Origin of the sequence: Burkholderia lata (assembly GCF_902499025.1) — a bacterium.
GTDB classification, from domain to species: Bacteria; Pseudomonadota; Gammaproteobacteria; order Burkholderiales; family Burkholderiaceae; genus Burkholderia; species Burkholderia lata_C.
The window spans coordinates 1-56155 of the sequence record NZ_CABVPW010000007.1 but is presented as its reverse complement, the minus strand read 5'-3'; the positions used below and the strand labels follow the sequence as shown (position 1 = coordinate 56155).

The 56155-nt window shown below is 66.8% G+C and carries 55 protein-coding genes and 1 pseudogene (1 of these 56 cut by a window edge); 29 read left to right on the top strand and 27 right to left on the bottom strand.

Annotated elements, in window-relative coordinates:
* The 6 genes from BDI24065_RS08980 to BDI24065_RS08955 all read right to left on the bottom strand — a co-directional run.
* On the bottom strand, positions 1–33 hold the beginning of the coding sequence (locus BDI24065_RS08980; RefSeq protein ID WP_175030928.1) for a hypothetical protein. The gene continues 552 nt to the left of window position 1, outside the view; 33 of the gene's 585 nt are visible here — the first part of the coding sequence; its start codon is at positions 31–33; its stop codon lies beyond the left edge, outside the window.
* Positions 34–189: 156 nt separating this feature from the next.
* Entirely contained in the window at positions 190–1896 is a 1707-nt protein-coding gene (locus tag BDI24065_RS08975) for a chemotaxis protein CheA (protein WP_175030927.1), read from the bottom strand.
* A 44-nt stretch (positions 1897–1940) separates the two neighbouring features.
* Complete coding sequence (locus BDI24065_RS08970; RefSeq protein WP_175030926.1) at positions 1941–2222, bottom strand: hypothetical protein; 282 nt, start codon at positions 2220–2222, stop codon at positions 1941–1943.
* Between the two features lie 74 nt (positions 2223–2296).
* Positions 2297–2887 carry a hypothetical protein gene (locus BDI24065_RS41495; RefSeq protein ID WP_368040776.1) on the bottom strand — a complete coding sequence of 197 codons (591 nt, stop codon included), beginning with the start codon at positions 2885–2887 and terminating at the stop codon, positions 2297–2299.
* A 112-nt stretch (positions 2888–2999) separates the two neighbouring features.
* Positions 3000–3323 carry a hypothetical protein gene (locus tag BDI24065_RS08960; protein ID WP_175030924.1) on the bottom strand — a complete coding sequence of 108 codons (324 nt, stop codon included), beginning with the start codon at positions 3321–3323 and terminating at the stop codon, positions 3000–3002.
* Between the two features lie 825 nt (positions 3324–4148).
* Positions 4149–4823, bottom strand: a complete 675-nt coding sequence (locus tag BDI24065_RS08955) for a hypothetical protein (protein ID WP_175030923.1) — start codon at positions 4821–4823, stop codon at positions 4149–4151.
* A 200-nt stretch (positions 4824–5023) separates the two neighbouring features.
* Between BDI24065_RS08955 and BDI24065_RS08950 the strand changes: the two genes are divergently transcribed.
* From BDI24065_RS08950 to BDI24065_RS08930, 5 genes are read left to right on the top strand one after another with little or no spacing between them, the layout of a single operon-like run.
* The gene (locus BDI24065_RS08950; RefSeq protein WP_254609711.1) at positions 5024–5428 is read left to right on the top strand and encodes a hypothetical protein; all 405 of its coding nucleotides are present in this window, start codon (positions 5024–5026) and stop codon (positions 5426–5428) included.
* Positions 5421–6428 (top strand): UDP-glucuronic acid decarboxylase family protein, encoded by a 1008-nt coding sequence (locus tag BDI24065_RS08945; protein ID WP_175030922.1) that lies wholly within the window; start codon positions 5421–5423, stop codon positions 6426–6428. Before BDI24065_RS08950 ends, BDI24065_RS08945 begins: the two co-directional genes overlap by 8 nt.
* Positions 6425–7414, top strand: a complete 990-nt coding sequence (gene galE, locus BDI24065_RS08940) for a UDP-glucose 4-epimerase GalE (protein WP_175030921.1) — start codon at positions 6425–6427, stop codon at positions 7412–7414. Before BDI24065_RS08945 ends, galE begins: the two co-directional genes overlap by 4 nt.
* Before the next feature lie 35 nt (positions 7415–7449).
* The gene (locus BDI24065_RS08935; protein WP_175030920.1) at positions 7450–8853 is read left to right on the top strand and encodes a UDP-glucose dehydrogenase family protein; all 1404 of its coding nucleotides are present in this window, start codon (positions 7450–7452) and stop codon (positions 8851–8853) included.
* A 26-nt stretch (positions 8854–8879) separates the two neighbouring features.
* The gene (locus BDI24065_RS08930; protein ID WP_175030919.1) at positions 8880–11540 is read left to right on the top strand and encodes a glycosyltransferase; all 2661 of its coding nucleotides are present in this window, start codon (positions 8880–8882) and stop codon (positions 11538–11540) included.
* 43 nt (positions 11541–11583) lie between these two features.
* Here BDI24065_RS08930 and BDI24065_RS08925 read toward each other — a convergent pair whose 3' ends face one another.
* Positions 11584–12507: an AraC family transcriptional regulator gene (locus BDI24065_RS08925; protein WP_175030918.1), complete on the bottom strand. Its 924-nt coding sequence runs from the start codon at positions 12505–12507 to the stop codon at positions 11584–11586.
* A gap of 181 nt (positions 12508–12688) precedes the next feature.
* Here BDI24065_RS08925 and BDI24065_RS08920 point away from each other — a divergent pair, with 181 nt between their 5' ends.
* The 4 genes and pseudogenes from BDI24065_RS08920 to BDI24065_RS08905 all read left to right on the top strand — a co-directional run.
* Complete coding sequence (locus BDI24065_RS08920; protein ID WP_021162969.1) at positions 12689–13150, top strand: (2Fe-2S)-binding protein; 462 nt, start codon at positions 12689–12691, stop codon at positions 13148–13150.
* A 2-nt stretch (positions 13151–13152) separates the two neighbouring features.
* The gene (locus BDI24065_RS08915) at positions 13153–15363 is read left to right on the top strand and encodes a xanthine dehydrogenase family protein molybdopterin-binding subunit (RefSeq protein WP_175030917.1); all 2211 of its coding nucleotides are present in this window, start codon (positions 13153–13155) and stop codon (positions 15361–15363) included.
* A 453-nt stretch (positions 15364–15816) separates the two neighbouring features.
* Positions 15817–16215: a winged helix-turn-helix domain-containing protein gene (locus BDI24065_RS08910; RefSeq protein WP_089441972.1), complete on the top strand. Its 399-nt coding sequence runs from the start codon at positions 15817–15819 to the stop codon at positions 16213–16215.
* Between the two features lie 502 nt (positions 16216–16717).
* Positions 16718–16909, top strand: a pseudogene (locus BDI24065_RS08905) (lytic transglycosylase); the annotation flags it as partial.
* A gap of 19 nt (positions 16910–16928) precedes the next feature.
* Here BDI24065_RS08905 and asnB read toward each other — a convergent pair.
* Both asnB and BDI24065_RS08895 read right to left on the bottom strand, forming a co-directional pair.
* A complete protein-coding gene (gene asnB, locus BDI24065_RS08900; RefSeq protein ID WP_175030916.1) occupies positions 16929–18896 on the bottom strand; it encodes an asparagine synthase (glutamine-hydrolyzing) in 1968 nt (655 codons plus the stop codon).
* 265 nt (positions 18897–19161) lie between these two features.
* Positions 19162–19995 (bottom strand): helix-turn-helix transcriptional regulator, encoded by an 834-nt coding sequence (locus BDI24065_RS08895; protein ID WP_175030915.1) that lies wholly within the window; start codon positions 19993–19995, stop codon positions 19162–19164.
* A gap of 283 nt (positions 19996–20278) precedes the next feature.
* Between BDI24065_RS08895 and BDI24065_RS08890 the strand changes: the two genes are divergently transcribed.
* Positions 20279–21184: a helix-turn-helix transcriptional regulator gene (locus BDI24065_RS08890; RefSeq protein WP_175030914.1), complete on the top strand. Its 906-nt coding sequence runs from the start codon at positions 20279–20281 to the stop codon at positions 21182–21184.
* Positions 21185–21311: 127 nt separating this feature from the next.
* On the opposite strand, the gene BDI24065_RS08885 is transcribed toward BDI24065_RS08890, so the two are convergent.
* Together BDI24065_RS08885 and BDI24065_RS08880 are read right to left on the bottom strand one after the other, a co-directional pair.
* Positions 21312–22958: an NRAMP family divalent metal transporter gene (locus BDI24065_RS08885; RefSeq protein ID WP_175030913.1), complete on the bottom strand. Its 1647-nt coding sequence runs from the start codon at positions 22956–22958 to the stop codon at positions 21312–21314.
* Positions 22959–23077: 119 nt separating this feature from the next.
* Complete coding sequence (locus tag BDI24065_RS08880) at positions 23078–23215, bottom strand: hypothetical protein (RefSeq protein ID WP_166962093.1); 138 nt, start codon at positions 23213–23215, stop codon at positions 23078–23080.
* 1086 nt (positions 23216–24301) lie between these two features.
* On the opposite strand from BDI24065_RS08880, the gene BDI24065_RS08875 reads away from it, so the two are divergent.
* Positions 24302–24571 (top strand): hypothetical protein, encoded by a 270-nt coding sequence (locus BDI24065_RS08875; protein ID WP_174952550.1) that lies wholly within the window; start codon positions 24302–24304, stop codon positions 24569–24571.
* A gap of 119 nt (positions 24572–24690) precedes the next feature.
* A complete protein-coding gene (locus BDI24065_RS08870; RefSeq protein ID WP_175030912.1) occupies positions 24691–26178 on the top strand; it encodes a carbohydrate porin in 1488 nt (495 codons plus the stop codon).
* A 96-nt stretch (positions 26179–26274) separates the two neighbouring features.
* Here the strand turns inward: BDI24065_RS08870 and treA are convergent, their stop codons facing one another.
* Both treA and BDI24065_RS08860 read right to left on the bottom strand, forming a co-directional pair.
* Positions 26275–28038, bottom strand: a complete 1764-nt coding sequence (gene treA / locus BDI24065_RS08865) for an alpha,alpha-trehalase TreA (protein WP_175030911.1) — start codon at positions 28036–28038, stop codon at positions 26275–26277.
* 136 nt (positions 28039–28174) lie between these two features.
* The gene (locus BDI24065_RS08860; RefSeq protein ID WP_175030910.1) at positions 28175–28804 is read right to left on the bottom strand and encodes a TetR/AcrR family transcriptional regulator; all 630 of its coding nucleotides are present in this window, start codon (positions 28802–28804) and stop codon (positions 28175–28177) included.
* A 78-nt stretch (positions 28805–28882) separates the two neighbouring features.
* On the opposite strand from BDI24065_RS08860, the gene BDI24065_RS41490 reads away from it, so the two are divergent.
* The 3 genes from BDI24065_RS41490 to BDI24065_RS08845 all read left to right on the top strand — a co-directional run bounded on the left by BDI24065_RS41490 (position 28883) and on the right by BDI24065_RS08845 (position 32220).
* On the top strand, positions 28883–29194 hold the full coding sequence (locus BDI24065_RS41490; protein WP_175030909.1) for a darcynin family protein: 312 nt from the start codon (positions 28883–28885) through the stop codon (positions 29192–29194).
* Positions 29195–29245: 51 nt separating this feature from the next.
* Positions 29246–30634 carry an MFS transporter gene (locus BDI24065_RS08850; protein WP_175022159.1) on the top strand — a complete coding sequence of 463 codons (1389 nt, stop codon included), beginning with the start codon at positions 29246–29248 and terminating at the stop codon, positions 30632–30634.
* A gap of 374 nt (positions 30635–31008) precedes the next feature.
* Positions 31009–32220: a winged helix-turn-helix domain-containing protein gene (locus BDI24065_RS08845; RefSeq protein ID WP_175030908.1), complete on the top strand. Its 1212-nt coding sequence runs from the start codon at positions 31009–31011 to the stop codon at positions 32218–32220.
* A gap of 51 nt (positions 32221–32271) precedes the next feature.
* On the opposite strand, the gene BDI24065_RS08840 is transcribed toward BDI24065_RS08845, so the two are convergent.
* Positions 32272–32490 carry a DUF1653 domain-containing protein gene (locus BDI24065_RS08840; protein WP_006480837.1) on the bottom strand — a complete coding sequence of 73 codons (219 nt, stop codon included), beginning with the start codon at positions 32488–32490 and terminating at the stop codon, positions 32272–32274.
* Between the two features lie 57 nt (positions 32491–32547).
* Positions 32548–32991: a GNAT family N-acetyltransferase gene (locus tag BDI24065_RS08835; protein ID WP_175030907.1), complete on the bottom strand. Its 444-nt coding sequence runs from the start codon at positions 32989–32991 to the stop codon at positions 32548–32550.
* A gap of 183 nt (positions 32992–33174) precedes the next feature.
* Between BDI24065_RS08835 and BDI24065_RS08830 the strand changes: the two genes are divergently transcribed.
* A complete protein-coding gene (locus BDI24065_RS08830; protein WP_175030906.1) occupies positions 33175–33798 on the top strand; it encodes an HAD hydrolase-like protein in 624 nt (207 codons plus the stop codon).
* 394 nt (positions 33799–34192) lie between these two features.
* Positions 34193–34771, top strand: coding sequence for a DUF4142 domain-containing protein (locus BDI24065_RS08825; protein WP_175030905.1), 579 nt, complete (start codon positions 34193–34195; stop codon positions 34769–34771).
* 121 nt (positions 34772–34892) lie between these two features.
* Here the strand turns inward: BDI24065_RS08825 and BDI24065_RS08820 are convergent, their stop codons facing one another.
* Together BDI24065_RS08820 and BDI24065_RS08815 are read right to left on the bottom strand one after the other, a co-directional pair.
* Positions 34893–35492 (bottom strand): GNAT family N-acetyltransferase, encoded by a 600-nt coding sequence (locus tag BDI24065_RS08820; RefSeq protein ID WP_175030904.1) that lies wholly within the window; start codon positions 35490–35492, stop codon positions 34893–34895.
* A 56-nt stretch (positions 35493–35548) separates the two neighbouring features.
* Complete coding sequence (locus tag BDI24065_RS08815; RefSeq protein ID WP_175030903.1) at positions 35549–36463, bottom strand: LysR family transcriptional regulator; 915 nt, start codon at positions 36461–36463, stop codon at positions 35549–35551.
* Between the two features lie 109 nt (positions 36464–36572).
* Here BDI24065_RS08815 and lysA point away from each other — a divergent pair, with 109 nt between their 5' ends.
* The 6 genes from lysA to BDI24065_RS08785 all read left to right on the top strand — a co-directional run bounded on the left by lysA (position 36573) and on the right by BDI24065_RS08785 (position 42369).
* A complete protein-coding gene (gene lysA / locus BDI24065_RS08810; protein ID WP_175030902.1) occupies positions 36573–37826 on the top strand; it encodes a diaminopimelate decarboxylase in 1254 nt (417 codons plus the stop codon).
* Positions 37827–38416: 590 nt separating this feature from the next.
* Entirely contained in the window at positions 38417–39217 is an 801-nt protein-coding gene (locus tag BDI24065_RS08805) for a transporter substrate-binding domain-containing protein (protein ID WP_175030901.1), read from the top strand.
* 70 nt (positions 39218–39287) lie between these two features.
* Entirely contained in the window at positions 39288–39947 is a 660-nt protein-coding gene (locus BDI24065_RS08800; RefSeq protein ID WP_175030900.1) for an amino acid ABC transporter permease, read from the top strand.
* Positions 39948–39990: 43 nt separating this feature from the next.
* Positions 39991–40716: an amino acid ABC transporter ATP-binding protein gene (locus BDI24065_RS08795; RefSeq protein ID WP_175031071.1), complete on the top strand. Its 726-nt coding sequence runs from the start codon at positions 39991–39993 to the stop codon at positions 40714–40716.
* 50 nt (positions 40717–40766) lie between these two features.
* Entirely contained in the window at positions 40767–41948 is a 1182-nt protein-coding gene (metC, locus tag BDI24065_RS08790) for a cystathionine beta-lyase (protein WP_175030899.1), read from the top strand.
* 76 nt (positions 41949–42024) lie between these two features.
* Positions 42025–42369, top strand: coding sequence for a DUF3088 domain-containing protein (locus BDI24065_RS08785; protein WP_175030898.1), 345 nt, complete (start codon positions 42025–42027; stop codon positions 42367–42369).
* Positions 42370–42452: 83 nt separating this feature from the next.
* Here BDI24065_RS08785 and BDI24065_RS08780 read toward each other — a convergent pair whose 3' ends face one another.
* Positions 42453–43154 (bottom strand): helix-turn-helix transcriptional regulator, encoded by a 702-nt coding sequence (locus BDI24065_RS08780; protein ID WP_175030897.1) that lies wholly within the window; start codon positions 43152–43154, stop codon positions 42453–42455.
* A 77-nt stretch (positions 43155–43231) separates the two neighbouring features.
* On the opposite strand from BDI24065_RS08780, the gene BDI24065_RS08775 reads away from it, so the two are divergent.
* Positions 43232–43600 carry a VOC family protein gene (locus BDI24065_RS08775; protein ID WP_175030896.1) on the top strand — a complete coding sequence of 123 codons (369 nt, stop codon included), beginning with the start codon at positions 43232–43234 and terminating at the stop codon, positions 43598–43600.
* Between the two features lie 57 nt (positions 43601–43657).
* On the opposite strand, the gene BDI24065_RS08770 is transcribed toward BDI24065_RS08775, so the two are convergent.
* Positions 43658–44545 (bottom strand): DMT family transporter, encoded by an 888-nt coding sequence (locus BDI24065_RS08770; protein ID WP_175030895.1) that lies wholly within the window; start codon positions 44543–44545, stop codon positions 43658–43660.
* A gap of 126 nt (positions 44546–44671) precedes the next feature.
* Here BDI24065_RS08770 and BDI24065_RS08765 point away from each other — a divergent pair, with 126 nt between their 5' ends.
* On the top strand, positions 44672–46129 hold the full coding sequence (locus tag BDI24065_RS08765; RefSeq protein ID WP_175030894.1) for a PLP-dependent aminotransferase family protein: 1458 nt from the start codon (positions 44672–44674) through the stop codon (positions 46127–46129).
* 15 nt (positions 46130–46144) lie between these two features.
* On the opposite strand, the gene BDI24065_RS08760 is transcribed toward BDI24065_RS08765, so the two are convergent.
* Positions 46145–47053 (bottom strand): LysR family transcriptional regulator, encoded by a 909-nt coding sequence (locus tag BDI24065_RS08760; RefSeq protein ID WP_175030893.1) that lies wholly within the window; start codon positions 47051–47053, stop codon positions 46145–46147.
* Positions 47054–47233: 180 nt separating this feature from the next.
* Between BDI24065_RS08760 and BDI24065_RS08755 the strand changes: the two genes are divergently transcribed.
* Positions 47234–48100, top strand: a complete 867-nt coding sequence (locus BDI24065_RS08755) for an NmrA family NAD(P)-binding protein (RefSeq protein WP_175030892.1) — start codon at positions 47234–47236, stop codon at positions 48098–48100.
* 36 nt (positions 48101–48136) lie between these two features.
* Here BDI24065_RS08755 and BDI24065_RS08750 read toward each other — a convergent pair whose 3' ends face one another.
* Positions 48137–49570, bottom strand: coding sequence for a nicotinate phosphoribosyltransferase (locus BDI24065_RS08750; protein WP_175030891.1), 1434 nt, complete (start codon positions 49568–49570; stop codon positions 48137–48139).
* A gap of 73 nt (positions 49571–49643) precedes the next feature.
* Entirely contained in the window at positions 49644–50684 is a 1041-nt protein-coding gene (locus BDI24065_RS08745; RefSeq protein WP_175030890.1) for a bifunctional nicotinamide-nucleotide adenylyltransferase/Nudix hydroxylase, read from the bottom strand.
* Positions 50685–50865: 181 nt separating this feature from the next.
* Here BDI24065_RS08745 and BDI24065_RS08740 point away from each other — a divergent pair, with 181 nt between their 5' ends.
* The 3 genes from BDI24065_RS08740 to BDI24065_RS08730 all read left to right on the top strand — a co-directional run bounded on the left by BDI24065_RS08740 (position 50866) and on the right by BDI24065_RS08730 (position 53329).
* Positions 50866–51318 carry a type II toxin-antitoxin system RatA family toxin gene (locus tag BDI24065_RS08740; RefSeq protein WP_175030889.1) on the top strand — a complete coding sequence of 151 codons (453 nt, stop codon included), beginning with the start codon at positions 50866–50868 and terminating at the stop codon, positions 51316–51318.
* A 213-nt stretch (positions 51319–51531) separates the two neighbouring features.
* Positions 51532–52419 (top strand): DUF4261 domain-containing protein, encoded by an 888-nt coding sequence (locus BDI24065_RS08735; protein WP_175030888.1) that lies wholly within the window; start codon positions 51532–51534, stop codon positions 52417–52419.
* 121 nt (positions 52420–52540) lie between these two features.
* Positions 52541–53329 (top strand): lysozyme inhibitor LprI family protein, encoded by a 789-nt coding sequence (locus BDI24065_RS08730; RefSeq protein WP_175030887.1) that lies wholly within the window; start codon positions 52541–52543, stop codon positions 53327–53329.
* Between the two features lie 168 nt (positions 53330–53497).
* Here the strand turns inward: BDI24065_RS08730 and BDI24065_RS08725 are convergent, their stop codons facing one another.
* The 5 genes from BDI24065_RS08725 to BDI24065_RS08705 all read right to left on the bottom strand — a co-directional run.
* Positions 53498–53917: a hypothetical protein gene (locus BDI24065_RS08725; protein WP_254609710.1), complete on the bottom strand. Its 420-nt coding sequence runs from the start codon at positions 53915–53917 to the stop codon at positions 53498–53500.
* Positions 53914–54297: an adenosylmethionine decarboxylase gene (speD, locus tag BDI24065_RS08720; RefSeq protein WP_175030886.1), complete on the bottom strand. Its 384-nt coding sequence runs from the start codon at positions 54295–54297 to the stop codon at positions 53914–53916. The genes BDI24065_RS08725 and speD overlap by 4 nt, the downstream gene beginning before the upstream one ends.
* Positions 54294–54443: a hypothetical protein gene (locus BDI24065_RS08715; protein ID WP_155291822.1), complete on the bottom strand. Its 150-nt coding sequence runs from the start codon at positions 54441–54443 to the stop codon at positions 54294–54296. The genes speD and BDI24065_RS08715 overlap by 4 nt, the downstream gene beginning before the upstream one ends.
* Positions 54440–55957 carry a DUF4178 domain-containing protein gene (locus BDI24065_RS08710; protein WP_175030885.1) on the bottom strand — a complete coding sequence of 506 codons (1518 nt, stop codon included), beginning with the start codon at positions 55955–55957 and terminating at the stop codon, positions 54440–54442. The genes BDI24065_RS08715 and BDI24065_RS08710 overlap by 4 nt, the downstream gene beginning before the upstream one ends.
* 9 nt (positions 55958–55966) lie before the next feature.
* Positions 55967–56155: SHOCT domain-containing protein (locus tag BDI24065_RS08705; protein WP_175030884.1), on the bottom strand; the 189-nt coding region annotated here is incomplete at its 5' end.

The window sequence follows — 56155 nt, the reverse complement described above, 5'->3', positions numbered from 1 at the left end:
GTACAACAACAGAGCGACCAAAAAGATCCTCATGATTGAGGCCTCCTTGCATCCTCGTCGGGCAAAAAGAGGTGTTGACCTCGGGGATGGGACCAACACCCGTCAAACAGGCAACGACCGTCGGGCATCGGGGCCGAGCGACGCCCGTGCGGCCGGCGTTCCGGTCGCACGGGAGACCGGCCCGCGTGCTTACGACGACGTGCTCGTCGAGATGACAGCCGGAGCCGGCACGACCGGTACAGCCGGGGCGGCCTGCTGGTCGACCGGAGCAGGCGGCATTGCTTGCGCCGGATCGGACAACGCCGGCATGTCGGCGGGCTGCGCAGCGGCTTCTTCCGGCACTTTCGCGTCGGCTGCCGGCATGTCGGCAGGCGCCGCCGCGGCTGCGGCAGGCTGCGCGGCTTCCGGTGCGGGCGCTTCCGCGGCGACCGGCGCCGGTTCGGCGGCCTTCGCATCGGCTGCCGGTGCGGGCATCGCGGTATCGGCCGCAGGCGCCGCGACGACGGCAGCAGCCGGCGTCGTGTCCGCAGCCGGCGCGGCAGCGGCTTGCGCTGCGTTGTCGGTCGCGGCCGGCATCGGCTCCGGCGCCTTGTCGGCGACGGGCTGCACTGGGTCGGGGGCCTTGTCGGCCACTGCCGGGGCAGGTTCGGGTGCCTGGTCGGCAACCGCCGGTGCGGGTTCCGGCGCCTTGTCGGCGACTGCCGGTACGGGTTCCGGTGCCTTGTCCGCCACGGGCTGCACGGGTTCCGGCGCCTTCGTGTCGGCAACCGGCTCGGCAGGCACGGGCGATGCCTTGTCCGCAACCGCCGGTGCGGCGATCACCGCGGCAGCCGGTACGGCTGCAATCGCTGCCGCCGGGACGACCGACGCTGCGGGTGCGGCGGCGACGGCGGGCGCGGCAGCTACTGCGGGCGCTGCGGCGACGGCCGGTGCCGCGGCTGCAACGGCGGGAGCTGCAACGGCCGGAGCAGCGGCAACAGCCGGCGCCGCCACTGCCGGTGCGGCAGCTGCAACAGCCGGTGCTGCGACGGCCGGTGCGGCAGCAACTGGCGCCATCGTCGGCACGGGCACCGGTACCGGTACCGACACGGGTGCCGCTTGCACCGCGGTCGTCGCCACCGGGCGAGGCTGCGCCGGTGCCGGTGCGGCAGCACCCAGCGGCGGCAAGCCCATGCGGTCGCGCACGATCGGATCGCGATACTTCACGTCGTCGGCGACGGTCGCTTCCGCGCTCGGCGCCACGTTCGAACGGGCGAGCGGCGCGGTCGTGCCCGGGCACAGGTGGCCGGTCGCTTCCACCGCACGCCGGTTCGCGTCGCTCTGGCAGAGCAGCGCGAGCGCCACGTCGGTCAGGCCCATCGCGCGGAATTCACGCGCATCGAGACGCCGGACGCAGGCCTGGTCGACCAGCGTCGTGCCGCCCGTCGCGCCGAACCCCGGGAACGACACGCCGACGCTCACCGATCCCATGCAGGTATCGGACAGCGTGGTCGTGAGACCCGGTGCCTGGATCGCGGGGTTCGTCTTGATCGTCTGCGTCCCGGAGTAATTGACGTTTTCCGCTGACTGGGTGTTGTACGGGTTGGTGCCGGGCGAGCCGGATGACTGCAGCGACTGCGGCGTCACGTTCGTGCCGCCGCTCGTGCTGGACGGCATCGTCACGTTCACGTTTACGCTCGAATTACCGCTGCTGCGAACCCCGCTGGAGCTGGTGGCGTTACCGCCGCGCGAGCTCGTGGTGTTCGTGTTCATGCTCGAGCCGCCGCCCTGGCCGATCGCCGTCGACGACGTCGAGGACTGCGCGCTCGAAGTCGAATCGGCGGTTTGCGCTTGGGCGCCGATCGTGGTCATCGCGAACATCGCTGCGCATGCCACCTTGATCCTGTTGCTGTTCATTTCACTCTCCGGACGAGGTTTGACCTCCCACCCAGGCAACCGTACTAGTTCCCCTGATTCCCTTCAGCTTTGCCTGCTTCCCCGAACTGTTTCCAGCCGTTGCCCAGCTGGGACCACGAGCCGGCCGACATGCCCTGCCACTGCTGGGCGTCTGGTCCGCCGATGGCACTGCCCGACGAAAGCGCTTGTTGTTCTGACGGTTTGGTTGTCTGGTCAGGGTTGTTTGACGTCTGCAAATTCGATTGCACGTCGTCGGCAATACGGTCAGCGCCATACGCCGTCAGAGACGCGAGCATCAGAGCGGCGGCAATCAGTTTCTGCTTCATGCCAACTCCTTACGTGACAACAATGTGGGGAAAAGAGACCAGCGTCGCTGGGAAACTGGTCCCCCCACACCTGACTAATGACTGCTCCCGGTCGCGCTCGAACTGCCCTGGCTTCCGCCCGCCGCGGACGGCGAGCCAGCCGGACCGGTACTCCACACGGTCGACGAGTTGAAGTGATCCGAACCCGCGATCGCGCCCGAACCCCCACTGCCCGTCAGGCCAGCGGCACCTGCATTGGCGACGCCTTGGTCGTTCCCGCCCGAGGCCGTATAGTGGTTCGCGCCGAGTACGATCGTGGCGGTGACTCCTCCCGATAGCGCATTCGCGTTCTCGTTCGTGCTGCTGTTTCCACCGTACGAGCCTGCGGCACCGATACCGCCGCCTGCCGCAAACGCGCCCCCGTTCGTGCCCGAACCGCTGGCCGTCGAAGTCGAGTTGTGGAAGGCGGATGCCGTGCCGGCGGAACCAGCGGGTGTCACGGTACTGCCTGCGTTCGCGCCAGCCGTCGAAGTCGAATTGCTGGTATAGCTGCCGGAACCGACCAGCACCGACCCTGAAACACCTGCCGCAACGGATTGCGTCTGGTTGGTCGTGGACGAACCCGCTGCCATTGCAGCCGACGATAAGACGGTGAGCGCTGTCGCAAATATGACGTTGGCTTTCATAGCAATTCCTTGCTGTGAGTGAGTTCGGCGGTGGCGGAGCCGGGCCTGCCCCCCATCGAGCGAAACCCGGCGTCCGTACCGCCAGCCATTGACGAACGCTTCGCTCCGCGACTTAGTAGTGCGTCGTCCAGCCGATCGAGCCGGCATTCGCGCCGCTATTGCCACCAGCTTGTGCGCCGCCGAAGCCGAAGCCGCCCACTTGCGAGGTGTTGGTGTGGTTCGTGTACGAGATCGAGCCGCTGCTGCCATGACCGGCCGTTGCGCCGGCGGCACCGAGCGCTGCACCGGAATCGGTCGCGCCGAAAACGCCGAACCCGACAACCCCGGCCATCGTCGAACCGCTGCTCGACGAATTGCTGCTCGACACCGTGCCGCTACCTGCGAACGCTGCACCCGAAACCGCCAGAACTGCTGCTGCAATCAGAAGCTTCTTCATGGTCGACTCCAAATCGGCGTGGACGGAATGAGCCAGGGAGATCGCACGCCATCAACCTTCCTGACTTGAGCAATCCTCAAAAATAAGGATCACTATCTAATTAATAAAAACCCGATGACTTTTCAATCACGATTTTTGCAATTTTTGCCAGACGAAGCTTAGCCTCGTGATTTTTAGTTATCCAAATTTTTTTGATAGGTGTTTTCGATTATTTTTATGAACATTGGAACTACACTGAAAACACCATTGCTTGATAAACCGGAACGATGCACACATCTTTCCGGCTTGCGATATTCGATGCCCCGCCGGACGGATTGCCGACACGCGGCATCCGATTCCGGAATCGAAATTTCGCGAATACATTAACCACCGCAACATGCAGCGCCGTTGTAAATGCACCCTTTACCCGGGCGACAACGGGGCTGCATTGCAGCCAGGTGGCATGTCTTCTCCCTGAGCTATCGACGAAAGGTCTTCCGGATAATCCGGTCGACGGGCATTCGATCTATTCCGGCCGGCGCTGGCCTGGGCCAGGCGCGATCGAAGCGACCCTGCACGGTCGAAGACGAATCGGCATCACGCTGTCCGGCACGAACAGCAAGATCCATCCGGGTGAACACGATGAAAGCGAGTACCGCTGTCGCCCGACCGCCGTGCGGCGCGACAACCGCGACAACCGCGCCAGCACGCGAAGCGCGCGGCGGGCAAGAAACCGGGACAGAGCAACCCGCGAAGCTGGCACAGCGTCGCGAGCGTCACCCCGATCTTTCCGACTACCCCACTGGGGCGCAAAGTACGCGCCGATCAAGCTACTGCTTATGGTCTTCATCGCCGTTTCCCCGACTGCTTATTGACGAGTTGGCCGCCCCACCTCTTCATTACTTCGTGTCGACCGCCCGCCGGTGCGTCCTGTACCGCAAGCAGCGTGCCACGCGATATTCCACCGCATATAGCGCACGGCAAACGGCCGCCACGACGGCACGCAGCGCCAGGAACGACATTTTTTGTTTCAGGAATGTATCGCAATAACGGTTTGGCACCCTCGGCGATCGTTGAGCGACGCGAAGCAATCGCCGGATTAGACGGACGAATCCGGCTCGCGGGCGTGCGCCGGACGGCCGGATGAACGAGTGTTTCAAACTTGAGAAGCGCACCGCCGCGCCGGGCCGGCGCCACGGGCATTTCCGCTTGAAAACCGTGGGGTGCGGCGCGTTCGCCCCCCTCCCGGGCCATCACAAACGAGAATCGATTCGCCCCGCACCGGGCGCCGAGAGCCCGATACAGCAGCCTCCGGGAAGTCGTCGACACGCGTTTCCCCTGATGACCGAAACGAATTTGATTCATCCGTGAAAATACCGACAGGATCACACGCTGCTCGAGCGCCGCAATGGACCGTAAAAAAGAAAACTTCCGTACCGGCGTAATAATTAAAACAAATGAAAACTCGCCTCCCCCGACAACGCACATCAATTTTTCACTTTCATTCGCCCCGCCTTTCATGAACCGCATCGCCCGATGAGCAGCACATTCGAGAAACGCTTTTAATCATTTATCGACGCATTTCTCATTGATGAAACATTCAGATTCAACACCTGTTTGACGAAGTCATTCCCGCAAAAGCCTGATTTATCGCGCGTTTCGTCGTATCGAATCGCCTCGATCGGGCAATTGGCCCGCACGCTTTTCTGTCCCCACGATACATGCATGAAACAGAAGCGCGCAAATCGCGCGGCAATTTCGGCGCCGCTCCCGTGCGCATCGTGACGGCAGCGTCCATGGCATGCCGATTGCCTGATCCACGGCTCTCACCGAGCGGCACGCCGAGGCACAAGATCACGGACGGCGGCCTGCTCGCCAATCAGCGTATCGGGGAAAAGGCGATGAAGATCACCACCGATCGATCGACGCGTGCGTCGTTCAAGCATCAACGGGGTAGTCAACGAAACCGGAGCGCCTGTCGCGGCGCTTCGTCGACGTCAGCCCATGCGAACCGTCGCTTGCCGAAACGCTACCCGTGCAACGGGATGGAACGCGTGCGTACCGCCGTCGAGCAAATCGACGTGTGGTTCCTCGAGCTGCTCGACGAAGGAGAAAGCCATGAATGACAGGGTCGCGCTCGAGACGCGCGCCGGTCAGCGCGTCCTCGTGACGGGCGGCGCCGGCTTTCTCGGCAGCTACGTATGTGAACGCCTGGTCATGGAAGGCGCGTCCGTCACGTGTATCGACAGCCTGCTGACGGGGCGCAAGCTCAACGTCGCCGACCTGAAGGCGTCCGGCCGTTTCGAGTTCGTGAAGGGCGACGTATCGCTCGGGCTGCCGCAACTGCAGGTGGACGAGATCTGGAATCTCGCGTGCGCGGCATCGCCGCCCACCTACCAGATCGATCCCGTCCATACGATGATGACCAACGTGCTCGGCATGAACCACTGCCTCGCGCTTGCGCGCAAGACCGGCGCGCGCGTGTTCCAGGCGTCGACCAGCGAGATCTACGGCGACCCGGGCGTGCACCCGCAGACGGAAACCTATCGCGGCAACGTGAACACGATCGGCCCGCGCGCGTGCTACGACGAAGGCAAGCGTGCGGCCGAGGCGCTGTGCTACGACTACTACCGCACGCACGGCATCGACGTGCGCGTCGCACGCATCTTCAACACTTACGGCCCGCGGATGTCGCCGCGCGACGGCCGCGTCGTGTCGAACTTCATCGTCGGCGCGCTCAACGGTGCGCCGCTCGAGATCTACGGCGACGGCAGGCAGACGCGCTCGTTCTGCTTCGCCAGCGACCTGATCGACGGCTTCTTCTGCCTGATGGGCGCCGAGCGCAACGTCGGCACGCCAGTCAACATCGGCAACCCCGGCGAATTCACGATGATCGAGCTCGCGGAGAAAGTGCTCGCGATGACCGGCTCGAAATCGGAGCTCGTGTTCCGGCCGCTGCCGATCGACGATCCGCACCAGCGCAGGCCCGACATCTCGGTCGCGTCGACCGAGCTCGGCTGGCGGCCGGCCATCGATCTCGACGAAGGCCTGCGCCGGACCGTCGACTATTTCAGCCGTGAGCTGTGGCTCGAGCCGGTGCTGCACATGACCGGGGCCACGGCATGAAAGTGCTCGTGACAGGCGGGGCGGGCTATATCGGCAGCCATACCTGCAAGGCGCTCGCGGCAGCGGGACACGAGCCGGTCGCCTACGACAACCTGTCGACCGGCCATCGCGACGCCGTTCGATGGGGGCCCCTCGTCGCGGCCGACATTCTCGACCGCGACGCGCTGTCGAAGGCGTTCGCCACACATCGGCCCGACGTCGTGATCCATTTCGCCGCGCTCGCCTACGTCGGCGATTCGGTGCTCGCGCCCGACCGCTATTACACGGTCAACGTCACGGGCACCTGCACGTTGCTGAGCGCGATGCACGCGGCCGGCGTCGGCCGGATCGTGATGTCGTCGTCGTGCGCGACGTACGGCATTCCCGACCTGTTGCCGATCTCGGAGCGCACGCCGCAGCTGCCGATCAATCCGTACGGCTTCACGAAGTACGCGATGGAACGGATGGCCGCCGATTTCGAGCGCGCGTACGGGTTGAAGTGGGTCGCGCTGCGCTACTTCAACGCGGCGGGCGCGGACCCTGACGGCGAGATCGGCGAATGCCACGAACCGGAAACGCACGCGCTGCCGCTCGCGATCCGCGCGGCACTCGGCACGGGCCACGCGTTCCAGGTGATGGGCATCGACTACCCGACGCCCGACGGCTCGGCGATTCGCGACTACGTGCACGTGAGCGACCTCGCCGACGCGCACCTGCAAGCGACCGCCTATCTGTGCGGCGGCGGCCACAGCGTCGCACTGAATCTCGGTACCGGCAAAGGAACGTCGGTGCTCGGCGCACTGCGCGCCGTCGAAGCCGTGACGGGCCGTCGCGTGCCGACGGTAACGGCCGCGCGCCGCCCGGGCGACCCGCCCGAGCTGTACGCCGACGCCACGAAAGCCGCGCTCGTGCTCGGCTGGCGGCCGCGTTTCACCGCGATCGAACCGATGGTCGAACACGCCGCGGCGTGGTTTCAGAAAGAACTGCAGTTCGCATCCGGCAAGTGAGCAAGTTTCCTTGAACGCCACGCAGGGGAATCACCATGAAGGTACGGATCGCCATCGTCGGCACGGGCTACGTCGGGCTGGTCAGCGGCGCGTGCTTTGCGGATCTCGGGCATGACGTCGTCTGCATCGACAACAATCGCGGCAAGATCGACGCGCTGAACGAAGGCCTCATGCCGATCTACGAACCGGGCCTCGACGCGGTCGTCGCACGCAACGTCGAACGCGGCACGCTGCGCTTCAGCAGCGACCTCGCGGCAAGCGTGCGCGATCGCGACGCGGTATTCATCGCGGTCGGCACGCCGACGCTGCCGGGCACCGACCAGGCGGACCTGCAGTACGTCGAGGCGGCCGCGCGGGAGATCGCGTCGAACCTGGCCGGCTTCGCGGTCGTCGTCACGAAGTCGACGGTGCCGGTCGGCACCAACCGGATCGTCAAGCAGATCGTCGAGCGCTGCGCGCCGGACGGCATCGACGCGGCGATCGCATCGAATCCCGAGTTTCTGCGCGAAGGCTCGGCCATCGACGATTTCATGCACCCGGACCGCGTCGTGTTCGGCGCCGAGCATCCGCGCGCGATCGAGATCATGAAGGCCATCTATGCGCCGCTGGAAGCATCGGGCCATCTCGTGCTCGCCACCGAGATCGAAACGGCCGAACTCGTGAAATACGCGGCGAATGCGTTCCTCGCGGTGAAGATCAGCTACATCAACGAGATCTCGGACCTGTGCGAAGCCGTCGGCGCCGATGTCGAACTGGTCGCGAACGGCATGGGCCTCGACCGTCGCATCGGTGCATCGTTCCTGAAGGCCGGCCCCGGCTGGGGCGGCTCGTGCTTCCCGAAGGACACGCGCGCGCTGAAGGCAACGGCTTCCGAACATGCGGTGCCGCTGCGCATCGTCAGCGCGGCGATCGAATCGAACGCACTGCGCAAGGAACAGATCCTGCGCCGCATCGAGAAGGCCTGCGGCGGCTCGATCAAGGACAAGCGCATCGCGGTGCTCGGCCTCACGTTCAAAGGCCAGACCGACGACGTGCGCGAGAGCCCGAGCATCGACGTGATCCAGCTGCTCGTCGGCGCGGGCGCACATATCCGCGCGTACGACCCGGCGCGTCCGCATGAGGCATCGCGACTGCTGCCGCAGGTATTCATGGAGGGTTCCGCAATCGACGCGGTGCGCAGCGCGGACGCCGTCGTCGTGATGACCGAATGGAAAGCGTTCGAGGCACTCGATCTCGCCGACCTCGCGGATCACATGGCCGATCCCGTGATGCTCGACATGCGCAACCTGTTCAGCGAACGACTCGCCGTCGACAGCGGCTTTCGCCGCTACGAACGCGTGGGCCGCTCGTGCGGCGAACGCACGCCGGCCAGCCCGGCACCGGAACAACAACACGCAAGCGAGGACACCCGGCCGCCACGCGGCCTGCTTCAAGACTGATGATCTGACCTTGACGGGAGAACACCATGAAGAAGCTGGTTGCGTCGCTTGCCGGCGGCCCTGCACCGGATACCGCCGACACCACCGACACCACCGACACCGAAGCGGATCGCACCGCGTCGATGAACGCGGACCTCCCGCTCCTCGTCCCGTTGATGGACAGCGGGACCAAGATCGTCTTCCACATCCTCGCGCTGTGCTGGTTCGTCGCGCTGGGCATCTTCTGGCGCTGGTGGCTGCGCGACGAGCACTATGTCGATGCATTCCGCTTCGGCGTCAACTGCTTCGTGCTGTTCTGGACCACCTTCATTCCCGGCTACTTCATCTTCATCATCCGCTCGGCGGTCGTGCCGAACCCCGCGCTGCCGGTGCCGCGCGACTGGCGCGTCGCGATGGTCGTCACCAAGGCGCCGTCCGAGCCGTTCGACATCGTTCGCACGACGCTGCTCGCGATGCTCGACCAGACCTACCCGCACGATACGTGGCTCGCCGATGAAGACCCGTCGCCCGAGACGCTCGACTGGTGCCGCGAGCACGGCGTATTCGTGTCGACGCGGCGCGGCATCGCCGCGTACCACCGCGCAAGCTGGCCGCGCCGGACCAAGTGCAAGGAAGGCAATCTCGCGTACTTCTACGACATGGTCGGCTACGACAACTACGATTTCGTGTCGCAGCTCGATGCCGACCACGTGCCGACCCGCACCTATCTCGAGGAGATGCTGCGGCCGTTCGTCGATCCGGGAGTCGGCTACGTGTCGGCGCCGAGCATCTGCGACAGCAACGCGGCCGGGAGCTGGAGCGCACGCGGACGCGTGAACGTCGAGGGGCCGCTGCACGGCACGATGCAGGCCGGCTATGCGGGCGGCCTCGCGCCGCTGTGCATCGGCTCGCACTATGCAGTGCGCTGCCGCGCGCTGCGCGAGATCGGCGGGCTCGGGCCCGAGCTCGCCGAGGATCACTCGACCACGATGATCTTCAATTCGAAGGGCTGGCGCGGCATGCATGCGCTGAACGCGATCGCGAACGGCGAAGGGCCGCGCACGTTCGGCGACCTGGCCACGCAGGAATTCCAGTGGTCGAAGAGCGTGATGATCATCATGCTGCGCTACACGCGCCACTATTTCATGGGGCTGCCACTGAAGCTGAAGGCGCAGTTCCTGTTCTGCCAGCTGTGGTACCCGCTGTGCGCGCTCGCGATGGCCGGCAGCGTCGTGATTCCGGTCGTCGCGCTGCTCACGGGCCGCGTGTGGGCACACGTCGACTACCTCACGTACCTCACCTACGCGCTGCCGCTGACCGTGCTGATCCTGTGCGTCGTGACCTGGGCGACGCATTCGACCCAGTCGTGCCGCCCGCTGAATACGAAGCTGCTGTCGTGGGAAGGGCTGTCGTTCGTGTTCGCGCGCTGGCCATGGGTCGTGCTCGGCTGCGCGTCGGCGGTATTCGACTGCGTGCGCGGCAAGGAATTTCCGTTCAAGGTCACGCCGAAGGGCGGCACGATCGAACAGGACGCGCCGCTGCGCGTGGTCGCGCCGTACCTGCTGATCTCGCTGTTCTGCAGCCTGCCCGTCGTCACGGTCGAGAATCCGCGCAACGCTGCCGGCTTCTATCTGTTCTCGACGCTGACGAGCATCCTGTATCTCGTGATCGCGGCCGTCGTCGCGGTGAATCACGGCAGGGAGCAAGGGCTCGGGTGGTCGGCGTTCAGGCAGATGTTCTTCAGCCGCCTGCCGGTGCGCAACGCGCTGTTCGTGTTCGCGCTCGCGATGCTGTTGTCGGGCATCGGGCTGCGCGCGCCGAAAGGCTGGCAGGCGATGATGTGGCGCTCGGGTTTGCCGGCCGTCGTCGCACCCGTGCCGGGCGAAACGGTGAAGCAGCCCGAACTCGGCGCCTACGATCCCGAGAATACGCTCGCGGCCGATCGCGATCTCGCGTTCGACCACGTGTTCGTGTCGTGGAACGCGCCCGACATCCGCGCGGAAATCGACGACGCCTACCGCAGCGCGCAGGCACGGAACCGCTCGCTGATGCTGACCATCGAGCCCTGGGCAGCCGGCGACACGCGGCAAGGCGCGCTGCTCGAGGATATCGCGCACGGTCGCTACGACACGCGGATCGCGGCCACCTGCTCGGCGCTCGCCGCGTTGAAGGGCCCCGTGTTCGTGCGCTGGGGCCATGAGATGGAGGCCGATACCGGACGCTATCCGTGGGCCATCGGCGATGCATCGGCCTACGTGGATGCGTACCGGCGGGTCGTGACCGCGTGCCGCACGATGACGGACCAGATCCGCTTCGTGTGGTCGCCGGCCGGCAACCGGAACCTCGACGACTATTTCCCTGGCCGCAGCTACGTGGACGACGTCGGCCTGTCCGTGTTCGACTGCCCGCGCTGCGCGATCTGGCCGGCAGGCGGCCACGCGTCCGCCGCGAGCATCCTGCGGACCAAGTACGAGCGGGTGAGCGACTACGGGCTGCCGGTGATGGTCACGGAGCTCGGCGTCGACGGGTCGAATTCGCGCAAGCGCGAGGAGCTCGACGAATTCCAGCGGTCGCTGTGGCGCTATCCGCTGCTCAAGGCCGTGGTGTATTTCAACGCGGTCGATACGCCCGGCGCGTGGCCGGCGCACTATGTGCCGGACTGGCGGATCGTGCCGACGTTCCTGCAGACGACGGTGGTCGCCAAATGAGATGACCGGTGACCAGCGGCGCGCACCGGTCGGCCATCTGCCGTCAGCCGAGCAGGTCCTTCTTCCGCAACTGCACGACGTCGCGCATCGGCGGCGCGCCGAACAGCCGGCTGTATTCGCGGCTGAACTGCGACGCGCTTTCGTAGCCGACGACGGCGGCCACCGACCCGACGTCGCCGCCCTGCCGCAGCAACAGCCGCCGCGCTTCATGCAGCCGCAACTGCTTCTGGTACTGCAGCGGGCTCAGCGTCGTCACGTGCTTGAAATGATGGTGCAGCGACGACACGCTCATGTTGACCGCCTGCGCGAGCGACTCGACGCGCATCGGCTCCGCGAAGTGATCGCGGATCCATTCGATCGCGCGCGCGATTCGGTGCGTCTGGCTGCCCGCGATCGCCATGTGCCGCAGCCGCGTGCCCTGCCCGCTCGTCATCAGCCGGTACAGCAGTTCCTTTTCGATCAGCGGCGCGACGACCGGAATGTCGGCCGGCGTATCGAGCAGCCGCATCAGCCGCAGCGCGGCATCGAGCAGCGGCGGCGTCAGCTCGGCGAGCGCGATCCCCTCGCCTTCGGGGCCTGCGTCGGGTTCGGGCAGCCGCATCTCGGCCGCGAGCTCGACGATGCGCTGCGGATCGAGCGTCAGCGACAGGCACAGGTACGGCGCGTCCGGCGACGCGCGCGTCACGCGCGACAGGATCGGCAAGTCGATGGAGGTAATCAGGCAATTCTGCGCGTCGTATTCGTAAGGCTGACCGGCCACGATCACGCGCTTCGCGCCCTGCGCGGCGATCACGAGTGCGGCCCGCGACACGCCGCAGCCCATGTCGACCGGCCGCGTGTGCCGGTGCAGCATCAAACCCGGCACGGCCGTCGAATGCGAGCCGTCCGCGGGCGCGAAACGGCCGATCAGCGTCGCCAGCTCGCGCCGCCCGGATTCGCGCGACGTCACGATATCGGTCATGTCCATGACGCTTCCTCGATCAATTTCCTCATGTCGCGGGAGCATAGCGAAACCGCCCGCGACCTGCCGGGGATTTGCAGGATTGTTCAATAAATTTGCAGGATTGGGTAGACGCAAAAACCAACGCCTCGCGCACACTGCCGGCTAACCTGGTGCATGCCGGGTTTTCCCCACGGAGACAATCACAATGCCTACCTCGTTTGTCCTCAACGGCAAGAACGTCACGCTCGACGCCGATCCGTCGATGCCCGTCCTCTGGGCGATTCGCGAACACGCGGGACTGACCGGCACGAAGTTCGGCTGCGGCATGGCGCAGTGCGGCGCGTGCACCGTGCATCTCGAAGGCCAGGCCGTCCGCTCGTGCGTGCTGCCGCTCGCCGGCATCGCGGGCAAGCACATCACGACGATCGAAGGCCTGCAGAGCAAGCCCGCGCAGGCCGTGCAGGCCGCCTGGGTCAAGCTGCAGGTGCCGCAGTGCGGCTACTGCCAGTCCGGCCAGATCATGTCGGCCACCGCGCTGCTCGAACAGAACCCGAAGCCGACCGACGCGGACATCGACGCCGCGATGAACGGCAACCTGTGCCGCTGTGCGACCTACGCCCGCATCCGGGCGGCGATCCACGACGCGGCCGCGACGCTGGGGGCCTGACCATGACGATCGAACTCGACAACTCCGGTTCGGTGCGTCCGTCGCGCCGCACGTTCCTGAAAGCCGCGGGCGCCGCGGCCGCCGTCAGCCTGACCATCGGCTTCGAATGGGCCGGCCTCGGCCGCCGCGCGCTGGCGGCGACCGCGCCCGCCGCCGACTTCGCGCCGAACGCCTTCCTGCGCATCACGCCCGACGGCGCCGTCACGGTCATCGCGAAGCACGTCGAACTGGGCCAGGGCGCGTATACGGGCATCGCGACGATCGTCGCCGAGGAGCTCGACGCCGACTGGTCGCACGTGCGCGTCGAAAGCGCGCCCGCCGATGCGAAACGCTACGCGAACCTCGCGTTCGGCACGATGCAGGGTACGGGTGGCAGCTCGGCCATGGCGAACTCGTGGCAGCAGCTGCGCGAAGCAGGCGGCAAGGCCCGCGCGATGCTGGTATCGGCCGCGGCGGCCCGCTGGAAAGTACCGGCCGGCGAACTGACGACGGCCAATGGCGTCGTCACGCACGCGAAGAGCGGCAAGACGGCCGCGTACGGCACGCTCGTCGCCGATGCGTCGAAGCTGCCGGTGCCGGACAAGGTCACGCTGAAGCAGCCGGCCGATTTCAAGCTGATCGGTCACCGGATTCCGCGCGTCGACGCATCGGCAAAATCGAACGGCACCGCACATTTCACGCTCGACACGACCTTCCCCGGCATGCGCGTCGCGCTGCTGCAGCGCCCGCCGCGCTTCGGCGCGAAGGTGAAGTCATTCGACGCGACGGCTGCCAAGGCCGTGCCGGGCGTCGTGTCGGTCGTGCAGGTGCCGGGTGGCGTCGCGGTCGTCGGTACCGGCTTCTGGGCCGCGAAACAGGGCCGCGACGCGCTGAAGGTCGAATGGGACGAAGCGAACGCCGAAAAGCGCGGCTCGGACGAGATCATGCGCGAATACCGGCAGCTCGCCGACAAGCCTGGCACGTCGGCACGCAAGGACGGCGATGCCGATGCAGCGATCGCGGGTGCCACGCGCAAGATCAGCGCGACGTACGAATTCCCGTATCTCGCGCACGCGCCGATGGAGCCGCTCGACGCGGTCGTCAAGCTGACGGCGGACAGCTGCGAAATCTGGGCCGGCGACCAGTTCCAGACGGTCGACCAGGCCAACGCGGCAAAAACAGCGGGCCTGAAGCCCGAGCAGGTGCAGATCCACACGCTGTACGCGGGCGGCAGCTTCGGCCGGCGCGCGAACGCGTGGTCGGACTACGTGGTCGAGGCCGTGTCGATCGCGAAGGCGCTCGGCGCGGACGGCACGCCCGTCAAGCTGCAGTGGACGCGCGAGGACGACATCCAGGGCGGCTTCTACCGGCCGATGTACTTCCACAAGCTCGACGCGGGGCTCACCGCGGACGGCAAGCTGGTCGGCTGGCGCCACCGGATCGTCGGCCAGTCGATCCTCGCCGGCACGCCGTTCGAGGCGTTCATGGTGAAGAACGGCGTCGACGCCACCTCGGTCGAGGGCGCGGCGAACCTGCCGTACGCGGTGCCGAACGTGTCGGTCGAGATCACCACCACCAAAGTCGGCCTGCCCGTGCTGTGGTGGCGCGTGGTCGGCAGCTCGCACACGGCCTACGCGGTCGAGGCGTTCATCGACGAAGCCGCGCACACTGCGGCCAAGGATCCGTATGCGTTCCGCCGCGACCTGCTCGCGAAGGAGCCGCGCATGCGCGCGGTGCTGGACCTGGCCGCGCAGAAGGCCGGCTGGGATCCGGCCAAGCCGCTGCCGAAGGGCCGCGGGCGCGGGATCGCGGTCGCCGAGGCGTTCAAGAGCTATGTCGCGCAGGTCGCCGAGGTGTCGGTCGACGCGGACGGCAAGGTGAAGGTCGAGCGCGTGGTGTGCGCGGTCGATTGCGGGATCGCGATCAATCCCGACATCGTCGCCGCGCAGATGGAGGGCGGCATCGGCTTCGGGCTCGGCGCGGTGATGCACAGCGCCATCACGCTGAAGGACGGCCAGGTCGAGCAGCGCAACTTCGACGGCTACCACGTGCTGCGCATCGCCGAAATGCCGAAGGTCGAGGTGCATATCGTGCCGTCGGCGGAAGCACCGACCGGGGTCGGCGAGCCGGGCGTCGCGCCGGTCGGGCCGGCGGTCGCGAACGCGATCTTCGCGGCGACGGGCAAGCGCCATTACGTGCTGCCGTTCGATTCGGCGGATAGCGCGAAGGCTTGATGACGGGCCGGAACGTCGGCCGCGGGGCGGAGATGCCTTGCGGCCGGCGTCTTTTGCCTGGCGCGATCGACGCCGGGTTCGACGTCGGCAAAAATCGCCCGTAACGCTTTGATCCGTATGGAAAATCCATCGATCCCCGCAGGGTTCGATGCAGGGTTCGCCATCCGGTCGCAGCGACGCGCAGTCGCCCCCGATTCCCGCCTCTCCCCGCACGTTACGTCAGACGTAACGCCCGTAACGTCGTCCGCCGATGCTACGTAACAATCCTTCACCGTTGCCCCGGCCCCTTTTTTATCCGGCCCACGCGTCCCGTTAAAAATTCTTTTAAATTCAAGGCTGCCACGCCGTCCGCGGCGGCGCCATCCGCGTTCGATACGTGACGCTCCCCTCCCTGGCCCGGAAGTTGCAGCACAGCACCCGCAAACACTCCTTTACGGACATGCGAGGGCCACCATGGATTGCAAATACCTGTACATCGACAACATAAAAATCAACTTCGTGCGCCGCACGATCGAAATCGACAACAAGATCATTGATGTCACGCCGCGTGAATTCGACGTCGTCGAATTCCTGCTCGACAACATGAACAAGATCGTGCCGCGGCAGGCAATCCAGGAAGCCGTGTGGGGCCGTGAACTCGGCGTGTCGTCGCGCACGCTCGACACCCATATCTCGCGTATCCGCTCGAAGCTGCAGCTCGATCACGACAAGAACCTGCGGATCATCCCGATCTACGCAGTCGGCTATCGTCTCGTGCTGTTCGGTGCAGCAATGACGCACGTCGAGCGCCACGAAGCGGCGCCGATCCTGCGCGCGGCACCGCAGGCCGTGATGGCCGCCGACTACGCCTGACGATTCACCCGCGCGCCGCCCGCTCGCGGCGCGCCGGTCACGCTCCCCCCACCGCGCTGCGCCGATCCGCAGCGCCTCGCGGCCCCCCCGTCGGGCGCGGCCTGCATGCCGCCCGGCCCGCCAGCCAGTCGCGACCCGACCGCCGCCTCCGGGCGGCGGTCGCTTTTGGGTGCCGGCAGCTGAACATCCTCGCGCGTCACGCTTCGCCACCTCCGCTTCGGCCATCGCCACCGCCCATGCCGGCGACTACGGATTCCGGCGTGACACTCGGCCATCGTCGTCCCTACAATCGACGCAGCAGCCGCGCGCCCTCCGCGCCGCCGGCCCTGGAACGAACGGAATGACCATGAAAATGCGCGCTTCGCGAACCGTTGTCGCCTGCCTGCACGCGCTGGTTGCACTCGCGTGCGCCGCGCCGCCGGTTGCGCACGCAGCGAACGACAACGCGCTGCACGTCGCGTCGATGACGCCGGGCAATCCGGATGAAGGCAACGCCGGGCACGACACGCCGCCCGCACGCCAGCGACGAATGGATGCCGCAGCCACCACACCGCCCGATCGCGCACGCCGGCAGGCGTCGCCGGCGGCGTCCGCCGATCCGCCGTCGTGCCATGCACGGCCCGTAATGACGATGTGCCGCGGCCTGCAATCGAGCGACGCGAAGCAGCGCTGCATGCGCTGCCTCGATCAGTGACGATGCGCAGTGCGCCGCCTCATGCGGCGCGCTGCGCCTCCAGCCACGCCTGGAACATCAGCACCGTCCACAGCTGGTGCTGCCAGTTCATCCGCCCGGTCACGTGCTGCCGCCACAGGCGCTCGACCGCGGCCGCATCGAAGAAGCCTTCCTCGCGCAACCGCGACGGCCGCAGCAGCGCCTCGGCCCAATCCCGCAGCGAGCCGCGCAGCCAGTGATCGACGGGTGCGCAGAAGCCCTGCTTCGGCCGGTCGATCAGCGCGGACGGCACGTACCGGTCGAGCAGCCGGCGCAGCAGTGCCTTCGACTGCCCTTCCGGCAAACGCACCTCCGCCGGTACGCGCCACGCGAATTCGACGACGTGATGATCGAGGAACGGCATGCGCGTTTCGAGGCTCACCGCCATCGCCGCGCGATCGACTTTCGCGAGGATGTCGGTCGGCAGGTACGTGAGCGTATCGATCGCCATCGCCTGCTCGGCGAAGCTCAGGTGCGCGGGCCACGCGGACACGGTGTCGAGCGGCGTCGCCGGCTCCTGTCCCGACAGCGCGAGGCGCTCGGGATGATGCACCGACGACATCAGCAGACGGTACAGCCCGATGCGGCTCTCGGCCGTCATCACGTGGCCGAGCTTGTGCAGGCGATCGCCGATGCGCGTCGCCGATTCGCGTGCCTCCACGCCGCCCCACGCCCCCTGCGCGACGGCCGCGAGCTGGTCCGCGTGATCGGGCCGCAACGCATGCAGCGCGGCCGCGATCCGTGCGCGCACGGCGCCGGGGACGCGATGCAGCTTGCGCCACAGGCGCGGCGTCAGGAAGTAGCGCGTATAGCCGCCGAACAGCTCGTCGCCGCCGTCGCCGGACAGGCTCACCTTCACGTGCCGGCGCGTCAGCTCGGACACGAGAAAGGTCGGGATCTGCGACGCATCGGAGAACGGCTCGTCGTAGATCGACGGCAGCTTCGGCACGACGCCGAGCGCATGGTCGGCCGTGACGTAGAGCTCGGTATGGCGCGTGCCGAGATGGCGCGCGACGGCCTTCGCATACCCGGCTTCGTCGTAGCCGGCTTCGTGGAAGCCGATCGTGAACGTATCGACCGGCGTCGACGATTGCGCCTGCATCAGCGCGACGATCGTCGACGAATCGACGCCGCCGGACAGGAACGCACCGAGCGGCACGTCGGCCTCCATCTGCCGCGCGACGGCCTGGCGCAAGACCGCATCGAGCTGGCTGACGGCGGCGTCGGCATTGCCCTCGAACGGTTGCGCGCGACCGTCCTCGATCGCCTGATCGAGCGTCCAGTACGCACGCAGGCGCGGCGTGTCGCGCGCATGCTCGAACTGGATATACGTGCCGGGCGGCAGCTTGCGGATGCCGCGATAGATCGTGTGCGGCGCGGGCACGCTCGACTGGCGCAGGTACAGGCACAGCGCGTCACGGTCGATCGCGCCGTCGAAGCCCGGATAGCCGCGCAGCGCCTTCAGCTCGGACGCGAACACGAGCGCATCGCCGATCCGGCCGTAGTAGAGCGGTTTCTCGCCGATCCGGTCGCGGGCGAGCGTCAGCACCCGCGATTCGCGATTCCACAGCGCGATCGCGAACATGCCGGTCGCGCGCCGCAGCGTTGCCTCGACACCCCACGCGACGATCGCCGCGATCAACACCTCGCTGTCGGAGTGGCCACGCCACGCCGGTGCGCGACCCGCGCGCTCGAGCTCCGCGCGCAGTTCGCGATGGTTGTAGATTTCGCCATTGAAGACCATGACGTAGCGGCCGCACACGGATGCCATCGGCTGTCGGCCGTGTACCGACAGGTCGACGATCGCGAGCCGCCGGTGGCCGAGCGCAATGCCGGCTTCCGGGTCGACCCAGATCCCCTGCCCGTCCGGCCCGCGATGCGCGAGGCTTGCCGTCATGCGCGCAAGCGTGCCGCGCGCTGTCTCCTCATCGAAGGCGACGCTATTCAGAAAGCCGTCGATTCCGCACATTGATTTGTCCGCCCCTGTTGACCAGTTCCGTCACGCATGGCGCAACCTCGCGGCCCGCCGTCCGGCGTGACGGTCGAGCCATATTACGAAGAAATAAATCAGCAATAATTCACAGGTGAATGTCGTCAGCACTCGAAAAAAACGCTGTCAAGCATCGTGTGTGCATCACGACGGTGCGCGCGGCCGAAACGACCCGCCGGGCCGGCCACGGACGGGCCGGCCCGGCGGTCATCGGGTCGCGTGAAAAAACCGGGGAACGGGCGCGTCAGGACGGCAGCCGGCGCGCCGCCAGATACGCAAGCTGCGCGCGGTTCTGCACGTTGAAGAGTTTTTCGAGCGAGCGGATATGGTGTCCGACCTTGTGCAGCGACGTGCGCAGCGCGCTCGCGATCTCCTGGTCGGACAACCCGTGCACGAGGCGGTCGAGCACCTGCTGCTGCTCGTCGCCGAGCGCGAAGCCGCGCATGCGTGCGATGCGTGCCTCGAGGAACGGCAGCGAGACGCGATGCACCGCGAGGCTCACCGACAACGCACCGCCGATCACGCGATCGTCGATCCATTCCGTGCCGTGCGTCTCCGACGTCACGTTCACCGCGACGCGCAGGTCGAGGCGCGGCGCCGACAGGCCGAACAGCACGCCGCTGTTCATCCCGTGCGCGCGCAGGTGGCCGGCGAGCGCCAGCATCTTGCGGTCGCCGCTGCCCTGCGCGGCCGCCTCGATCTCGTCGAGCCGCCACGCGACCGGAAAGCCGCTCTGCCGCACCTGCGCGAACCGCGGGTCGCTCTCGTAGAGCATGCCTTCGATAAACGGCTGCATGAAGGTCGCGGGGGCGAGGTCGCGCAGCAGATGCGCGCACAGGATGCGCCGCCCGATCATTTCGAAAGCGCCGTAACCGAGCGTACTGAATCCGATTTGCCGCAAGCGCGCATGGCATTGCGCAAAATCGATCGTGGCAAGGTCGGTTTTACCGGATTCGATTTGAATGCCGGTAAAAACGTCGTGCCCGATTGCCTGATATTCATTCGAATAAGCCGCAGCCGTTGCGATATCGGCTTGCGAGAACCACTCGACGCGTGGTGCGCCGTCAGCATATGTCATGAGGAGCCCGCCCTTTCCCAATATGTGAACCTGCGCCCCGTCACGATCTGGTCTTTTCGTTATGGATTTTCTGGACTTCGTTATATGCGTGCGAATAGGAATCTTCCGCCGCCATTAGTATTACGGCATATTACGCATACACAGGCATTTTTGTACAATGCCCCCGCGTTTCGTCAGGGATGACGATCGGCGCATATCACACGATGCTCGATCGCACCGCCGCGAATGCCGTACACGATACGGCCGCCGCCAGGCGATGCGCGTCGATTCCGAGGGATGGCACATGTCCGACATTGCATTGCATGAAGAAGCGGTCGCCCCAACTTTTCCCCGCCCGTCGCACGGGCTGAACGCGTGCCCGGACGTGCTGCGGGAGCGCCCCGTGCAGGTCGTCTGGTGCGACGACGTGAAGCGCGGCGAGCTCACGCAGCCGCACGCACCGAAGCTCGGCGTCGCCGATACGCTCGCGCACGCGCAGAGCACGGCCGAGCGCAGCCGCATCGTCGCGAGCCTGCTGCACCTGACGGGCTTCTCGACGTTCGCGTACTTCGCGCTCGAATTCGCGCACGAGCGCGTCGAAAGTCTCTACCTGCACGAAGCATTCACGCCGGCCACCTATCGCGGCGACTACGTGCGGCACAGCCATCACGACATCGATCCGCGCACGCTCGGTGCGCGCGTATGCAACATGCCGATCGTGTGGGACCTGCAGCAGTTGCGCCGCGAACACCGCGAGCGCGACGCCGGCCCGCGCGTGACGCCGGCCGCGCTCGACGGCTTCCTGCAGACGATGCAGGACGACGGGATGTGCAGCGGCATCATGTATTCGATGGCCGTGCCCGGCACGCGGCTGCACGCGTTCATGAGCTTCACCGCGCCGCGCCGCACGCGCGAATGGATCACGCCGGCGACGATCGAGCAGGCACTGTCGATCGGGCTGTCGGTGCACAAGTTCGCGTCGCCGCAGCTGATCTCGACGTCGCGCGAGCGTGCGGTAAACGGGCTCACGCCGTTCGAGCAGGAACTGCTGCTCGGCATCGCCGAAGGCGCGTCCGACAAGGAGATCGGCCGGCGCCTCGACACCAGCGCGCACAACGTCGACTATCACCTGCGCAAGCTGCGCAAGCGCTTCGGCGTCGCGAACCGGATCCAGCTCACGTACCTGACGTCGAAACTCGAACTGATCTGACGGCCGCGCGCCGCGCGCGACGTGCCGCAAGCGGACGCGTAAACGCACATGCCGGCCTCGAGGGCCGGCATGTGCGGGTTGCGGCGCGGTGCCGGGTCCGGCGCCGCTTCCTGGAAGACGACCTGCGTTACTTCAGCAGCGTCATCTGCACGACCTTGACGATCACGAGACCGACCGCGATCACGAGATAGCCGCGCAGCACGGCCATCCACACGCGCGTCGTCAGCGTCATCTTCTGCGGCTCGAGCGTGTCGAGCGGCGGCATGCGCCACGTGTCGCGTTGCGAACGATCGATGCCCGGTTCGACGACGCGCTTGTTGCGGCGGATCAGCACCGTCGCGAGATAGCCGACGATCGCGAACACGCAGCCGCCCACCAGCACGTCGAGAATGGCTTCGCCGCTGATGTCCGGATACATCACCGATGCGGTCAGGATGATCGACAGCATCACGAGCACCCAGATCACCGCGCCGGTGAACACGTTGAGCTTCGTCGAGTTGATCCACGGGCCGAGCACCTGCTTGTCGTTGCAAAGCAGCAGCAGGAACACGGTCGCGCTCGGCAGCAGCACGCCCGCGAGCGTCTGCACGGCTTCCGTCAGCAGGCCCAGCGGGCTGCCCGGAATCAGCACCAGCGCCGCGGCGGCCGCGACGATGCCGAAATAGACCAGATAGAAGCCCTTCGCGTCCGACACGTTGCGGTGCAGCGAGTGACGGATCTTGAACACGTCGCCGATCGCGTAGGCGGTCGACAGCGACACGGCCGCCGCGCCGATGATGCACGCGTCGAGCAGCGCGACGGCGAACAGCGTCGCGCTCGTGCGGCCCGAATACTTCTCGAGGCCCGCGATCACGCCGCCTGCGTCGGTGAAGTTGCCGAATTCCGGATGACCCGAGAACAGCTGGGCCGAGAACGCGATCATCGCGACTGCGCCGACCAGCACGAAGGCGATGCCGATCCACAGGTCCGCCTTTTCATACTTCATGAAGCGCGGCGTAATGCGCTTGTCGATCACGTAGCTCTGCTGGAAGAACAGCTGCCATGGCGCGACGGTCGTACCGACGATGCCGATCACGAGCAGCATCACGTCCGACAGCTTCGAATGCGCGGGCCAGTTCGGAATGAAGAAATCGCGCGTGATCTGCCCGACCGGCGGATGGATCGCCACGAGCACCGGCACGAGCAGCAGGCTCAGCAGGCACAGCCCGATCGCGAACCGCTCGAAGCGCCTGAAGTCGCCTGTACTTACCGCGGCCATGGTCAGCGCCGCGGCCACGCACACGCCGGCCACCTTCGGCAGCCCGAAGAAATCCAGCACGAACGTGATGCCGATGAACTCGGTGACGATGGTGAGCGCATTGAGCAGGAACAGGTCGATCACACTGAACGCGCCCCAGAACTTGCCGAAGCGTTCGAAGATCAGGCGGGCATGGCCGACGCCCGTGACCGCGCCGAGGCGCAGCACCATTTCCTGGTTCACGTACAGCACGGGCACGAGCAGCAGCAGCGTCCACAGCAGCGTCGTGCCGTAGTTCTGGCCGGCTTGCGTATAGGTGCCGAATGCGCCGGCGTCGTTATCGCCGACCATCACGATGAGGCCGGGGCCGATGATGGCGAGCAGCGTGCGCAGACGCGCCCACCATGTGCTGCGGGCACCGGTGTCGTGACGCGCGATCGTGCCGAGCGCGCCGCGGATATCGCCCAGGTGGGCTTCGTCGAGCACGGCGCTGCGTTCGGCGGCGATCGGTGGAGAAACGTTGGATGGCGTGGACATGATTTATTCCGTACGGCTAAGGGTTATCTAAAGAGCGTGTGACCTTGGAATGCGCGCGGGGCAGCCGCGCGATGGCGGCCGCGTGTGCGCATGCCGAGGCGCGCTCGGTGCTTCCTGCTTCAGTGGATCAACGATTTCAGCTGGTTCAACAGGCGGGTGAACACCCGCGGACGGGCGTCGAGCGTCAGCATCGCGTCGTAGTGGTTGCGCGATTCCGTGACGTGCGGGAGGTTCGACAGCAGAAGGCCGAAGTTCATGGTCTGGCTCCGTGCGGCGATGGCAGGCGTGCCGGCCGCGTGGTGGGCGCGGGGCCAGTCCGGGGCCTGAACGACGTGTCAGGCTAGTGGGCCGGATTGTCCCTGCGACCCGGGTTCAAAAGGGTCTGTGTGTGCAATGGGCATAAGGGACAACTGTCACTGTCGTTCATGGCGGCTCCTGTTCCTGTGCGGTGTTCCGGGGAACACGGTTGACCGCCGTCAGGCCTGCGGGCCGGCATTCGCGAGCCAGGGAAAGGCGTGCGCGAACGCGGCCGCCTGCCAGGCGGCGGTGAAACCGGACGGCGCATGCGAAAACGCATCACGCTAACCGGCGCGAATCAGGGTGCACGTAGGGAGTTACTGCTGAATACTGCTGCGCGCACCGTTTGCCTGGGAGACAAACGGCGGCTTCGATGAGGCGCGGACGTCGGTCGCTCAGGCGGAAATTTCGTTCGAAGATCGACTACTGCAGGCGTCCAAGGCGGCGGCCCCAAAAGTGAAGATGGCGGATTCTATGGACGGCCCGAAAGTGAAGTCAACCCCTCGAAACCCCATTTCTCGAAATAATTTTCGCGCGCCACACCACTGAAAGAATTGCCCTTGAAAACACGTGGCCCAACCTTTCAGAGCATGTGGCACGACCGGGGATCGATGCGTATGAACAACGAGGCAGCGCGTCCGGTCGCGCTCCTTCGTTGCCCATCCGTTGCCCGTCCCGTGCCGGAACGAGCCAACAAGGCGGCCGCGCAACGTGCGCCATTTTTATGCGTTTTTTACTTGCGCTGCAGCAAACGACGCGAATACAATCCGCCGCAATTCATCAAAGGAGTCCCTCCGTGGACACATGCTCTAGTTGCAGTTCGATGCCGGTTCAGGCCGGCCAAGCCATCGCGAGATAGCAGCCAGACGCATGTCTTACGCCGCTAGCTCGCATTCGTCGGGTTAGCGCGCTTCCTTCCGGGCCGGCCATCGCCGGTTCGTCCGTTGCACGCTCCATTACGTTCCACCCTCCGATCGCAGGCCGCGTCACGCGCCCGCGCTCGACCACGTCGTCCGGCCCGAGCCGGACCGGACGGAGGCAGCGTCATGTTTCTTCAATCGTTCGCGGTCAGACTCAAACGCATCGTGCATGTCGCATGCGACCGCTCGTTCGTTTCCGGCCTCTCGCCGCTCGCCCACGCGTTCAGCAACTGGCGCGGCACGGCGCTCGCCCACGTGCCGGCAGCGCCCCGCCCGCTCGACTGCCTGCTGGTCGCCGCAATGGCCGCCGCCGTCGCGCTCGTCGCGATGCTGTGCTCGGCCGCGCCGCGCCTCGGCTTTGCACAGGTGGGGCGCATCGGCGGCTGGCTGCCGTAAGCCCCCCGTCGTGCGGCAGCGCCACGCGCCAGGCGCCGCCGTACGACCGTCTCGCCCCGCTTCTCGCAACACGTTTTCGTTTCTTCAGCTTAACTAATCAAACCGTCAACGGAACCCACATGAAGAACTACCTCGAACCCGTCCCGCGCAAGCTCCGCCTCAATGCGCTCGCCACGCTGCTGCTGTCGCTCGCCGCCGCGCCCGCGTTCTCGCAAGCGTCGTCGCCGGCCGCGGCCGAACCGGCAGCCGGCGCCAGCGACGCCGCCGCTCCCGCACAACAGGCCGCCGATGCTGCCGCGCCCGCTCCCACCGGCTTCTGGGAACGCTCGAACCTGCTCGGCAACATGGGCGGCCTGCGCGATGTACTCGGCGATCACGGCATCACGCTGAGCCTGCAGGAAACCAGCGAGTACCTGTACAACACGTCGGGCGGCACGAATCGCGGCGGCGCGTACCAGGGGCTCACGCAATTCGGTTTCAACGTGGACACGGGCAAGGCAGTCGGCCTGCCAGGCGGCACATTCAACGTGTCGGCGCTGCAGATTCACGGCACCAACCTCACGCAGCGCTACCTGCAGACGCTGCAGACCGCGACCGGCATCGAGGCGAATTCGACCACGCGCCTGTGGGAACTCTGGTACCAGCAGTCGCTGCTCGACGGCAAGGTCGACGTGAAGGTCGGCCAGCAAAGCGTCGACCAGGAATTCATGGTGAGTCAGAACGCGGCGACGTTCATGAACGCCACGTTCGGCTGGCCCGTGCTGCCGTCGACGGACCTGCCGGCCGGCGGCCCCGCGTATCCGCTGTCGTCGCTCGGCGTGCGGCTGCGCGTGAAGCCGGCCGATGCGTGGACCGCGATGGTCGGCGTGTTCGACGGCAACCCGGCCGGCCGCACCGACGGCGATGCGCAGGTGCTGAACGCGCATGGCACCAACTTCAACCTGCGCAGCGGCGCATTCGTGATCGGCGAAGTGCAGTACGCGCTGAACGCGCCGCCCGCCGATCCGAAGGCACCGCAGCCCGCTGGCCTGCCGGGCACGTACAAGCTCGGCTTCTGGTATCAGTCGCAGCATACGAACGACCCGCGCTACGGCACCGACGGCCTGTCGCTCGCGAATCCGGACAGCAACGGCATTGCCGCCACCCATCGCGGCAACTACTCGTTCTATGCGGTCGCGGACCAGATGGTATGGCGGCCGTCGGCCGACAGCCCGCGCTCGGTCAACGTGTTCGCGCGCGTGATGGGCGCGCCGGGCGATCGCAATACCGTCGATTTCGCGGCCAACGCAGGCGTGACGCTGAAGGCGCCGTTCAAGGGACGCGACAACGACGTCGCGGGTATCGCGGTCGGCTACGCGAAGATCGGCTCGCATGCACGCGGCCTCGACGGCGACACCGGCGTCTACACGACGCCCGGCTATCCGGTGCGCCGCGCGGAGACGGTCGTCGAAGCGACCTACCAGTACCAGGTCACGCCGTGGTGGCAGATGCAGGCCGACCTGCAGCACTTCTTCCGTCCGGGCGGCGGCATCCCGAACCCGAACGCGGCCGGTGCACGCATCGGCGACGAAACGGTGGTCGGCGTGCGCACGACGATCACGTTCTAAAGCAGGCTTGATGCAGACACGGGCCGGACGGCCGCTCACGCGACAGTCCGGCCCGTGCGTTCTCCTGCAGTGCCAGCGCGCGGCCCGCGCCGCGCGTCACTCACCGTACAGCGCGAGCAGTTTCAGCGTGACGCCATTGGTCCAGCCGAAACCGTCCTGCAGCGGATATTCACCGCCCCCGCCGCCGCCCGTGCCGGCCCCTTCGACCACGTACTTCTCGACGAGCTTGCCTTCGGTCGCATACACATGCCTCACGTCGGACAGGAAGCGCGTGCCGATGTCCTTCGCGAGCGTCGGTTCGCCGTAGCGCCGCAGCCCGTCGATCGCGATCCACTGCAGCGGCGCCCAGCCGTTCGGTGCATCCCACTGCTGCCCCGTGTTCTCGGTGGTCGTCGCGAGGCCGCCCGGCTGCAGCAGCGTCTTGCGCACCTCGCGCGCGGTCGCCTTCGCACGCTCGGGCCACGCAACGCCCGCGAACACCGGATACAGCGCAGCGGCCGTCACGGCGTCGCGCGGCTTGCGCAGCTGCCAGTCGTAGTCGCCGTAGTAGCCGCGGCGGTTCCACAGATAGCGGTTGATCGCGGCCGCACGCCGCGCCGCGCGCGCCGAAAAATCGGTCACGCATGCCATGTCGCGCGTGGCCGTGCAGCCCTTCACGATCGTCGTCTCGAGATGGAACATCAGGCTGTTCAGGTCGACCGGCACGATCGACGTCGTGCGGATCGTCGCGAGCGTCTTGCCGTCGCCGAACCAGCGCGAGCTGTAGTCCCAGCCGCTTTCGGCACCCGCGCGCAAATCACGATAGACCTCGTTCGCCGGACGCCCCGGCACCGACTTCGCGGTCGTCACGTCCTCGAGATACGACTCGTCGCGCGGCGTATCGCTCGCATCCCAGTAGCGGTTCAGCACCGCGCCGTCGGGCATCGTGACCACGTGGCGTGCGGCCTGCCCGCGCGGCGTCGTGGTTTCGCCCTGCATCCAGTACGCATGCTCCTTGCGCAGTTCCGGCAGGTATTTCTGGTAGACCTTGTCGCCTTCGGCCTGCGCGGCGAGCGTGACCATGTAGGCAAAGAACGGCGGCTGCGAGCGGCTCGCGTAGTACGTGCGGTTGCCGTTCGGGATGTGCCCGATCGTGTCGATCAGGTGGGCGAAGTTGTCGAGCATGTCGTCGACGAGATCCTCGCGGCCCGACACCTGCAGCCCGAGCATCGTGAAATAGGTATCCCAGTAGTAGCCTTCGCGGAAGCGGCCGCCCGGCACGACGTACGGCTTCGGCAGCGGGATCAGCGAGCTGTAGGGCGGCACCGTCGTGCTCGTGCGCATGAGCTGCGGCCACAGCCAGTCGATGTGCTGGCGCAGCGTCTGGTTCGGCGGCGGCGTCACGCCGCCTTCCGGGGGCGGCGTGAAATGCCGGGCGACGAACGCCTTCAGCGAGAAGCCCGGCTGCGATTTCTGTTGCCGATACAACTGCACGATCGTCGCGGGATCGCTGTCGGGCGTCGCGTCGACGAAGGTCTTCTGGTCGGGATAGATCTGCGCGGTCTGCACCGCGACGAACAGGTCGCCGTAGAGCTGGCTCGGCGGCGGCAACAGCGTGCCCGATGCGGGAGCGGCAATTGCGGCCGTGGCCGGCGGTGCCGACCGGGCAGCCGCCTGCGCGGCGGCCTGGTTCGCGTTGTCGGCCTGCGCGGCGCAGCCGGCAACGGCGAGATACGCAATGGCCAGTGCAGCGGCCCGGCGAAGACGTGGTGCGGATGGCGCGCGGTGCGGCGAGAGTCGGGGCGAGAAGCGGGTTGGGAAACAGGCTGAGAAGCGGGTTGAGAAGCGCGATGCGATCGATGCGGCACGACGTGACGTCATGACGTGTCCCCTCCTTTCGATGGTGAGTGGGTCGGCACGAGGTCTCGTTCGCGCGCGCGTTCGTCTCGATGGCCCTCGATCGATACGCGTCGTTTCGTAGTGCGAGTGGGTCCGACTGTCGCACGAAACGTGCACATCAAGCAAGTTTCGGTTCGCGCGACTCGCGCAGATAACCGCGCATGGCCCGCCACGCACGCGCGTCGAGCGCATCCGCATCGGTCTCGCCGCGCGCGCCGGCCGCATCGACGATCCCTTTCACGATCGCGAGCAGATCGTGCGCGACGACGTCGGGCGCAGCGACGCGCGGCGCATCGCGCAAGGCGAGCGCATGCAGCAGCGTCGCATGGATGCGATCCGCGACGCGTGCGGTGCGCGCGTCGAGCGGCAGCCGCGCCTCCTCGAAATCGATCAGCCGCGCGAGCACCGGACGGCGCATCTGGTGCGCGACGGCCGCACGCACCAGTGCGCGTAGCACGTCGTCGCATGACGACAGCGCGGCTGCCCGGTCGACGTCGTCGAGCAGATGCGCACTCTCGCGCTCGACGAGCGCGGCCGTCAGCGCATCGCGATTCGGGAAGTATTGATAGAGCGAACCGATGCTCACGCCGGCCAGCGCAGCGACTGCATTCGTCGTGTAACCGTCGAAGCCGTCGCGCTCCAGAATGCGCGCAGCCGCCTCGACGATCGCGTCGACGGTGGCCACCGAGCGGCGCTGGCGCGGCGCCTTGCGGGGCGACAGCGGGATTCGCGGGGACGATTCGGACATGGTCGGAATGCGAGTTTCGAATATGAGCAAACGCTCATATTCTAGAAACGCCCTTCCACTTCGTCAAAAGGAATCAGCGTGACCCGGCATACCGTGACTCTGCACGACGTGTTCACGCTCGCGAAGACGCACCCCGAATGGCACGGCTTCCCCGTGCCGGACTGCTTGCGGCTGCTGCGCGGATGTATCGCGCCGATCCTCCACACTCATGGCGAACGCATATCGCTGCGCTTCCATGGCACCGAGCGCTACCCGGCACGCGTGGCCGACGCGGGTGGCCGGGACGCGCAGACAAGATGCATGTGCCGCGTTTGCGCAGTCGTTCTTTCTACGCCACCCGCTAACAGAGACGACTGTTGCAACATGCGGAACAACTGTTGTCGTACGTGACTCAACGGTCACATTGTGGGCATAATGACGCCTTTACCGCGCGCCCAGCCCATGTCGCCCGTCTTTCTAGCACCGCTCATCGTTGCCTGTGCGTTGTTCATGGAAAGCGTCGACGCGAACATCATCGTCACCGCCCTCCCCGCGATGGCGAGGGACTTCGGGCACAGCCCCGTCACGTTGAACATTGCGATCACGGCCTACGTGGTCGGGCTCGGCGTGTTCATCCCGATCTGCGGCTGGCTGGCCGACCGCTTCAGCGCACGCTCCGTATTCCGCACCGCAATCGGCATCTTCGTCGTCGGCTCGCTGATGTGCGCGGCATCCAGTTCCCTCGGCGTGCTCACGTTCGCACGCTTCATCCAGGGCGTCGGCGGCGCGATGATGGTGCCCGTCGGCCGCATCATCATCTTCCGCGCCGTACCGCGCTCGGATCTCGTGCGCGCGATGAACTACCTCGCGATTCCCGCGCTGTTCGGGCCCACGGTCGGGCCGCTCGTCGGCGGCTTCATCACGACCTACCTGCACTGGCGGATGATCTTCTTCATCAACGTGCCGATCGGCATCTACGGGATCTACCTCGCCAGCAAGCACATCGCGAACACGCGCGAGCCCGATCCGGGCCCGCTCGACTGGTTCGGCTTCCTGCTGTCGGCCAGCGGCGCCGCGCTGCTGCTGATGGGCCTCACGCTGATCGACGGTTCGCTCACGTCGCGCTCGAACGCGCTCGTCATGTGCGTGGCCGGCACCGTCCTGCTCGCGCTCTACGTACCGTACGCGCGCCGCAAGGAGCGCCCGGTGCTCGACCTCAGCTTCCTCAAGATCCCGACGTATCACGCCAGCGTCGTCGGCGGGTCGCTGTTCCGCATCGGCCTCGGCGCGGTGCCGTTCCTGCTGCCGCTCGCGCTGCAGGAAGGGCTCGGCATGAGCGCGTTCCATTCGGGGCTCATCACGTGCGCGTCCGCGTTCGGCGGCGCGATGAGCCGCTCGACGGCCACCCATACGCTGCGCCGCTTCGGCTTCCGCACGGTGCTGATCTACAACGCGGCCTTCGCGGGGCTCGCGATCGCCGCGTACGGCGTGTTCCATCCCGGCATGGCGACCTGGGCGATCTGGTTGATCGTGCTCGTCGGCGGCATCTTCCCCGCGCTGCAGTTCACGAGCCTGAACTCGATGATCTACGCGGACATCTCGCCGCGCGACGCGGGCCGCGCGACGAGCCTCGGCAGCGTCGTGCAGCAGATGTCGCTCGGCCTCGGCGTGACGGTGGCCGGCCTCGTGCTGCACATTTCGCACTGGCTGCAGGGTCATCAGAAGATGGTGTGGTCGGATTTCTGGCCCGCGTTTCTCGTGGTCGGGCTGTGCTCGTTCGCGTCGATTCCGATCACGCGGCGGCTGCCGCCCGGCGCCGGCGACGAAGTCGCGCGCGGCAAGCGGCAATAGCGCACTGGCAGGCGAACGGGAAAAAGCAGAAGGGACAGAAGGGAACGCGGCCCGCGAAGCAAACCGGAAAAAACAAAAAAATCAGCGGACATCCACACGGGGCCGGTGCACAGCCGCATGGATGTCCGCTCAGGGCTCCGGGTCTCCCGATGGGGGTTGAGAATCCCGGATTTACTTCCTGCGTGCCATTGACATATGTGCGTCGGAAGCAAAATCGTTGCGCGTCTTTATCGTCGCGCCATGAACTGCACTATAGGGAAACTTGCGAAACGCATCTGTCAACCATTGTCAGACACGGTGCATCGGCACGTCGCACGCGCGCGCCGCTTTCGCGCTAAAGTGGTTCCCGACCATCACTCCCGACCGCCCTTCCGATGCTTACGCTCTCGCCCGCCGCCGCCCGCGCGCTGCATCTCGCCGCGCAGGGCCTGCTGACGCCGCCCCGCCGCAAGGCGACCAAATCCGACGTGCTCGACACGATCCGCCGGATGGCGCAGCTGCAGATCGATACCATCCACGTCGTCGCGCGCAGCCCGTATCTCGTGCTGTTCAGCCGTCTCGGCGATTTCTCGCCGCAGTGGCTCGACGAACATCTCGCCGAGGCACGCCTGTTCGAATACTGGTCGCACGAAGCGTGCTTCCTGCCGGTCGAGCAGTTTGGCCTGATGCGCTACAAGATGCTCGATCCGTCGGGGATGGGCTGGAAATACGCGGCCGAGTGGCATGAGCAGAATCGTCCCGACATCGAGCGGCTGCTCGCGCGGATTCGCGCCGAGGGCCCCGTACGGTCGGCCGATTTCGCCCGCGAGGATGGCGCGAAAGGCAACGGCTGGTGGGATCGCAAGCCCGAGAAGCAGCACCTGGAAGTGCTGTTCACGACGGGCGACCTGATGGTGTCGGAACGCCGCAATTTTCAGCGCGTGTACGACGTGCGCGAGCGCGTGCTGCCCGACTGGGACGATACGCGCGACCTGCCGCCACGCGACACCGTGCTGCCCGCGCTGCTCGACTACACGTGCCGCGCGCTCGGCGTCGTGCGCGCGGACTGGGTGGCCGACTACTATCGGCTGCCGCGCCGTTCGTACCGCGCGGAGCTCGAGCAGCTCGCGGGCGCAGGCGACCTGATCCCGGTGGCGATCGACGACTGGAAGGAGCCGGCCTACGTGCATCGCTCGCTCGAAGCGTTGCTGCCGGCCGCGGAAGCCGACACGCTGCGCTCGACGGTCACGACGCTGCTGTCGCCGTTCGACCCGGTCGTATGGGACCGGCGGCGTGCGTCGACGCTGTTCGGTTTCGATTACACGATCGAATGCTATACGCCCGGGCACAAGCGGCGTTACGGCTATTTCTGCCTGCCGGTACTGCATCGCGGCCGGCTGGTCGGGCGCATCGACGCGAAGGCGCATCGCACGCTCGGCACGTTCGAACTGAAGGCCGTGCATGTCGAGCCGGGCGTGCGGTTAGGCACGGGGCTCGCCGCCGATGTCGCGAAGGCGGTGAAGAGGCTCGCGGCATGGCACGGCACGCCGGAGGTCACGGTCGGGCAGGCGCCGCCGGAGCTGGTGAACGCGCTGGCCGGCGCGTAGACGTTCACGCAGCCGACCGGCATGGCGGCGCCGCGCGCCGCCGGCCGCCAATCAGTCGCGCAACTTGCGGAAACGCGGCGTGCCGTCTTCGAGGTTCCCGTTGAACATCGCTTCCGGCCGCACCCACAGCCCGCGCGCATGCGGCCACAGGTGCTCGTACACGACCACCGATTCCTCGGTTTCGGAATGGCGCGCAACGCCGATGTAGCGATACAGCCCGCCCTTGTAATGGCGATGCGTCGCGAGCTGTTCGGCTTCCTGTTCGGTCATGATGGGCTTCTCTTCGGCAAAAACGGAAAGCGCGTATTGTATGCGCTGCGCCGCGCGTCAGCGTTTCGCGTAGATGTCCGGGCGGCGGATCTCCATCACCCGCTCGGGATTCGCGCACGGCCCGAAGCCGACCGGCCGGTACAGCGCGTGCGCATCGGACGTCACGAGCATGATGCGGCGCAGGCCCTGCACCATCTCGTGCGCGAACACATGGTCGATCAGCGCGCGACCGTAGCCGTTGCCGCGCTCGGCCGGCAGCACGAACACGTCGCACAGGTACGCGAACGTCGCGTGATCGGTCACGAGCCGCGCGAACCCGACGAGCCGGTCGCCCACGTACGCGCCGAAGCACAGCGAGCCCTCGATCGCACGCTCGACCACGTCGCGCGGAATGCCCTGCGACCAGTATGCGTCGCGATGCAGGAAATCGAAGATCGCGTCGACGTCGAGTTCGCGCTTGTCGGTGGAAAATCTCAGCGTGGCAGGGGTGGCAGCGGGCACGTCGGTCTCCGGTTGGTGTGGTGGAAAGCGAAACGCTGACAATACCGCGCAGCGCGAGGGGGTACAAGCGGCGACACCTATCGGCTACGCCCCAGCGAACGGGCATGCGCAACCGACCGTGCGGACGACGGGCCTCGATTCGGTGACAATGTCGCCTGCCGGATCAACCCGCCACGCCGCTTCATGCCCTATCGCCTCATCGCATTCGACTTCGACGGCACGCTCGCCGATTCGCTCGACAGCTTTCTCGCCGCGCTGTCGGAAGCGTCGCGCCTGCACGGCTTTCGCGACGCCACGCCCGAGCTGCGCCCGGCGCTGCGCGGCATGTCGGCGCGCGACATCATTCGTGCGCTCGAGGTGCCGATGTGGAAAGTGCCGCGCGTGACGATCGACATGCGCCGCCTGATGCAGCCGCGTGTCGCGCAAGTGGCGCTGTTCCCCGGCGTCGGCGAAACGTTCGACGCGCTCGCCGCGCGCGGCATCCGCATCGCGATCGCCACGTCGAATACCGAGGCGATCGTGCGCGACCGGCTCGGCCCGCACGCCAGCAGCCGTGTCGAGCATTTCGCGTGCGGCATTCCGTTGTTCGGCAAGGCACGCCGCCTGCGCGCGCTCGTTCATGAAGCCGGCGTGCGCAGCGACGAAGTGCTGTACGTTGGCGATGAAATCCGCGACGCCGACGCGGCACGACGCGCGCGCATCGCATTCCAGGGCGTCGCGTGGGGCTACACCGCGCCGGACGCGTTGCAGGCGCATTGCGCGACGCCGTTGCTGCCCCGCCTCGACGCATTGCTCGATCGCGTGTGACGCATTCGCGCGCCGCGCGCATCCGGTTCGCCCCATCGCTCGATGCGCACGTCATCGCACGACGCAGCAGCACGACGATGAAAAGCCGATGACACGTACGTGCATCCAGCACACCCCATGCGCGCAAAAATTGCCGCCGCTGCGCACGCAACAGGTACGCACTACCTGTCGGGGTGCTTGCGCATCGATTCGTCTTACCAACCGTTACACAAACCACAGCGCGGTTGCACCTGCTACGGAATCGCTCTCCTAGAATCAGTCGGGCCGGGAAACACTTCGACCGGCGCCGCGGCAGAGCGGCGGTCGAATCCGGCCCGGGCGCGCCCGGTCTCTCGCACAGCGACGGATCACGTGATCCGTTTTTCAACCAGAGCCCCGATCGAAAGGAGGTCCCATGAACCGCTTTCCCCAAGTCTCGCGCCTTGCTTTGTCTGCCGCTGGCCTGCTTCTCGTCGCCGTGACGGCGACCGCGCAAACCGCACAACCGGCACCGGCCGCACCGAACGCACCGGCCGCCGCCGCGACGCGCATCCACGAAGCCGACCAGGCCTTCATCACGGACGGCACGAAAACCGTGTCGACGCAGCACGACGCGGCGCGCATCGCCGATTCGCGCACGTCGGACAGCCAGGTCAAGGCGTTCGCGCAACGCGTGTCGACCGACGATGAGAAGATCATCCAGGCGATGCGCGCGGCGAGCCCGCGCGGCGTCGACGTGCCGGCCAACGATCCCGACACGGCCGTGCTGAGCAGCATCAAGAGCCTGCGCGGCGCCGAGTTCGACAAGGCGTATATCGAGCAGGTCGCGCTCGCCGGCCAGCAGAAGGCCATTTCGGCATTCCAGGCCGAAATCGCGTCGGGCCGCGACACGAAGCTGAAGGAAGTCGCCCGCCAGTCGCTGCCGATCCTGCAGAAGCACTACGCCGACGCGCAGAAGCTCGCGGAACGCCACCACCTCGCATCGGCGCAGTAACGCGCCGCAGCGCCGCGCATCGTGCGCGGCGCACTGCTTCCCCCGTCGTCGCACCGCCGCCCCCCCTTCCGGCGGCGCGACGCACGTCAAACGTCACACTTCACACTTCACACGTGACACGTTACGTCGCGAGCTTCGCCAGCAGTCGCGCACGCACTTCCGGCCATTCGTCGTCGATGATGCTGAAGCGCACTGAATTGCGCTTGCGGCCATCCGGCATGATCCGTTCATGCCGCACGATGCCTTCCTGCTTCGCACCGAGCCGCAGGATCGCCGCGCGCGATTTCTCGTTCAGCTCGTCGGTCGTGAACTGCACGCGCACGCATTGCAGCACATCGAACGCATAGCCCAGCAACAACCACTTCGCTTCGGTATTCGCGCGCGTGCGCTGCGCCGATTCGCTCAGCCACGTATGGCCGATCTCGAGCTTGCGGTTCTTGCGATCGATCTTCCAGAAGCGTGTGCTGCCGATCACGCGGCCCGATGCGCGATCGACGATCGTGAACGGCATCACGGTGCCGGTGGCGCGCCCCTGCAATGCCGTCTCGATGTATGCGTCGATCGTTTCGGCATCCGGCACGGCCGTCACCTTCAGATTCCAGAGCTGACCGTCGGCTGCGGCATCCAGCAGCGCCTGCCGGTCGGACGGCGCGAGCGGGCGCAACTCGATGCGCTCGCCGGTGAGGGTCGGTTGTTCGAGGGAAGACGAAACGGCGGTCATGAAGAGGTTCCAGGAGAGGAGGACGATTACGGCGAAACGCCCATCATACGGCCGCGTCAGCCGAGAAGCGCGGCCAAGCGGCGACGGATCGCCTTCGCCTCGCCGCGCAGTGCATCGGCAAACGCATCGACGAGCAGGCTCTTCGGCCGGTGCTCGGGCACGATCACGCTGACCCGGTACGGAAACGAGCGCGTGAGCGGCCGCACGTGCAGGTCGCGCCCGACGAAGTCGAGCGCGGTCAGCGGATTGACGATCGCGGCACCGAGCCCCTGCCGCACGAACGCGCACACCGACACGGCCGACGGCGTGTCGACGACCGAGCGTGGCGCGACGCCGAGCTGCGCGAACGCCTCGTCGATCAGGATGCGGTAGGGATCGTTCAGCGACAGGCTCACGAACGGGCGATCGGCGAGATCCAGCAGGTCGATCGCGTCCTGCGCGAGCAGCGGATGGCCGTCGGGCAGCACGCACACTTCGTCCACTTCGAGCAGCGGCGTGAGAACGGTGCCGGCCGGCGCGACGTCGTGCTCGGTCAGCCCGAGGTCGTAACGCTGCGCGGTCAGCCACTCTTCGAGCACCGGCGATTCCTGGGTCGCAACCGACACGCTCACACCCGCGTGGGCGTCATGAAAACGCCGGCACGCGCCAGGCAGGATCGCGTGCGAGAACGCCGGCAGCGCGATCACCGACAGTTGACCGTCGCGAAACTCGCGCAGGCGCGCGGCCGTCGCCGCGACGCGTTCAAGCCCCACATACGCGAGCCGCACGTCGTCGAACAGCGTGAGCGCGGCCATCGTCGGCCGCAGCCGGCCGTGCGCGCGCTCGAACAGCGCGAAGCCGACGACCTGCTCCATGCGCGCGAGCTCGCGGCTGATCGTCGGTTGCGACGTATAGAGCATCTCGGCCGCGCGCGTCGTGCTGCCGGTGACCATCAGCGCGCGAAAGACCTCGATATGGCGGTGCGTAAGCATGATCGGCTATATCAGATATGAATCGAATGTCGACAAACAGGCATTTTACTGTATAGATAATCAGGCGCATCATTCACGCTATCCGTTCATTCGACCCGGTTCATTCGCCATGTCCCTCGATTCCCGCCAGCTCGCGACGCTCGCGCAGCAATACGGCACCCCGCTGTGGGTGTACAACGCCGACGTCATTCGCGACCGCATCGCCCAGCTGCGTCAGTTCGACGTGATCCGCTATGCGCAGAAGGCGAACTCGAACCTCCATATCCTGAAGCTGATGCGCGAAGAAGGCGCATGCGTCGATGCCGTATCGCTCGGCGAGATCGAGCGCAGCCTCGCGGCCGGGTTCAGTCCGGCAGGCGATCCTGCCGCCGGCGAGCCGGAAGGCGTCGTGTTCACCGCCGACCTGATCGACCGCCCGACGCTCGCGGCCGTGCTGAAGCATGGCGTGACCGTCAACGCCGGTTCGCTCGACATGCTCGCGCGCATCGGCGAGCACGCGCCCGGCCACCGCGTGTGGCTGCGCATCAATCCCGGTTTCGGCCACGGCCACAGCAACAAGACCAACACCGGCGGCCCGCAGAGCAAGCACGGCATCTGGATCGACGACGTGCCGCGCGCGATCGAGATCGTGCGCCAGTACGGGCTGAAGCTGGTCGGCATCCACATGCACATCGGGTCGGGCGTCGACTACGGTCACCTGTCGCAGGTGTGCGATGCGATGGTCGATCTCGTCACGTCGCTCGGCCATGACATCGACGCGATCTCGGCCGGCGGCGGCCTGTCGATCCCGTATCGCGACGGCGAGCCGCGCGTCGACGTCGATCACTACTTCAGCCAGTGGGACGCCGCGCGCAAGCGGATCGAGCGTCATCTCGGCCACCCGGTGCGCATCGAAATCGAACCGGGCCGCTTCCTCGTCGCCGAAGCCGGCACGCTCGTCACCGAAGTGCAGGCCGTCAACCGCCGGCCGAAGCACGATTTCGTGCTGATCGACGCGGGCTTCAACGACCTGATGCGTCCGTCGATGTATGGCAGCTACCATGCGGTGTCCGTGCACACGCATGAAGGTGCACTGCCCGCCGGCCGGCCGCTCGTCGATCTCGCGATCGCCGGGCCGCTGTGCGAATCGGGCGACGTGTTCACGCAGGACGCGGGCGGCGTGGTCACGCACCGCAAGCTGCCGCAGCCGCAGATCGGCGACCTGCTGTTCCTGCACGACGCGGGCGCATACGGCGCGTCGATGTCATCGAACTACAACAGCCGGCCGCTCGCGCCGGAAGTACTCGTCGATCGCGGCGCGCCGCGGCTGATCCGCCGCCGGCAGACGATCGACGAATTGCTCGCGCTCGAAACGTTCGAGTAACGCGCATCCCGCGTGACGAAGGCCCACGGCCAGGCTTGCCACTCACGGCAGCCTGGCCGTTTTGCTTTTCGACGGACGGTGTGACCGCAGCCTGGAGCAACCGCCCGCCCGCACCGTAGCACCTGATCCTTCTCATCGCGCGCAACCGCAGCAGATCGCATGCGCCACCTTTCTCACGCAGAGAAAAACATTCCACGTCGCGTGAAAAGTGCCCGCATCTTTGGAAACACATTCCCTTTTGACAAAACTAAGATTGGCCTCAGTCGCACCGCATTCCTGTCACTGGATACGCATCGACGATGCGTCCGGTCCACCACACTCGCAATGCTGCACGGGCAATCATGAATCGCACGCTTGAACGCTTCGCCGCGCACGCCGGCCTTCGCTGCCGCTCACGCGCCTGCCTCGTCCATCCGTACGCGCTCCGGTCCTTCATCGCCCCCGAACGCAAGCCGTAACGCACGGCATCACGCACGGCGGCCAGCGACACTCGCCGCCTCACGCTCCACCGACTTCCCGCTCACGGCGACGCCGCCCGTCGCCGCGGCGTCGCACACCCTGAATTTTCGACAACAACCACGGAGACAACCATGAAGCACTTCACCCCGACGCTCAAGCAAGGCATTGCGGCAGCCCTCCTCTGCATCGCGGCCGCGACATCGCACGCGGCCGACCTGCTCGACACCGTCAAGCAATCCGGTGTACTGAGGATCGCACTGGAAGGCACCTACCCACCGTTCGACTACCGCAATGCCGACGGCCAGCTCGAAGGCTTCGACGTCGACGTCGCGAAGGCGGTTGCCGCTCGCCTCGGCGTGAAGCCTCAGTTCGTGACGACCGAATGGAGCGGGATTCTTGCCGGCCTGCAGGCCGGCAAGTTCGACGTGATCGTCAACCAGGTCGCGATCACGCCGTCGCGCCAGCAGGCGCTCGACTTCAGCACGCCATACGTGTATTCGTCCGCGCAGTTGCTGCAACGGCAAAACGATGCGCGCGCATTCAAGTCGCTCGACGAACTGAAGGGCAGGAAGGTCGGCGTGACGATGGGCAGCAACTACGTCGATCTGGTCAAGACCGTGCCCGCGATCGACCTGCAGGTCTACCCCGGTACGCCGGAGAACCTGCGTGACCTGGCGGCCGGCCGTATCGACGCAGCGGTCAACGATCGCCTGATGCTCAGCTACCTGATCAAGAATTCGCACCTGCCGCTGCGCCCGGGCTCCGTGCTCGCGGGCGGCGAGGACCGGATGGGTATCCCGTTCCGCAAGGGCAACCCGAAATTCGCGAAGGCGATCGACGACGCCGTGGCATCGCTGCAGCAGGACGGCACGATGAAGAAGATCTCGATGCAGTGGTTCGGCGCGGACACGACCAAGCCAGTGACGCAATAACGCAGCCCGCGCCTGCGCGCATGAATGCACGAACGCGCGGGCCGTCCGGCACACAATCAGGAGACACGCAATGGAAGCACTCCAACTGGTCGTACATACGCTGCCCGTGATGGTCAAGGGCGCCATGCTCACGCTGAAGTTTGCCGTCGCGTCGATGGCGCTGGGTCTCGTCGTCGGGCTCGTGATCGCGATCATGCGCATCGGCAGCAACCGGCTTGCCGCCGGCCTCGCGCAGGGCTACGTCAGCCTGATGCGCGGCACGCCTCTGCTCGTGCAGATGTTCGTCGTCTACTACGGGCTGCCCGATCTCGGCATCACGCTCGATCCCACGACGGCCGGCATCTTCACGCTGACGCTCAACGCAGGGGCCTACCTGTCGGAGAGCATGCGCGGCGCGATTCTCGGCATCGGCCGCGGGCAATGGGCGGCCGCCCACAGTCTCGGCCTCACGCACGTGCAGACGCTGCGCTACGTCGTCTGCCCGCAAGCGCTGCGCCTCGCGGTGCCGAGTCTCGGCAACACGCTGATCAGCCTGATCAAGGACACGTCGCTGGTCTCCGTGATCACCGTCACCGAATTGCTGCGCTCGACGCAGGAGGTGATCGCCGCGACGTTCCAGCCGCTGCCGCTCTATCTCGCCGCCGCCGCGATCTACTGGGTGCTGAGCACGCTGCTCACGCGGCTTCAGGGTCGCGTCGAGACGCGCCTCGCGCTGCCGTCCGTGCATTGAACGCGCACCCGGCATTCACATGAACTCCATCGACGGACAGAACATGATTACGCTCGACAACGTATCGAAATGGTATGGCAAGCACCAGGTGCTCTCGGCATGCAGCGCGGCAGTCTCGAAGGGCGAGGTGGTCGTCGTGTGCGGGCCGTCCGGCTCCGGAAAATCGACGCTGATCAAGACGATCAACGGTCTCGAACCGTTCCAGAAAGGCAGCATCACCGTCGACGGCACGCGGCTCGGCGATCCCACGGCAAAGCTGGCGCAATTGCGTGCCCGCGTCGGCATGGTGTTCCAGCATTTCGAGCTGTTTCCGCACCTGCCGATCACCGACAACCTGACGCTTGCGCAGATCAAGGTACTCGGCCGCCGCAAGGACGAGGCCGTCGAGAACGCCATGAAGCTGCTCGACCGCGTCGGCCTGAAGGCGCACGCGCACAAGTATCCGGGGCAGTTGTCCGGCGGGCAGCAGCAGCGCGTCGCGATCGCACGCGCATTGTCGATGAACCCGGTCGCGATGCTGTTCGACGAGCCGACCTCCGCGCTCGATCCCGAGATGATCAACGAAGTGCTCGACGTGATGGTCGAGCTCGCGCGCGACGGCATGACGATGGTATGCGTGACGCATGAAATGGGTTTTGCGCGGAAGGTCGCGCATCGCGTGATCTTCATGGACCAGGGCGCGGTGGTCGAGGACGCGGCCAGCGACCGGTTCTTCGCAGCGCCGCATTCCGAACGCGCCCGCGACTTCCTCGACAAGATCCTGCATTGACCGCACCACGGCTGCGCCACTTCGATTGATCGACACTCAAAGGAGGCATCTTGAACCACCTGCATTCGACCGACACCGTTCTCGCCCATGAAGGCCGCTCGCACGGCCAGCCCGGTTCGCCGGTCAACCCGCCTGTCTATCGCCAGTCGACGCTGCTCTTTCACGGCACCGATGCACTCGACGCCGTACGCGGCACGCCGCTCGCGTACGGACGCCATGGCAGCCCGACCACGCGCGCGCTCGAGAAAGCGCTCGCGCGGCTCGAAGGCGCGCACGCCGCATTGCTGACGCCAAGCGGCCTGAGTGCGATCACGACCGCACTGCTCGCGGTGCTGAATCCGGGCGACCATCTGCTGATGGCCGACTCGACGTACGACCCGACCCGTTCCTTCTGCGACGAAACGCTGGCGCGCCTCGGCATCGCGACGACTTACTACGATCCGACGATCGGCGCGGATATCGCGTCGCTGATGCAGCCGAACACGCGCGCGGTATTCGCCGAATCGCCGGGCTCGCTGACCTTCGAAGTGCAGGATATTCCGGCCATCAGCCGCGTCGCGCACCGGCACGGCGCGGTCGTGCTGCTCGACAACACATGGGGCACGCCACTGAATTTCCGCTCGTTTTCGCATGGCGTCGACGTGTCGATTCACGCCGCGACCAAATACATCGCCGGGCACTCGGACGTGCTGATGGGGGCGATTCTGACGACCGAGGCGCTCGCGCCGAAAGTCACGCGCTTCTACCGGCAACTCGGCATGACGGTCAGCGGCGACGACGCGTATCTCGCACTGCGCGGCCTGCGTACGCTGTCGGTCCGGCTCGAGCGGCATCAGCGCAACGCGCACGTGCTGACCGACTGGCTGTCGCAGCAGCCGGAAGTCGCGCGGATCCTGTATCCGGCACGCCCCGGAGACGCCGGCCATGCGCTGTGGCAGCGCGATTTCACGGGCGCGTGCGGCCTGTTCGGTGTGGTGCTGCATCCGCAAGCCGACGAAGCCGTGCGCGCCCTGCTCGACGGCATGACGTGCTTCGGCATGGGGTATAGCTGGGGCGGCTTCGAAAGCCTGATCATTCCGTCCAACCCGGCGCGCCACCGCACCGCCACCCAGTGGAGCGGGACCGGCCCGCTGCTGAGGATTCATGCGGGGCTCGAGCATCCCGACGACATGATCGCCGACCTCGCCGCCGGCTTCGCGAGAATGCGCGCCGCTGCGCTCGCGGAAGCGTGACATCCGGCGACCTCACGCATGCCACTCCACATCACGTTTTCTTCGACGTTTTTCCCTCTGTCATAGCGAGACCATCATGAAAGACACGCTGTTCATTCTCCGCCCGGGCTTCTTCAAGGACTCCGAAGGTCCTTTCTACTGCGGCGATTCGGTTTCCGTCGAAGGGCTGCTGAGCTTCTATCCGCAGTTGCGCGACGCCGTCGATGTCGAATATATCGATGCGCCGCGTCCGCGCCAGCCGATCGTCACCCTGCTGGGTGCGGACAACCAGTCGGCACCCGTGCTCGTGCTCGGCGACGGTCGGGCACCGGATGACGACACCCTTGCAATTCGGGAGCACGACGGCAGACGCTTCATCGATTCGCCTGCCGATATCCGGCGGTACCTGTCGGCGCAATACGGCGTGGCGCACGTCGCATAAGCGCACCGGCGCGTGCAGTCGAGCGGCCGCACGGAACGGGGCGCGCGATGCGCGGCCCGTTCTCCGCCCTGTCGCCGTTGCCCTTACCTCACCGTCACGCGCACGTCCGCGCCTGCCGCGCGCCACGCCTTCAGCAACGCCGCGCGCCGCCGCGGATAGCGCACGTCCAGCGGTTCGAGCGCGACGATGCGATCCGTCCGGAAATGCCGGAAATCGTTCCGGCCTTCGCACCACGCCGCCACGATCCGCACGTCATTGAAATAGCCCAGCGCGAACGGCCACACGATCCGTTCGTCGGTCGTCTTCCGGCCCTCGCCCGCGTAGCGGATCCCGAGCTTGCTTTCGGTCCGGATCGCCGCGCGCACGACACCCATGTCGATGGTTTCCCGATCCACGATCGTGCGCGGGCCGACGAGCAGTGTCGTGCATTCCATCTCGCTGCGCAGCTCGGCCGGCAGCACCGCGGAAATCTTCGCGAGTGCATCGGACGCCGCCGTCGTGAGCTGTGCGTCCGCGAACTTCCCGACCCAGCGAAAGCCGAGCATCAGCGCTTCCAGTTCCGTCTGCGAAAACATCAGCGGCGGCAGCATGAATCCGGCGCGCAGCACATAGCCGATACCGGGCTCGCCTTCGATGTCGGCGCCCTGTGCCTGCAACGACGCGATATCGCGATAGACCGTTCGGAGGCTGACGCCCAGTTCCCCGGCCAGCACGCGGCCGCTCACCGGGCGGCGGTGGCGCCGCAGCACCTGCAACAGCGAGAGCAATCGTTCGGCACGCGTCATCGTTCCATGCTGCCACTTTCTGACAGCATCTCTTCATAGAATGGGACGCATCTTAATCGATACCAGGATGGCTCCGCATGACTTCTCCGAATCTCGTTCTTCTGTATGTCGAGGACCCAGCGCGCAGCGCGCAGTTCTACGAGCGCCTGTTCGGGCGTCCGCCCGTCGCCGCGTTTCCCACCTATGCGGCATTCACGTTCGACAACGGGCTGCATCTGGGCCTGTGGTCGACCAGCGCGCGCGATTTCGTGTCGGGCGGCGCCGGCCACCGCTCGGAGCTGGCGTTCATGGTCGACGACGACCGCGAAGTCCGGCGCCTGTACGACGCGTGGAAGGCGCTCGGCGTGCCGTTCGAGCAAGGGCCAATGACCGCGGTATTCGGCCTGACGTTCGTCGCGCTCGACCCGGACGGCCACCGCTTGCGCGTGTGCACGCCGGACGACTGACTGCGAGCGGGCCAACCTTCGACGGGGCGCGACCGCGGCCCGTCGAACGCGTGTGCGTCAGCTCGCACGCTGCACGGGCACTATTTTCGAGAAGTATTTCGCGCCCGCCACGCAGCCGACCACGACGACCGTCACCACGACCATCGACGGCGGCACCGTCTCGTGCAGCAAGCCGGCCGCCAGCAGCAAACCGAAGAACGGCTGCAGCAGCTGCAACTGGCCGACACCCGCGATCCCGCCGAGCGCGAGCCCGCGATACCAGAACACGAAACCGATCAGCATGCTGAACAGCGACACGTACGCGAGCCCCCACAGCGCGGCGGCATCGACGCCGTCGAACGACACGGGCCAGGTGAGCCACGTGAGCGGCAGCATCAACGGCAGCGACAGCACGAGCGCCCACGAGATCACCTGCCAGCCGCCGAGCTCGCGCGACAGGCGTGCGCCTTCCGCGTAACCGAGCCCGCATGCGACGATCGCGGCGAGCATCAGCGCATCGCCGACCACCGACGCCTGGCCGCCGTTGCGCAGCGCAAACGCGGCCACCGCGCCGCTGCCGATGATCGAGAAGATCCAGAACGGCAGCCGCGGCCGTTCGCCGCCTCGCCATACGCCGAACAGCGCGGTCGCGAGCGGCAGCAACCCGACGAACACGATCGCGTGCGCGGAGGTCACGTGCTTCAGCGCGAGTGCCGTCAGCAAAGGAAAGCCGATCACGACCCCAAGCGCGACGATGGCCAGCGACACGGTTTCGGCACGCGTCGGCCGCCGCTGCTTCAGCACGACGAGCAGCAACAGGCCGAGCGCGCCGGCGATCGTCGCGCGCGCAAAGGTGAGGAACAGCGGGTCGAGCCCCTGCACCGCGATACGCGTCGCGGGCAGCGAGCCACTGAAGATGATCACGCCCAGCAGGCCGCTGAGCCATCCGTCGGTCGTCTTTTGCACGGGAAATCCTGAACGGGGAAAGTGGATGACCGATGATCCGCCGCCCGCGAAAAGCGCGTAAGCTACAGCCCAATACAATTCGGACAAACTGTACTGGACAACTGGCCGTACAGTTCATTCTTCGTCATGAGCCAGGCCACCCCGCTTCCCGTTCCGCCCACCCCGTCGCGCACGCGCGTGGAAACCGTGATGGATACCTTGCGCGCACGAATCGCGAGCCGTGCACTGGTGCCCGGCGCGCGCGTGCCGTCGATCCGGATGATGGCCGACGCGCTCGGCGTGTCGAAATCGACCGTCGTCGATGCGTACGAGCGGCTCGCGAGCGAAGGTGTGCTCGTCGCGCGCCGCGGCTCGGGCTTCTATGTGTCCGGGCATGCGCCGCCGCTCGCGCTCGCCGATCTCGGCCCGCAGCTCGATCGCGGGCTCGATCCGCTGTGGCTGTCGCGCCAGTCGCTCGAGGCCGCGCCGACGTCCGTGAAGCCCGGCTGCGGATGGCTGCCGCCGTCGTGGCTGCCGGACGAGAGCCTGCGCCGCGCGCTGCGCGCCGCGTCGCGCGACGAATCCGATGCGCTGACCGACTACGCAACGCCGCTCGGGCTGCCCGCGATGCGCCAGCAGCTCGCCTGGCGGCTCGCGCAGCACGGCGTCCAGGCCGAACCCACGCAGATCATGCTGACCGACGGCGGCTCGCATGCACTCGATCTCGTGTGCCGCCTGCTGCTGGAGCCGGGCGACACGGTCGTGCTCGACGATCCGTGCTACTTCAACTTCCAGGCGCTGCTGCGCGCGCACCGTGCGCGGATCGTCAGCGTCCCGTACACGCCGAACGGCCCCGATCTCGCGCGCTTCGAGCAGGTGCTCACCGAGCACCGGCCGCGCCTGTACATCACCAACTCGGCACTGCACAACCCGACCGGCGCAACGCTCGCGGCGCCTGTTGCGCACCGGCTGCTGACGCTCGCGGCCGAGCATGGCCTGCTGATCGTCGAGGACGACATCTTCGCGGATTTCGAGAGCACGCCCGCGCCGCGCCTCGCGGCCTTCGACGGGCTGTCGCGGGTCGTGTCGATCGGCAGCTTCTCGAAGACGCTGTCGGCCGCGATCCGCTGCGGCTATGTCGCCGCGCGCCCGGAATGGATCGAGGCGCTCGTCGACCTGAAGCTCGCGACGTCGTTCGGCCATGCGCAGATCGGCGCGAACGTCGTCCACCGGCTGCTCGTCGACGGCACGTACCGGCGCCACGTCGACAGCCTGCGCGCGCGCCTCGCGGACGCGATGGGCGAAACGCTCCGGCGCGTCACGCGCGCCGGACTGCGGATCTGGACGGAGCCGCGCGGCGGCCTGTTCGTGTGGGCGGAGTTGCCCGACGGGCTCGACGCCGCGCGCGTCGCGCGCCATGCGCTGGACCAGGATGTGGTGCTCGCGCCCGGCAACGTGTTCAGCGCGTCACACGGGGCGACGTCGTACCTGCGCTTCAATGTGTCGCGCTGCAAGGGGCCGGCGGTGTTCGATGCGCTCGCGCGGGCGATGGAGGCGGCGCGGGCGGCGGACACGACCGCGCACGTGCTCGCCCGCGAATCGTGACGTCAGGCGAGCGCACTAGCTGCCGGCCGCCACGATCTCCGCGACGAAATCGACGAACGCCCGCACCTTCGCGGGCGGCAGGTGGCGCGACGGATAGTACGCGAACAGCGGGAACGCCTCGCCGCGCCAATCCGCGAGCAGCTCGACGAGCCGCCCCTGCTCGATCAGCCCCGCGACCCCGCTCGCCTTGAAGCGTGCAATCCCGACGCCGGCCAGGCATGCGCCGAGCATCGTGCCGGCGTCGTTGACGAGCAGCCTGCCCGTCGTCTTCACCGGCACGCGCTTGCGGCCGAGCTGATACACCCATTCAAGCGGCTGGCCGGTCAGCGTGTTGCGCATCTGGATGCACGCGTGGCCGACGAGGTCGGCAGGCGCTTCGGGACGCCCGTGTCGTTTCAAGTACGCGGGCGCGGCAACCGTCACCGCCCGTGTCTCCAGCAGCTTGCGCGCCACCAGCGACGACGATGGCGGCTCGCCGAACCGTACCGCGACGTCGAATCCTTCCGCGACCAGATCGCCGAGTTGCTCGCACGCCGCCAGTTCGAGCGACAGATCGGGATGACGCGCCAGGAACGCGGGGAGATGCGGCGCCAGCACCCGCCGTGAAAAATACGCGTCGACATTCACGCGCAGCCTGCCGCGCACGGCCGCGGCCGAACCGGCGGCCAGCGTGACCGCGTCGCCGATGCCGGCGAGCAGCGGGCCGATGTCCTCGTACAGGCGACGCCCTTCGTCCGTCAGCGTGACCGACCGCGTCGTGCGATCGAGCAGCCGCACACCGACGCGCGCCTCCAGCCGGCCCACGGCCCGGCTGACACCGGACGGCGACAGGCCGAGCGCGTCGGCCGCGCGCGCGAAGCTGCCGCTTTCGACGATCGCGGCCAGCACGCCCACGTTCGCCAGGATCCGCCCGTCGATGCTCATGATTTCACTCATGACAAAAGATCACCAATCAAATGACATGGATTCGATTCCATCAGGAATCACTGGTCCCTATCATGCAACCCGATGCATCGCGACGGCAAGCCCGGTCGTGACACGCCGATCCGGCACCCGATCGTTCCGGCAGGCGTTTTCTCCACTTCTCGATGAGGATTTCGAACCATGTACGCCATTACCGGCATCACCGGACAGGTCGGCGGCGCGCTCGCCCGGACGTTGCTCGCCGCCGGTCGGCCCGTACGGGCCGTCGCGCGCGACGCCAATCGCGCCGCGCCGTGGGCCGCGCGCGGCTGCGACGTCGCACTCGCCGACATGACCGACACCGCCGCGCTGACGACGGCCTTCGCGAACACGGCCGGCGTATTCGTGCTGCTGCCGCCGTGCTTCGATCCGTCGCCCGGATTCCCCGAGACGCGCGCGGTGATCGACGCCGTCGGCGCGGCGTTGCGCGCCGCGCGGCCGCGCAAGGTCGTCTGCCTGTCGACGATCGGCGCGCAGGCGACGCAGGTGAACCTGTTGACGCAATTGACGATGATCGAGCAGGCGTTCGGCGACCTGCCGATGCCCGTCGCGTTCCTGCGTCCCGCGTGGTTCCTCGAAAACGCCGCATGGGACGTCGCGACCGCGCGCGACGCCGGCGTGATCCACAGCTTTCTCCAGCCGCTCGACCGGCCGGTGCCGATGGTCGCCACCGAAGACGTCGGCCGCACGGCGGCGGCCCTGCTGCAGGATGAATGGTCCGGCGCACGCATCGTCGAACTCGAAGGACCACGGCGCGTCAGCCCGAACGACCTCGCCGCCGCGTTCGCCCGCGTGCTCGGGCGCCCCGTGCAAGCCGAGGCCGTCCCGCGTGACACGTGGGCCGGCCTGTTCGATGCGCAGCGGATGCGCTACCCCGAACCGCGCATGCGAATGCTCGACGGCTTCAATGAAGGCTGGATCGACTTCGCGTCGGCACCCGCGGAGGTCCTGAAGGGGAACATCGACGCAGACGCCGTGCTGCGCACACTCGTCACGCGCGCCGCCTGAGCGGGAACGAGGCGGCGGGATGCCCCGCCGCCTGCTTCACACCTCCCCCGCGTGCGCCCTCGCCCGCACTTCCGCAAACGACGTATCGACGAGCAAGCGCCCCGTATCGAACACCGTTTCCAGCGCGTCCTCCCACTCGCCTTCCAGCATCCGGTCGTCCCACGCGGCGGGCAGCGTCGTCGTCCGATACTCACCGGTGCGGAAACTGCGCAGCAGCGTGAGCCGGCCCTTCTTCGAGCGCTTGCCCTGATCGGTGACCGGATCCTTGCAGACGTCGTGCCACACGCCGCCGCGCCGGATCGCCGAGCACTTCATCGCGAAGCGCTGCGTATCGCGGTTCACCTGCTGCAGCAGCCCGCCGCCCATGCCGAACACGACGTTGCCTGCCGCATAGCCCGAGTCGTCGAGCGCGGACAGAATCGCTTCGATCGACAGCTCGTCGACGCCGTCCCCCTGGATCACACGCACGCGATTCAGCACGCGCCGCCCCTTGCCGTTCAAGGTCGAGCCGAACGATGCGTCGAGCGCGCGCACCGTCTGCAGCACGATCGTGACAGGGTCGCCCGAATCGGGCCGCACGACCAGCGTCGCGCCCGAATCGAGCACGGCCTGCCGAAGCTCGCCGCCCCACAGATCGAGCGCGGCAAACAGATCGTAGGAGTCCGACACGACCGACACGATCGCACCGGGCAGCCCGAAGCGGCGAATCATGTTCCGGTACGCATCGGCTTCATGTTCGCGCCCCCACGACGTGATCGTGCTGTGTTCGGCCGCCGGCACCGAGTACGCGGCCATCGGCTCGCGATAGAAGCGGTTCGCGGCCAGCACACCGAGCACCGTGTCCGAACCCATGAAGTTCACGAGGTGCGCCGCGCCGCCGATCGCGGCCGACTCCGCGCTCGACACGCCGCGTGCGCCGAAGTCGTGCAGCTTGAACGGCAGTTGCGCGAGATCGTCGTCGGTCTTTTCGAGGAAGCGGCGGATCGTCTGCCGCAGGTGCCAGCTACGTGTCGCGACCGTCACCGGATACCACACACGCAGCAGCATCGTCTCGAGATACGACGCGAGCCAGAACACCTGCGGGTCGTCGCATTCGACCGTCATCAGCACGTTGTGCACCGGCACGACCGAACCTTCGGGCACCGCGCGGATCTTTACCGGCAGGTAGCCGTCGTAGCGTTCGACGATGTATCGCCAGCCGGCCTCGTTGAACGGCTCGCCGTGCACCGTGAAGAAATCGCGCGCCTCGTCGATCATCGCGTGCGTGATCGGCTTGCACAGATATTCCTTCAGCAGCATCTGCAGCCCGAAGAACACCGTGCGGTCGTAGCGGCCGCCGCGCGATTCGACGTACGAAAACATCGCCGACGCGTCGGGCGGATATTGCAGGAAGTGGGAAGCCTTGTACGAATCCGTGTTGAGGATCGGATTGGCGAGAACCGCGGCAAAGCCGCCGAGATCGTTTTGCATGGCTAGAGCTCCTCTAGGCCGTTGAAGTGCCGCCGCGTCTGTCGCGGCGGACGAAATGCGGGGAATCAGCGAATCACAGCTTCCCCAGGAAGTGATACGCGATGTCGAAGTGATCCTCGAACATCACGCTGCGCATCTGCGCGAATTCGTTGAGCGGCACCCAGCGCGCCTTGTCGGCATCGTCGCTACCCTTCACGCGTGGCAGCTCGCCGGTCGGGAAATTGAACAGGCACGCATGCGTGATCGTGCGGCCGCGCAGCGAGCGCGTCGGGTGATCGAACACCTGGCGATCCTTGATCGAGCCGCGCAGCACGGGCTCGGGCAGCTTCAGGCCGGTCTCCTCGCGCAGTTCGCGGATACAGGCTGCGTCGAGCCGTTCGTCCTGCTCCACGAACCCGCCCGGCAACGCCCACAGGCCGCGGCCCGGTTCGCTGCGGCGACGCACGAGCAGGATATGGCCCGAGTGCACGACCACCGCGTCGACCGTCACGAACGTGACGGGATACGGGGCGGCCGCCCATGCCTTGCGATACCCGGCGATGAATTCGGCTTCCGACTTCAGCTGCGCGAATTCCGGCTGCGTGCGGAAACGCTCGAGCCAGCCGAACACGGGTTCCGGCACGGCCCACTGGACGAAGCTGTTGGGGCGTTCGGCGAAATACTGGTCGCGGATCTCGGTGGCGGAAATGTCTTCCGTCGCGTCGACATCGACGAGCTCCCATTGCGGGAACATCCGCAGGTAATACGAGGTGGCGTCCTTCTCGTGGCCGATCAGCCCGACCTTGCGCTGCGCGACGTCGCCGAGTGCGGACGCGACGGCGTCCTGCACCCAGCGCACCCAGTCGCCGTCGTTGTAGGTCGAATCCTGCAACGGCGCGATCGTGACGCGGTCGCGCTCGGACGCGTCGAGCAGCGAAGCCAGCATCTGGCAGCGCTCGCCGAACGAGAACGGATCCTTGATGGTGCGGGGCTTGTCGGTCGATCCGATCAGCACGCACACGCGCTCGGCCCGGCTCAGTGCCGACTTCAGCACATTCAGGTGACCACGATGCGGAGGCTGGAAACGACCAATGAAAACGAGCGCGTCGAAGCGCCGGTTCTGTTGCGTACTCATGAGGCTCCCTCAAGAGATTGAAACGCTTCGGGTCTTTCCCGAAGGGTTGGAGTGAATCCTAGGGGAAATCCCGAAGTGCGTCAATCGAGCCCATCCTCGACTTGACGAAGTCTGAAGAAATGCGCGGCATTGGCGGGTTACACTCGATTTCATCCCAATCCGCGCCATTGCGCCCGCCATCATGAGGATCTCAGTCAGCCGGACCGTCGGCGTCGATCGCAGACGCCTCTTCACGTGGTCGCAGGATTACGCGCGGCGGCTCGTGTGGGACAGCTTCCTCACCGACGCCTACCTGCTCGACGGCATGACGGCCGACGTTGGCGTCGATGCGTTCTGCCGCAGCCAGTCGGGCGCAACGATGGTGTCGCGCTACATCTCGTACCGTCCGCCGCAGGTTGCGGCAGTCGAAATGGTCGACGGGCCGAAAGTGCTCGAGCGCTTCAGCGGCAGCTGGAACTTCACCGAGCACACGCCCGGCACGACCGAGGTGAAATTCACGTACCACTTCCGCGCCCAGCCGGCCTGGCTGCGCTGGCTGCTCGAACCGCTGATCGGTGCGTTCTATCTCGTGCAGACGCGCCGGCGTCTCGATTCGTTCAAGCGCTGGGCCGAAGCCGAAGCACTGCCGCGCTGACCGGCGGCCACGGGCCGCACGGCCCGGCGTGTCTGCGCCACCGCCTCCCGCAAGTGTTCGAACGCGCCACCGCAACGCCATCGGGCATTCCGCGCGCAATTGCCAGATTCGCCGAACCCGGGGAAACTACCGGCGGCCGCCATTCCGACGGCACACCCCGACCGAGAGAACGGGGCACTCTCCCTGAAACGGCTTCGACACGAACACAATCCGATGAGCCTGATATCCCGATTCTTTGGCCGCAAGGAAGAACCCGAAAACCCCGTCGCGCTGGTCGCGGCATCCGACATCGAGAATCCGCTGAGCGTGACCGTCGTCTTCGACGGCCCGCTGCAGGTCGATATCGCCGCGCTGGCGGCCGCGCTGCGTGCGTATCACCCGAGCATGCAGCAGGCGCGCGTCGAAACCGAGCCGACGCTGGAGCACGTATTCGGGCTCGCCGGCTGGGGCAACCACGTCGTCCAGTTGGTCGGCTTCGACGCGCCCTATCCGTCCGAAGCACTGGAAGCGTGTGTCGCGCCCGCCCACTACGGGCAGGACCTGAAGCAGCAGGTGCGCGCGAGCCGCAGCCACGTGATCCTCTACTACGCCGGACACGAAGCGAATCCGCTCGACCAGTATGTCGCGCTCGCGGCCGTCGCCGGCGCGCTGGCCGAACAGAACGGCCTCGCGGTGCTGAACGAGTACGCGCACACGTCGCTGCCGGCCGGCGTCTTCAATGCGAAGGAACTCGGCGAGGAAAGCCTCGAAGTGCTGCGGGATATCCCGCTGAACCTGTTCTTCTGCGGCTTCGTGAAATACGAAGTCGAAGGCACCAACGGCGTGTGGATGCGCACCTATGGCGCCGACGTGTTCGGCCTGCCCGACTTCGCGGCGCTCGCGGAAGGTCATCACGAAGGCGAACGCTACTCGGGCATCTTCAACGACGTGATGCACTATCTGCTGGAAAGCGGCGCGCGGATGCATGCGGGCGAAACGATGCAGATCGGCGCGGAAACGTTCATGAAGCTGCGCGAGCCGCTCGAGCACGAGTATTACCTGCAGGGGCCGGCGCAGGTGCTGGTGGCCGAGCTGATCTCGGCGGATCAGATCAATCGCTGATTTCACCCCGTCGCATCCTGCAGCACGGCGCACGGGTTCGAGGTCTCACGAACCGCGTGCGCCGCTGCGTCACCTGACGGCGGCGTGACCGCCGCCACTCGAACCCGATGAGGAGCCATCCGTGTTCGGCATCCGCCTTGATCTCACGCTGGCCGCCATCGGCCTCTCGTTGTCGGCCCATGCCGGCGGCATCGACTGCACGCGCGCGAAGACGCGCACCGATCGCCTGATTTGCAGCGACAAGGCGCTCGTGTCCGCCGACAGCGCGTTGTCGAACGCCTATTACGATGCAGTCAGCATCGCCGCTGACCAGCAAGCGGTCATCCAGTCGCAACGCACCTGGCTCAAGCAGCGCGATACGTGCGGCGATGCAGCGTGCATCGCAACGGCCTACCGAGACCGTACCGCGGCGCTGAAGCAGGTGAAACACGCGGGCTGGAAAACCTATCGCGACCCGGCGCTCGGCGTCTCGTTCGAATACCTCGCGAACCGGCAGGTGAAGAAGCCCTGCCCCGAAGGCGGAGGCGATCGTTGTGTCGCGATCGTCGGCCGCAACATGACCTACAGCAGCAGTTTCATCTCGTTCGAGATCGTCGACGGCGCGCTGGAGCAGGTTGCGGAAAAGGAAGCGGGATTCGTGAAGCAGGACGACGGCAAGTGGGTGACGTCATACGGCCCCGGCATCCCGCAGGAAGTCGAGCGCTTCTCCGGCGCCGGCTGGCGCGGCATGCGCGCGACGATCACGTGCGGCATCAGCGATCCGGAAACCGGCTTCCACGCGGCCGGCGGCGAATGCTACTGGGCCGTGCTGAGCAACGGCAAGCGTTCGGCCGTCGCGGGTACGCAGGGCATCGTTGGCACCGACGACGCGACGTTGCACAGCGTGTCGTCGTTCCGGTTCGACCGTTAGCGGGAGCGGCGCGGCGTCCGACCGCGCCGGGCATGAATCGACGTGCGATGCGTCATCGCAACGAAGCCGCGCCAGCCTGCCGCCAACGTCGGCAACGGTAAGAGCACCCTTCCGGGCCCGACCCGCGACGGCCGCCGCACCCGCCGCGCCATGCGAACCGCATTCGCGCTAACGTGCGCCGTCCCGGCGCAACGGGAACGTCTCCGCGCCAGCATCGCGACGCAACGTGACCTCCGTACCGGTCAGCCATCCTGACGATTTCAGGATCGGGCGCGCCACCGCATACAACCTGTCGGCGCTGGCGCCATACAAGTACAGATAACCGTCGTTGCCGTCGCGATGCAGTTCGGTCTCGCCCAGTTCGCCGGCCCCTGCCTGCTTCACCGCGCGATCCAGCCGCTGCTCCAGCGCGTGAAGGCGTGCCTTGTCCTTCTCGTAGTAATCGAAGTGAACCATTACGACCGGCCCAGGCGGCTTCGGCGGCACATCGGCGGCGGTGGCGTTGCCGGCGAGCAGCACCCAGCCAAGCCACGCAGCGAATCGGATTCTGTTACGCATATCGATAAAAGAAGTGAATCGCCTGCTCACGTCGGCACACCGCCGCGCGCCACCTGCTGCCGGACCTGCGCCTGCGTGCCGAGCGCGGCGGCGATCGCATCGACCGCATCGGCCGCGCGCGCCGCGCCGCACATGAATGCGTCGACCGCCGCGAAGCGATGCTCGGGCCACGTGTGGATCGTGATGTGCGACTCGGCGAGCAGCACGACGCCCGTCACGCCATGCTCGCCGCCGAAATGATGGAAATGCGCGTCGATCACGCGTGCGCCCGCCCGCTGCGCCGCTTCGGTGAGGATCGACTCGAGCCGGGCGGCATCGCGCAGCAACGCCGCGTCGATACCGGCGAGGTCCGCCAGCACGTGCGAGCCGAGCATCGCGCGCGGTGGTGCGATCCCGTCGCGCGCGGTCATTTGTGCGACCCGTACGACGAGTAGCCGCTGCGGGCCGACGAACTGCCCCAGCCGCTGCCGCCCGACCCGCTGCCGCCGATCGATGCGCAGCTGAACAGCGTGACGACGATCAGCCCGTAGATGCCGTAGAGGATGTACCGGATCACGCGTTACCCCCGTCCGATGCAAAGCTCTTCCACAGCCACTCAGGCAGCCACAGCACCAGCAGGCCGACCAGCACGTAGACGGAGCGGCCGCTGAACGAGAACAGCGAACCCATGTTCAGGATCACGAGCAGCGCGCTGAACACGAGCGGCAGCGGCGCGAAACTGTGCGGGCCCTTCCGGCCGAACAGGCCCGTCGACGCGGTGGCGCCCGTTGCCGCCGCAGCCGCGGCCGTCGCGAGCGCCGGCGTGCCGAAGCGCTCGGCAAGTGTGCTGCCCGACAGCGGCCGCGCGCGCGACCAGACGATCTCCGCGTCGCTACGCTCGCGCGTCAGCTTGTCCTTCTGCCAGCCGTAGTCGATGATCGACGTGCGATCGCCGACCTGCACGCGCCAGTTGAACGCCCCGACCACGTAGACGACCTCCGACTCGTATTCCTCGCGCAGGCGGTAGGTCTTGTCGCCATCGGTCACGTCGGACTCGCTGCCGATCGTCGGCCATTGATCGAGCACCTGCACCCGCTCCCAGCGCCCTTCGCTCTGCACGAGCCACAGGAAACCGCGCTTCGGGTTCAGCAGCAGGTATTCGTCCCACGTCTCGTCGTCGCCCGGCACGCGGCAACGCATCATCCCGATCACCGTGTACTTCACGCCGTCGAACGTGCCGATCGCGCCGAGCTCCAGCGCGCCCTTCACCGCTTCGAGCTTGCGCTGCGCCGCGAACACGGTCTGCTGCTCGGCCGTGCACTGCACGCCCGCGTGGCAGCTGCCGCACACCACGTAGTCGGCCACGTTCGGCGCATACGACAGCGGCGCGCCGCAGCTCGGGCACGCGAACGGCACCATCTCCGCACCGCGCTTCTCGCGCGTATCGTTGTCGGTATCGCGCAGCCCGGTAAACGCGAGCGCATCGAATTCCAGCGCTTCGCCCGTATAGACGGCCGGGCTCCCGCCGTTCGAATCGGCGTCGGAGTAGTCGTAGGTCGCGAACGCGTTGCCGGTGCGCAGGTCGACGACGCGCGCCTCCCAGCCGGCATCGACGCGGAACGGCAGTTCGCCGTCACCGCCGGTGCAGCGCGCGGTGCGCACGTCCGACACGAGAAACGCGCGGCCGCCGTGGTCGATCCGCATGCCCGGTTCCAGCGTGCCGAACGCGGGCCACGCGCCGCCGGACGCATCGTCGGGCTCGCGCACCGTGACCGCATACTGGCCCGACGCATCCGACAGCCAGCCGAACGCGCCGTCGTCGAACACGACATACCACTCGCTCCACGCGCCGGCGTCGTAGGTCATCTGGATGCGCCCGAGCACCGTGAACGTGCGCTTGCCGTAGCGCCCGGCCGTGCCGATCTGGATCGGCGATGCATCGTCGAGCACCGTGGCCAGTTCGCCGATCCGTTCGACGTCGGTGCCGCGCTTGAGCAGCGTGCTGCGGCAGAACGCGCAGACGGCCATCACCGCCGCCGCCGAGCGAAACTCGACCGGCGCGCCGCACTGGGGGCACGAGGTACTGAACATGCGCGACGCTTACCGGGTGAGCTTCGCGAGGATCTCGGCCTTCGCGCGCGAATATTCGTCTTCGGTCACGAGGCCCTTGTCGAACAGCGCCTTCAGCTGTTCGAGCCGCTGCACGTAATCGGTGCCTTCCGCCGGCGCGGCAGGCTGCGCAGCGGCCGCAGGCGCCGCGGCGGGCGCAGGCGCGGGCGGTGCAGCCGG

Coding starts and splice junctions, on each gene's coding strand:
- BDI24065_RS08975 (WP_175030927.1), bottom strand. CDS start 1,896: ATGAACAGCAACAGGATCAAGGTGGCATGCGCAGCGATGTTCGCGATG.
- BDI24065_RS08970 (WP_175030926.1), bottom strand. CDS start 2,222: ATGAAGCAGAAACTGATTGCCGCCGCTCTGATGCTCGCGTCTCTGACG.
- BDI24065_RS41495 (WP_368040776.1), bottom strand. CDS start 2,887: ATGAAAGCCAACGTCATATTTGCGACAGCGCTCACCGTCTTATCGTCG.
- BDI24065_RS08960 (WP_175030924.1), bottom strand. CDS start 3,323: ATGAAGAAGCTTCTGATTGCAGCAGCAGTTCTGGCGGTTTCGGGTGCA.
- BDI24065_RS08955 (WP_175030923.1), bottom strand. CDS start 4,823: ATGAAAGGCGGGGCGAATGAAAGTGAAAAATTGATGTGCGTTGTCGGG.
- BDI24065_RS08950 (WP_254609711.1), top strand. CDS start 5,024: ATGCATGAAACAGAAGCGCGCAAATCGCGCGGCAATTTCGGCGCCGCT.
- BDI24065_RS08945 (WP_175030922.1), top strand. CDS start 5,421: ATGAATGACAGGGTCGCGCTCGAGACGCGCGCCGGTCAGCGCGTCCTC.
- galE (WP_175030921.1), top strand. CDS start 6,425: ATGAAAGTGCTCGTGACAGGCGGGGCGGGCTATATCGGCAGCCATACC.
- BDI24065_RS08935 (WP_175030920.1), top strand. CDS start 7,450: ATGAAGGTACGGATCGCCATCGTCGGCACGGGCTACGTCGGGCTGGTC.
- BDI24065_RS08930 (WP_175030919.1), top strand. CDS start 8,880: ATGAAGAAGCTGGTTGCGTCGCTTGCCGGCGGCCCTGCACCGGATACC.
- BDI24065_RS08925 (WP_175030918.1), bottom strand. CDS start 12,507: ATGGACATGACCGATATCGTGACGTCGCGCGAATCCGGGCGGCGCGAG.
- BDI24065_RS08920 (WP_021162969.1), top strand. CDS start 12,689: ATGCCTACCTCGTTTGTCCTCAACGGCAAGAACGTCACGCTCGACGCC.
- BDI24065_RS08915 (WP_175030917.1), top strand. CDS start 13,153: ATGACGATCGAACTCGACAACTCCGGTTCGGTGCGTCCGTCGCGCCGC.
- BDI24065_RS08910 (WP_089441972.1), top strand. CDS start 15,817: ATGGATTGCAAATACCTGTACATCGACAACATAAAAATCAACTTCGTG.
- asnB (WP_175030916.1), bottom strand. CDS start 18,896: ATGTGCGGAATCGACGGCTTTCTGAATAGCGTCGCCTTCGATGAGGAG.
- BDI24065_RS08895 (WP_175030915.1), bottom strand. CDS start 19,995: ATGACATATGCTGACGGCGCACCACGCGTCGAGTGGTTCTCGCAAGCC.
- BDI24065_RS08890 (WP_175030914.1), top strand. CDS start 20,279: ATGTCCGACATTGCATTGCATGAAGAAGCGGTCGCCCCAACTTTTCCC.
- BDI24065_RS08885 (WP_175030913.1), bottom strand. CDS start 22,958: ATGTCCACGCCATCCAACGTTTCTCCACCGATCGCCGCCGAACGCAGC.
- BDI24065_RS08880 (WP_166962093.1), bottom strand. CDS start 23,215: ATGAACTTCGGCCTTCTGCTGTCGAACCTCCCGCACGTCACGGAATCG.
- BDI24065_RS08875 (WP_174952550.1), top strand. CDS start 24,302: ATGTTTCTTCAATCGTTCGCGGTCAGACTCAAACGCATCGTGCATGTC.
- BDI24065_RS08870 (WP_175030912.1), top strand. CDS start 24,691: ATGAAGAACTACCTCGAACCCGTCCCGCGCAAGCTCCGCCTCAATGCG.
- treA (WP_175030911.1), bottom strand. CDS start 28,038: ATGACGTCACGTCGTGCCGCATCGATCGCATCGCGCTTCTCAACCCGC.
- BDI24065_RS08860 (WP_175030910.1), bottom strand. CDS start 28,804: ATGTCCGAATCGTCCCCGCGAATCCCGCTGTCGCCCCGCAAGGCGCCG.
- BDI24065_RS08850 (WP_175022159.1), top strand. CDS start 29,246: ATGTCGCCCGTCTTTCTAGCACCGCTCATCGTTGCCTGTGCGTTGTTC.
- BDI24065_RS08845 (WP_175030908.1), top strand. CDS start 31,009: ATGCTTACGCTCTCGCCCGCCGCCGCCCGCGCGCTGCATCTCGCCGCG.
- BDI24065_RS08840 (WP_006480837.1), bottom strand. CDS start 32,490: ATGACCGAACAGGAAGCCGAACAGCTCGCGACGCATCGCCATTACAAG.
- BDI24065_RS08830 (WP_175030906.1), top strand. CDS start 33,175: ATGCCCTATCGCCTCATCGCATTCGACTTCGACGGCACGCTCGCCGAT.
- BDI24065_RS08825 (WP_175030905.1), top strand. CDS start 34,193: ATGAACCGCTTTCCCCAAGTCTCGCGCCTTGCTTTGTCTGCCGCTGGC.
- BDI24065_RS08820 (WP_175030904.1), bottom strand. CDS start 35,492: ATGACCGCCGTTTCGTCTTCCCTCGAACAACCGACCCTCACCGGCGAG.
- BDI24065_RS08815 (WP_175030903.1), bottom strand. CDS start 36,463: ATGCTTACGCACCGCCATATCGAGGTCTTTCGCGCGCTGATGGTCACC.
- lysA (WP_175030902.1), top strand. CDS start 36,573: ATGTCCCTCGATTCCCGCCAGCTCGCGACGCTCGCGCAGCAATACGGC.
- BDI24065_RS08805 (WP_175030901.1), top strand. CDS start 38,417: ATGAAGCACTTCACCCCGACGCTCAAGCAAGGCATTGCGGCAGCCCTC.
- BDI24065_RS08800 (WP_175030900.1), top strand. CDS start 39,288: ATGGAAGCACTCCAACTGGTCGTACATACGCTGCCCGTGATGGTCAAG.
- BDI24065_RS08795 (WP_175031071.1), top strand. CDS start 39,991: ATGATTACGCTCGACAACGTATCGAAATGGTATGGCAAGCACCAGGTG.
- BDI24065_RS08785 (WP_175030898.1), top strand. CDS start 42,025: ATGAAAGACACGCTGTTCATTCTCCGCCCGGGCTTCTTCAAGGACTCC.
- BDI24065_RS08780 (WP_175030897.1), bottom strand. CDS start 43,154: ATGACGCGTGCCGAACGATTGCTCTCGCTGTTGCAGGTGCTGCGGCGC.
- BDI24065_RS08775 (WP_175030896.1), top strand. CDS start 43,232: ATGACTTCTCCGAATCTCGTTCTTCTGTATGTCGAGGACCCAGCGCGC.
- BDI24065_RS08765 (WP_175030894.1), top strand. CDS start 44,672: ATGAGCCAGGCCACCCCGCTTCCCGTTCCGCCCACCCCGTCGCGCACG.
- BDI24065_RS08760 (WP_175030893.1), bottom strand. CDS start 47,053: ATGAGCATCGACGGGCGGATCCTGGCGAACGTGGGCGTGCTGGCCGCG.
- BDI24065_RS08755 (WP_175030892.1), top strand. CDS start 47,234: ATGTACGCCATTACCGGCATCACCGGACAGGTCGGCGGCGCGCTCGCC.
- BDI24065_RS08750 (WP_175030891.1), bottom strand. CDS start 49,570: ATGCAAAACGATCTCGGCGGCTTTGCCGCGGTTCTCGCCAATCCGATC.
- BDI24065_RS08745 (WP_175030890.1), bottom strand. CDS start 50,684: ATGAGTACGCAACAGAACCGGCGCTTCGACGCGCTCGTTTTCATTGGT.
- BDI24065_RS08740 (WP_175030889.1), top strand. CDS start 50,866: ATGAGGATCTCAGTCAGCCGGACCGTCGGCGTCGATCGCAGACGCCTC.
- BDI24065_RS08735 (WP_175030888.1), top strand. CDS start 51,532: ATGAGCCTGATATCCCGATTCTTTGGCCGCAAGGAAGAACCCGAAAAC.
- speD (WP_175030886.1), bottom strand. CDS start 54,297: ATGACCGCGCGCGACGGGATCGCACCACCGCGCGCGATGCTCGGCTCG.
- BDI24065_RS08710 (WP_175030885.1), bottom strand. CDS start 55,957: ATGTTCAGTACCTCGTGCCCCCAGTGCGGCGCGCCGGTCGAGTTTCGC.